This is a genomic window from Sphaerisporangium sp. NPDC051011 (assembly GCF_040653595.1).
GTDB lineage: Bacteria > Actinomycetota > Actinomycetes > Streptosporangiales > Streptosporangiaceae > Sphaerisporangium.
On record NZ_JBFAGG010000006.1, the window covers coordinates 113,642 to 171,312 of the forward strand.

The 57,671-nt window shown below is 67.8% G+C and carries 47 protein-coding genes and 1 pseudogene (2 of these 48 running past the window's edge); 21 read left to right on the plus strand and 27 right to left on the minus strand.

What is annotated here, in order from left to right; genetic code table 11:
* Both AB0H21_RS15695 and AB0H21_RS15700 read left to right on the plus strand, forming a co-directional pair.
* Positions 1-308, plus strand: partial view of a phosphotransferase gene (locus AB0H21_RS15695; RefSeq protein ID WP_358516728.1) — the final stretch only. It extends 655 nt beyond the left edge of the window; only the last 308 of its 963 coding nucleotides appear in the window; its start codon lies off the left edge, out of view; the stop codon is at positions 306-308.
* A 142-nt stretch (positions 309-450) separates the two neighbouring features.
* Entirely contained in the window at positions 451-615 is a 165-nt protein-coding gene (locus tag AB0H21_RS15700) for a hypothetical protein (RefSeq protein WP_358516730.1), read from the plus strand.
* A 925-nt stretch (positions 616-1,540) separates the two neighbouring features.
* Here the strand turns inward: AB0H21_RS15700 and AB0H21_RS15705 are convergent.
* Complete coding sequence (locus AB0H21_RS15705; protein ID WP_358516732.1) at positions 1,541-2,077, minus strand: ATP-binding protein; 537 nt, start codon at positions 2,075-2,077, stop codon at positions 1,541-1,543.
* A 216-nt stretch (positions 2,078-2,293) separates the two neighbouring features.
* Here AB0H21_RS15705 and AB0H21_RS15710 point away from each other — a divergent pair, with 216 nt between their 5' ends.
* Both AB0H21_RS15710 and AB0H21_RS15715 read left to right on the plus strand, forming a co-directional pair.
* Positions 2,294-3,154, plus strand: coding sequence for a helix-turn-helix transcriptional regulator (locus AB0H21_RS15710; protein WP_358516734.1), 861 nt, complete (start codon positions 2,294-2,296; stop codon positions 3,152-3,154).
* Positions 3,151-3,348, plus strand: coding sequence for a DUF397 domain-containing protein (locus AB0H21_RS15715; protein WP_358516736.1), 198 nt, complete (start codon positions 3,151-3,153; stop codon positions 3,346-3,348). Before AB0H21_RS15710 ends, AB0H21_RS15715 begins: the two co-directional genes overlap by 4 nt.
* A gap of 115 nt (positions 3,349-3,463) precedes the next feature.
* Here the strand turns inward: AB0H21_RS15715 and AB0H21_RS15720 are convergent, their stop codons facing one another.
* Positions 3,464-3,931, minus strand: coding sequence for a very short patch repair endonuclease (locus AB0H21_RS15720; RefSeq protein WP_358516737.1), 468 nt, complete (start codon positions 3,929-3,931; stop codon positions 3,464-3,466).
* A gap of 116 nt (positions 3,932-4,047) precedes the next feature.
* Here AB0H21_RS15720 and AB0H21_RS15725 point away from each other — a divergent pair, with 116 nt between their 5' ends.
* Positions 4,048-5,025, plus strand: coding sequence for a DNA cytosine methyltransferase (locus AB0H21_RS15725; RefSeq protein ID WP_358516739.1), 978 nt, complete (start codon positions 4,048-4,050; stop codon positions 5,023-5,025).
* A 93-nt stretch (positions 5,026-5,118) separates the two neighbouring features.
* Positions 5,119-6,342 (plus strand): DNA cytosine methyltransferase, encoded by a 1,224-nt coding sequence (locus AB0H21_RS15730; protein WP_358516740.1) that lies wholly within the window; start codon positions 5,119-5,121, stop codon positions 6,340-6,342.
* Between the two features lie 104 nt (positions 6,343-6,446).
* On the opposite strand, the gene AB0H21_RS15735 is transcribed toward AB0H21_RS15730, so the two are convergent.
* From AB0H21_RS15735 to AB0H21_RS15745, 3 genes are read right to left on the minus strand one after another with little or no spacing between them, the layout of a single operon-like run.
* Positions 6,447-7,328, minus strand: coding sequence for a DUF6339 family protein (locus AB0H21_RS15735; protein ID WP_358516742.1), 882 nt, complete (start codon positions 7,326-7,328; stop codon positions 6,447-6,449).
* A complete protein-coding gene (locus tag AB0H21_RS15740) occupies positions 7,325-8,284 on the minus strand; it encodes a hypothetical protein (RefSeq protein WP_358516743.1) in 960 nt (319 codons plus the stop codon). The genes AB0H21_RS15735 and AB0H21_RS15740 overlap by 4 nt, the downstream gene beginning before the upstream one ends.
* Positions 8,281-10,359, minus strand: coding sequence for a helix-turn-helix transcriptional regulator (locus AB0H21_RS15745; protein ID WP_358516745.1), 2,079 nt, complete (start codon positions 10,357-10,359; stop codon positions 8,281-8,283). Before AB0H21_RS15745 ends, AB0H21_RS15740 begins: the two co-directional genes overlap by 4 nt.
* 1,042 nt (positions 10,360-11,401) lie before the next feature.
* Here AB0H21_RS15745 and AB0H21_RS15750 point away from each other — a divergent pair.
* The 4 genes from AB0H21_RS15750 to AB0H21_RS15765 are packed head-to-tail and all read left to right on the plus strand — an operon-like array spanning position 11,402 to position 23,000.
* Positions 11,402-16,054 (plus strand): DEAD/DEAH box helicase, encoded by a 4,653-nt coding sequence (locus tag AB0H21_RS15750; protein WP_358516747.1) that lies wholly within the window; start codon positions 11,402-11,404, stop codon positions 16,052-16,054.
* Positions 16,051-17,958 (plus strand): ATP-dependent helicase, encoded by a 1,908-nt coding sequence (locus AB0H21_RS15755; RefSeq protein WP_358516749.1) that lies wholly within the window; start codon positions 16,051-16,053, stop codon positions 17,956-17,958. Before AB0H21_RS15750 ends, AB0H21_RS15755 begins: the two co-directional genes overlap by 4 nt.
* The gene (locus AB0H21_RS15760; protein ID WP_358516750.1) at positions 17,951-21,148 is read left to right on the plus strand and encodes a helicase-related protein; all 3,198 of its coding nucleotides are present in this window, start codon (positions 17,951-17,953) and stop codon (positions 21,146-21,148) included. Before AB0H21_RS15755 ends, AB0H21_RS15760 begins: the two co-directional genes overlap by 8 nt.
* A 52-nt stretch (positions 21,149-21,200) precedes the next feature.
* Complete coding sequence (locus tag AB0H21_RS15765; protein ID WP_358517302.1) at positions 21,201-23,000, plus strand: DUF1998 domain-containing protein; 1,800 nt, start codon at positions 21,201-21,203, stop codon at positions 22,998-23,000.
* Positions 23,001-23,267: 267 nt separating this feature from the next.
* Here AB0H21_RS15765 and AB0H21_RS15770 read toward each other — a convergent pair.
* Positions 23,268-23,402: pseudogene (locus tag AB0H21_RS15770) on the minus strand (Scr1 family TA system antitoxin-like transcriptional regulator); the annotation flags it as partial.
* A 112-nt stretch (positions 23,403-23,514) separates the two neighbouring features.
* On the opposite strand from AB0H21_RS15770, the gene AB0H21_RS15775 reads away from it, so the two are divergent.
* Complete coding sequence (locus AB0H21_RS15775) at positions 23,515-23,916, plus strand: ATP-binding protein (protein ID WP_358516752.1); 402 nt, start codon at positions 23,515-23,517, stop codon at positions 23,914-23,916.
* Between the two features lie 83 nt (positions 23,917-23,999).
* Here the strand turns inward: AB0H21_RS15775 and AB0H21_RS15780 are convergent, their stop codons facing one another.
* Genes AB0H21_RS15780 through AB0H21_RS15800 form a run of 5 tightly spaced genes read right to left on the minus strand, consistent with a single transcriptional unit; the run spans position 24,000 to position 28,755 of the window.
* The gene (locus AB0H21_RS15780; protein WP_358516753.1) at positions 24,000-24,605 is read right to left on the minus strand and encodes a response regulator transcription factor; all 606 of its coding nucleotides are present in this window, start codon (positions 24,603-24,605) and stop codon (positions 24,000-24,002) included.
* The gene (locus AB0H21_RS15785; protein ID WP_358516755.1) at positions 24,602-25,792 is read right to left on the minus strand and encodes a histidine kinase; all 1,191 of its coding nucleotides are present in this window, start codon (positions 25,790-25,792) and stop codon (positions 24,602-24,604) included. Before AB0H21_RS15785 ends, AB0H21_RS15780 begins: the two co-directional genes overlap by 4 nt.
* 19 nt (positions 25,793-25,811) lie before the next feature.
* On the minus strand, positions 25,812-26,573 hold the full coding sequence (locus tag AB0H21_RS15790) for an ABC transporter permease (RefSeq protein ID WP_358516757.1): 762 nt from the start codon (positions 26,571-26,573) through the stop codon (positions 25,812-25,814).
* Positions 26,570-27,469 carry an ABC transporter ATP-binding protein gene (locus AB0H21_RS15795; protein ID WP_358516758.1) on the minus strand — a complete coding sequence of 300 codons (900 nt, stop codon included), beginning with the start codon at positions 27,467-27,469 and terminating at the stop codon, positions 26,570-26,572. Before AB0H21_RS15795 ends, AB0H21_RS15790 begins: the two co-directional genes overlap by 4 nt.
* Positions 27,466-28,755, minus strand: coding sequence for a lipase (locus AB0H21_RS15800; protein ID WP_358516760.1), 1,290 nt, complete (start codon positions 28,753-28,755; stop codon positions 27,466-27,468). Before AB0H21_RS15800 ends, AB0H21_RS15795 begins: the two co-directional genes overlap by 4 nt.
* A 79-nt stretch (positions 28,756-28,834) precedes the next feature.
* Here AB0H21_RS15800 and AB0H21_RS15805 point away from each other — a divergent pair, with 79 nt between their 5' ends.
* The 3 genes from AB0H21_RS15805 to AB0H21_RS15815 all read left to right on the plus strand — a co-directional run bounded on the left by AB0H21_RS15805 (position 28,835) and on the right by AB0H21_RS15815 (position 30,052).
* Positions 28,835-28,957: a hypothetical protein gene (locus AB0H21_RS15805; protein WP_358516761.1), complete on the plus strand. Its 123-nt coding sequence runs from the start codon at positions 28,835-28,837 to the stop codon at positions 28,955-28,957.
* Positions 28,954-29,082, plus strand: coding sequence for a hypothetical protein (locus tag AB0H21_RS15810; RefSeq protein ID WP_358516762.1), 129 nt, complete (start codon positions 28,954-28,956; stop codon positions 29,080-29,082). The genes AB0H21_RS15805 and AB0H21_RS15810 overlap by 4 nt, the downstream gene beginning before the upstream one ends.
* Positions 29,083-29,266: 184 nt before the next feature.
* Positions 29,267-30,052, plus strand: coding sequence for a trypsin-like serine protease (locus AB0H21_RS15815; protein ID WP_358516764.1), 786 nt, complete (start codon positions 29,267-29,269; stop codon positions 30,050-30,052).
* A 157-nt stretch (positions 30,053-30,209) separates the two neighbouring features.
* Here the strand turns inward: AB0H21_RS15815 and AB0H21_RS15820 are convergent, their stop codons facing one another.
* The gene (locus tag AB0H21_RS15820; protein WP_358516766.1) at positions 30,210-30,938 is read right to left on the minus strand and encodes a glyoxalase; all 729 of its coding nucleotides are present in this window, start codon (positions 30,936-30,938) and stop codon (positions 30,210-30,212) included.
* 388 nt (positions 30,939-31,326) lie between these two features.
* Here AB0H21_RS15820 and AB0H21_RS15825 point away from each other — a divergent pair, with 388 nt between their 5' ends.
* Together AB0H21_RS15825 and AB0H21_RS15830 are read left to right on the plus strand one after the other, a co-directional pair.
* The gene (locus AB0H21_RS15825; protein WP_358516767.1) at positions 31,327-31,596 is read left to right on the plus strand and encodes a hypothetical protein; all 270 of its coding nucleotides are present in this window, start codon (positions 31,327-31,329) and stop codon (positions 31,594-31,596) included.
* On the plus strand, positions 31,589-32,209 hold the full coding sequence (locus tag AB0H21_RS15830) for a DUF6879 family protein (protein WP_358516768.1): 621 nt from the start codon (positions 31,589-31,591) through the stop codon (positions 32,207-32,209). The genes AB0H21_RS15825 and AB0H21_RS15830 overlap by 8 nt, the downstream gene beginning before the upstream one ends.
* 70 nt (positions 32,210-32,279) lie before the next feature.
* On the opposite strand, the gene AB0H21_RS15835 is transcribed toward AB0H21_RS15830, so the two are convergent.
* The 5 genes from AB0H21_RS15835 to AB0H21_RS15855 form a co-directional block, all read right to left on the minus strand.
* Positions 32,280-34,154 carry an FAD/NAD(P)-binding protein gene (locus AB0H21_RS15835; RefSeq protein ID WP_358516770.1) on the minus strand — a complete coding sequence of 625 codons (1,875 nt, stop codon included), beginning with the start codon at positions 34,152-34,154 and terminating at the stop codon, positions 32,280-32,282.
* 712 nt (positions 34,155-34,866) lie between these two features.
* Positions 34,867-35,517 (minus strand): hypothetical protein, encoded by a 651-nt coding sequence (locus tag AB0H21_RS15840; RefSeq protein ID WP_358516771.1) that lies wholly within the window; start codon positions 35,515-35,517, stop codon positions 34,867-34,869.
* 2 nt (positions 35,518-35,519) lie between these two features.
* A complete protein-coding gene (locus AB0H21_RS15845; protein ID WP_358516773.1) occupies positions 35,520-36,761 on the minus strand; it encodes an XRE family transcriptional regulator in 1,242 nt (413 codons plus the stop codon).
* A 132-nt stretch (positions 36,762-36,893) separates the two neighbouring features.
* Positions 36,894-37,571, minus strand: a complete 678-nt coding sequence (locus AB0H21_RS15850; RefSeq protein ID WP_358516775.1) for a response regulator transcription factor — start codon at positions 37,569-37,571, stop codon at positions 36,894-36,896.
* 10 nt (positions 37,572-37,581) lie between these two features.
* A complete protein-coding gene (locus AB0H21_RS15855) occupies positions 37,582-38,766 on the minus strand; it encodes a histidine kinase (protein ID WP_358516777.1) in 1,185 nt (394 codons plus the stop codon).
* 217 nt (positions 38,767-38,983) lie between these two features.
* Between AB0H21_RS15855 and AB0H21_RS15860 the strand changes: the two genes are divergently transcribed.
* Complete coding sequence (locus AB0H21_RS15860; RefSeq protein WP_358516779.1) at positions 38,984-39,682, plus strand: hypothetical protein; 699 nt, start codon at positions 38,984-38,986, stop codon at positions 39,680-39,682.
* An 84-nt stretch (positions 39,683-39,766) separates the two neighbouring features.
* Here the strand turns inward: AB0H21_RS15860 and AB0H21_RS15865 are convergent, their stop codons facing one another.
* Entirely contained in the window at positions 39,767-42,475 is a 2,709-nt protein-coding gene (locus tag AB0H21_RS15865) for a YfhO family protein (RefSeq protein WP_358516780.1), read from the minus strand.
* A gap of 190 nt (positions 42,476-42,665) precedes the next feature.
* Here AB0H21_RS15865 and AB0H21_RS15870 point away from each other — a divergent pair, with 190 nt between their 5' ends.
* Complete coding sequence (locus AB0H21_RS15870) at positions 42,666-42,803, plus strand: DNA polymerase ligase N-terminal domain-containing protein (protein WP_358516782.1); 138 nt, start codon at positions 42,666-42,668, stop codon at positions 42,801-42,803.
* Positions 42,804-42,819: 16 nt separating this feature from the next.
* Here AB0H21_RS15870 and AB0H21_RS15875 read toward each other — a convergent pair whose 3' ends face one another.
* Positions 42,820-43,656 (minus strand): NAD(P)H-binding protein, encoded by an 837-nt coding sequence (locus tag AB0H21_RS15875; RefSeq protein ID WP_358516784.1) that lies wholly within the window; start codon positions 43,654-43,656, stop codon positions 42,820-42,822.
* Positions 43,657-44,112: 456 nt separating this feature from the next.
* On the opposite strand from AB0H21_RS15875, the gene glnII reads away from it, so the two are divergent.
* Positions 44,113-45,126, plus strand: a complete 1,014-nt coding sequence (gene glnII, locus AB0H21_RS15880; protein ID WP_358516785.1) for a glutamine synthetase — start codon at positions 44,113-44,115, stop codon at positions 45,124-45,126.
* A 222-nt stretch (positions 45,127-45,348) separates the two neighbouring features.
* Here glnII and AB0H21_RS15885 read toward each other — a convergent pair whose 3' ends face one another.
* From AB0H21_RS15885 to dnaK, 7 genes are all read right to left on the minus strand, one after another.
* Positions 45,349-46,023, minus strand: a complete 675-nt coding sequence (locus tag AB0H21_RS15885; protein WP_358516787.1) for an ATP-dependent Clp protease proteolytic subunit — start codon at positions 46,021-46,023, stop codon at positions 45,349-45,351.
* A 46-nt stretch (positions 46,024-46,069) separates the two neighbouring features.
* On the minus strand, positions 46,070-46,651 hold the full coding sequence (locus AB0H21_RS15890; protein ID WP_358517304.1) for an ATP-dependent Clp protease proteolytic subunit: 582 nt from the start codon (positions 46,649-46,651) through the stop codon (positions 46,070-46,072).
* 309 nt (positions 46,652-46,960) lie between these two features.
* A complete protein-coding gene (gene clpB / locus AB0H21_RS15895) occupies positions 46,961-49,588 on the minus strand; it encodes an ATP-dependent chaperone ClpB (RefSeq protein WP_358516789.1) in 2,628 nt (875 codons plus the stop codon).
* A complete protein-coding gene (locus AB0H21_RS15900) occupies positions 49,570-49,890 on the minus strand; it encodes a chaperone modulator CbpM (protein ID WP_358516790.1) in 321 nt (106 codons plus the stop codon). The genes clpB and AB0H21_RS15900 overlap by 19 nt, the downstream gene beginning before the upstream one ends.
* A gap of 74 nt (positions 49,891-49,964) precedes the next feature.
* On the minus strand, positions 49,965-50,981 hold the full coding sequence (locus tag AB0H21_RS15905; protein WP_358516791.1) for a DnaJ C-terminal domain-containing protein: 1,017 nt from the start codon (positions 50,979-50,981) through the stop codon (positions 49,965-49,967).
* Positions 50,982-50,991: 10 nt separating this feature from the next.
* Entirely contained in the window at positions 50,992-51,624 is a 633-nt protein-coding gene (locus tag AB0H21_RS15910; protein WP_358516793.1) for a nucleotide exchange factor GrpE, read from the minus strand.
* A gap of 103 nt (positions 51,625-51,727) precedes the next feature.
* Positions 51,728-53,617, minus strand: a complete 1,890-nt coding sequence (dnaK, locus tag AB0H21_RS15915; RefSeq protein WP_358516795.1) for a molecular chaperone DnaK — start codon at positions 53,615-53,617, stop codon at positions 51,728-51,730.
* Positions 53,618-53,846: 229 nt separating this feature from the next.
* Between dnaK and AB0H21_RS15920 the strand changes: the two genes are divergently transcribed.
* Positions 53,847-56,177, plus strand: a complete 2,331-nt coding sequence (locus AB0H21_RS15920; protein ID WP_358516797.1) for an AAA family ATPase — start codon at positions 53,847-53,849, stop codon at positions 56,175-56,177.
* Between the two features lie 24 nt (positions 56,178-56,201).
* Here the strand turns inward: AB0H21_RS15920 and AB0H21_RS15925 are convergent, their stop codons facing one another.
* Positions 56,202-56,699: an ATP-binding protein gene (locus tag AB0H21_RS15925; RefSeq protein ID WP_358516798.1), complete on the minus strand. Its 498-nt coding sequence runs from the start codon at positions 56,697-56,699 to the stop codon at positions 56,202-56,204.
* Positions 56,700-56,963: 264 nt separating this feature from the next.
* Here AB0H21_RS15925 and AB0H21_RS15930 point away from each other — a divergent pair, with 264 nt between their 5' ends.
* Positions 56,964-57,671, plus strand: the 5' portion of a protein-coding gene (locus tag AB0H21_RS15930; protein WP_358516799.1) for a helix-turn-helix transcriptional regulator. It continues 201 nt past the right edge of the window; 708 of the gene's 909 nt are visible here — the first part of the coding sequence; its start codon is at positions 56,964-56,966; the stop codon falls past the right edge of the window.

The window sequence follows — 57,671 nt, forward strand, 5'->3', positions numbered from 1 at the left end:
AAACCGTGGTCGTGGTCGACTGGGCCAAGCCCCGCCGGGGCAACCAGTGGCGGGACCTGACCGACCTGATCCCGCACCTGATTATGGCCGGTCACATCCCTGATGCCGCTGAGCGGGCACTGCACGGCCTTCAGTTCTGGGAGAGTGCCCCCGCCGAGGCGATCACCGGCTACGCCGCCGCATATGCTGGGTTCTGGACGCGGATGAGCCGGAAGCCCGATCCCCCAGGAGTGCCGAACCTGCGCGCCTACCAGCGCCGAGCAGCAGGCGCTGCCCTTGCCTGGACGCGCTTCCGCACAGGGTGGTAGCCCTCTGGACTAGGCGGCGGCGGGCCGCGGCCCGCCGGCGTCGCGCTTCAGGGGTTGCGCGGCGGGCCGAACCCGGCTCCTATCTACTGCACATCGTGGATCGGCCGTAAGGCGGAGCTGTTTCTGGGACAATGGACGGGCGATGCCCCCCTCCCCGCCCAAGCCCCCTGTAGACGTCCTGCGCCTGAACAACGGCGACGTCTTCCTGCTGCCTGCCTTGTGGCCGGTACGGCTCACACCAGAACAGCGGGTGCAGTTCGCGCGGGTTCTGCTCGGCGAGGAATGCCCGGACGCGGCCGGTTGCTGAACGTCTATATCTGAAATGACGCCCCAGGCGTGCCTTGGAAGGTAGGCCGCCGGTCGGACGGCTCAGTTCAGCGACCCGGTTACGAGGTAGGAACCAGGCTCCGAGTGCCGCAGGTCAGCTCAGGTGAAGGAGTTCCTCCGGCTCAACGATCCCGGCGTCGACGTCGGTGAACAGGACACCCTTCATGCCGCACCGTTCGGCCGACGGCAGGTTATGGGCGGTGTCCCATCTGAGCGCCCGACAGAGGGCCGTCCCGCATTCCGACACCGCCCACCCGGCAGGGTCCAGCGCGCAATGGTGTCGGTCCCTTGAGTGACCGCGACACCGTCCGCACCGCAGTTGTGGATCGCGTGCGCGAGATCGTGCGGGTCGTCGAATCTGAGGGAGGCGCCGGGAAGCCGGCGGAAGTCCGCACATCGAGCGCGACATCGAACTGGGCCAGCCCAGGAAGACCGGCTAGGAGCCCCCGGTAAGACTAGGGCACACAAACCGGAGACCTGCGCGCCCGGGGTCATGCCGATCGTTCCCCTGAACAATGAGACGGCAGGCATCCACGTCCCCGGTAGGCATAAACGACGCCTAAGCAGGATCTCCGGTCGAAATCGAGATCCGTTACCGGTGCCCTCCCCCTGACGGCCAGACCCGGACATCATCCGGAGCACACGGTCTCGTGGCACCATCGGCCTCTTCGTGAAGCCGACGGTGCTGTTCCTCGAAACCGAGGATCATCGCGAGCGCGACCTGTGAGTTCATTCTGACCAGGACGTTCGCGTGACCGGCCGGGTCAACGAAAGGCGAGATCACCAGGGGCGCGGGAATCCCGCGGCTCCCCAGCCAGTCCTCCATGCGTTTGCGAAGCTCGGAGGCCAGACGCAGCGCCTGGCGCTCCCTGTCGCTGAGGTGAGACATACCGCCGCCTCCTGGTTCAGCTCTCGTCAACGAGCAGCAGGTCCACCCACGCGTCGGGCAGCTTCTCGTCGACGTCGAACCACACCGCCATGCCGTCCCCACGCCGCCGGGTGATGCCCCACTGCTTGGCCAGCGTGTCGACGAGCCGCATGCCCCGACCGCTCTCGGCGCCCTGATCGTCACGCAGCAACCGAGGCAGGCCGTTCTTGCCTTCGTCCATCACCTTGATGTGCAGCTCTTCGGCGAACGTCCGGACGATGGCCAGCGTGAAGAAGTGAGACCCGCTGTACCGGATGGAGTTCGACGTCAGCTCGGACACCAGCAGGACCGCGACCTCCGCGGCCGGGTGATCGAGAAGCGTCTGCTGCGTGACCCGCCGCGCCTGGGACACCTGATCGCCGGTCGCCCGGAAGGTCTCCCGCCGAAACGTACGCACCCGCAGCGCCTCGCCCGCCACGGGCGGGTTGGGCACGAGAGCCCAACCACTCGGCGACCCGATCAGCTCCGACACCGAGCCGCACCCCTCCACGGACTCCGCCTGTCCCATGGTCATCACCCAGTCACCTCCAGATGCTCGGATTCCCTGCGGTCACAGCAGGTTCGATGGCAATCTCTACCGAGAGTGACGGGTCAACTACTACGGTGCAACCACAATCCAAAAATTCTAGGAAATCACACCTGATCTTGAGTGGTGACAGCACGGGATCGCCGATTCCGGCACATCACACAAGACCAGGACGATCTAGGACTAACAGAAGGGCTAAGTGCAATGCCTCAACAGACAAATCCCACAATCCGGCAACGCAGGCTCGCCGCGGAGTTGGAGCGTCTCCGTGAGGCGGCCGGCTTCACCCGAGAAGAGATCGCCGAACGACTCGACTGGCATGCGACCAAAGTATGGAGAGTCGAGAGCGGCCGCTCCGGCATCAGCACGGGCGACCTCAGGGACCTCCTCGACATCTACCAAGTCAACGGACCGCGGCGCGACGCCCTGATCGCGCTCGCCCGGCACGTCCGTCAGAAAGGCTGGTGGACCGAGTACCGCGACGTCCTTACCGGCTCCTATCTCGACCTCGAAGCCCAGGCCTCGATGATGCGGACTTACGAGCCACAGCTGATTCCCGGACTGCTCCAAACCGAGGCGTACGCACGCGCCGTGGTCCGCGCTGCCCTCGTCATGGACCCCAAGGAGGTCAGGCGACGCACCGAAGCCCGCATGGCGCGGCAACAGTTGTTGGCCGAAGACCGCGACGGCCCCCAACTGTGGGTCGTCCTCGAAGAGGTCGCCGTCCAGCGGCCAGTAGGCGAGGGCGACACGATGCGCGAACAACTGCAACGACTCATCGCCATGAGCGAGCACCCGAGGGTCACAATCCAGGTCATCCGCACTTCGGCCGGCGCCCACCCCGGCCTGTCCGGCCCCTTCGTGCTACTGGACTTCCCGGCACCGGAGTTCTTCGCCCCCATCGTCTACCTGGAGACCGCAGCAAGCGGCCTATATCTGGAGGAGACTGAAGAAGTACTGCGTTATACGCTGATGTTCGACCACCTCCGGGCAATCGCCCTCGGACCAGCGGAGTCTGTCAAGTTCATCCAGTCGATCCAGTCCGGACTCGGGAGCCGAGAATGATCAGTGGCGACGACATCGACGTGTCACGTGCTACTTGGCGGAAGAGCAGCCGCAGTCAGGGCCAGGGTGAGAACTGCGTAGAGGTCGCCCGGATGGGTCCACAAGTCGCAGTACGTGATTCCAAAACCCTCGACGGCGACGTCCTGGTCGTCAACGGGCAGGAGTGGAACATCTTCCTATCCAGCATCAAATGACGACGATGGTCCGGACATACGTTTTCCACGGCGACCTTTCCGCTGCGGTCGCGTCGGAGGCCCATTGCGTATTGCACGAGGCGAATCCCTGAGAGCCTGTACCAGGAAGACGTCCTCAGCTGCCCTCCGAGGTACGAGTCTCCACAACCCCGACCCCGTTACGGATGCTTCGTACCTGCTCGGCGATATGAACGGCGGCTTCCCCAGGATCTTCATGCTCCCAGACTCGAATGACGAGCCACCCGGAGTCGGCGAGAGTCCGATCGGTTTGGGCATCTCGCTCCCGGTTGCGAACCACCTTCTCCGCCCAGTAGTCGGCATTGGTGGCGGCCTTGGTGTGGTGCTCAGGACACCCGTGCCAGAAGCACCCGTCGAGGAACACGGCGACCTTCGCCTTGCTGAACACCAGGTCGGCCGTACGTCGGATCTTCGGCAGCGGACGAACCGAGACCCGGTACCGCAGCCCCAACGCATGCACCGCACGCCGCAAGGCGAGCTCAGGCTTGGTGTCCCTCCCCTTGTTCGCCTGCATGCTCTTGCGGACGCCCTCACTGGATGCGCCGACAGGTCTCGTGGTCGCCATACGTCTACCGTACGAAAACGCAAGGTCGCGCGAGGCCAGATCATCTTCGGACAGCGATCAACAAACGATCTCACTTCGGAGTAATCTCCGTCACAACAACAGAGAGGGAGGTGGCGATGACCAGGTTCACCAGCCTGGACATCTGCGCCGGAGCCGGCGGACAGGCTCTCGGTCTGGAGAGAGCGGGCTTCGATCCCGTGATGCTCTTCGACGAAGACCCCGACGCATGTGCCACCCTCTGCGCCAACCGCCCCGCATGGGACGTCCGTCAACTCGACCTTGTGGATTTCGTGGGAGACGAGCACAAGAAGGTACTGGGCGTCGACCTCCTGGCAGGCGGACTCCCTCGACTTCCGTACTCGATCGCCGGCAAGAGGGAACAGGTCGCGGCCAGAAGTGATCCCCTACACGCGGCGGTCTGGTTGGCCACCGAGGTCCGACCTCGCGCCATCATGCTGGAGAACGTTCCAGCTCTGGTCAAGGACGACTTGTTCGCCGGAGCCCGCAGCTTCGTCGAACAGGAGCTGAAGAACAACGATTACGAGTGCGCCTGGGCCGTCTTGGACGCACAAGATCATGGAGTACCCCAGCGCCGCCAACACGGCGTCATGGTGGCGATGTGCAAGGGTGATCTCGCTCGGTTCGAGTGGCCAGGATCGACCGGCGCCCCGGGAACCGTCGGCGATGTTCTCTGGGCGTCGATGGCAAGCCGCGGCTGGACGGGGGCTGCGGCATGGCGCCTGCTCGCCAACGAGGTCGCGCCGACGATCGTCGGGGGATCCAAGAATCGCGGTGGGGCGGATCTCGGACCGACAGGAACGAAGAGAAAGTGGGCCCAATTGGGAGTGGACGGTGGCAGCATCGCGGACGACGTTCCTGACGCAGACTTCGTCATGCGCCCCAGTACCGGTCCCGAGGATCGTGGATCGCTGCCGAAGCTGACCATCCCTCAGGTCGCGGCCCTCCAAGGTTTCCCCGCTGACTGGCTGGTCGTGGGACGAAAGACCTCTCGATACCGCCAGATCGGTCATGCGCTACCGCCTCCGTTGGCCACGGCGATCGGCTGCGCCATCGCCAAGGCCCTGAGCCGCTGAGGACGACGGCAAGGCCAGGCACCGTCGTCAAGGGGAGGCTCCGCTCTCGCATCGAGATGTCGGTGTTGCTCTACGATCGGTAGGGTAACGCGCATGACCGCCGGACCGTCCGATCGCATCAACATCGTCGACCTGTTCTCGGGCTGCGGCGGTTTCACCCAGGGATTTCACGAATTCGTGCCTACGGGCGGCGCATATTCACCCTTTCATACCGTGGGTGCCGTCGAGTGGGATATCGCGGCCGCCACGACGTACGCCGTGAACTTCGCGACAGAGGCAGGCGGAACGGATCACATATTCGCCGGCGACATCAAACGCTGGAACCCTGCCGATATCGATGCAAAGGTCGACGTGATTTTGGGCGGGCCACCCTGCCAAGGTTTTTCCGGACTAGGGAAAGAGGATCCGAACGACCCTCGGAACCAACTGTGGCGGGAGTACATTAAGGTGGTCAAAAAGCTCGAACCAAAGATATTTGTCATCGAGAACGTGGATCGGTTCTTCAGATCATCCGAGTACAAGGAGCTCATGGCGGCGGCCAACGGTGGAGACCTCAAGGACTACGAGCTCCAGCCGAAACATCTGGTCGCCGCCGACTATGGCGTACCGCAGGCCAGAAAGCGCGCCATCGTTTTGGCCACGCACCGGGACTTGATCAAATCGCACCCCGCGGGAGCCCCTTTGAAGCATCCCACTCCCACGCACATCGATCCCCGGAAGACCGAGGGAATTTTCTCGGAGACCGACGCGCTGTCTGCATGGGTGCCCGTGAGTTCGGTTTTCGGCGTGAAGGGGGAGCCGTTGACCGCGGAGGTGCCGGCCACCACCGAGCTCCCCGACGGGCGCTGCGACATGCTGGGGTACGAGGTGGCAGGACCGTTCAAGACCACGGACCTGCACATCGGCAGAAATCCAACACCTCTGTCGATTCGGCGATACAAAGACATCCCCGAGGGGGGGAACAGGCACGACATCCAGCCTGAGAACTCCACCGAAAGCTGGATGAACCATCAGACGGGCTCCCATGACGTCATGGGCAGAATGTACATCGACCGACCGTCCGTGACGATCCGCACGGAGTTTTACAAGCCTGAAAAGGGACGCTACCTCCACCCCTGGGCGCACCGACCGATCACTCACTACGAGGCCGCGCTGCTCCAGGGATTTCCCGAACACTTTCTCTGGTGTGGCGGCAAGACCGAAATCGCTCGTCAGATAGGCAATGCAGTACCCGTGGGCCTGGCGCGAGCCATCGCCAAACAGGTCTACAGCTACCTTGAGGCCACGGGGGAGATCGGCGCTCCCGCTGAAGAGTAATGCAAAAGGCGGCTCGAAAGCCGCTCACGGGTTCTCCAACGGTAGGCCGGGGCCCATCCTCAGGTCGCCCCGACCTTGCGACGTCGCACTCCCGCCGAGCCTGCTCAAGCGTTCGATACGGTGGCCACCTTTTCGCGCCCCCGGACGGGTGCTTCTTCGTACAGCTTCTCGAACAACGGCACCAGGGCGTCCACGGCCGTTTCGGGTACGCGGATGTCGTCGGGCCCTTCGGGAAGGGACTCGTACGGCAGGTGCACGCTGTCGATGTCGTCCATCCACGCACGGTAGGCATCCGCGTCCTGCACCTCGTCGGGCGCTAGCACTTCGTACATCAAGGTGCTGCCCGCGGCGTTGACGGCCTTCGCCAAGGCGTTGACCTCCCGTCCGATGCGAATGCTTTGTCGGTCGAGCATTCGGACGAGCGCCTGGGCGGTCGGCCTGTGCTGAACGATCTCGAGTCGGAGCGTGGTGTTCAGCATGTCCTGGTTTCCACAGGCGATCTCCGCCGGACCGTAGTCGTCTCCGTCCCGGAAAAGTTCCGCCACCCACCAGAGACGAGCGAACGCCTGCGTGTGAAAAGCTCCCTGAAAACGAGCGGAGCTCACCTCAGGTACGGGCTTTTCCTTGCTGGGCCGTCCAGGATGGCGCCAGAACACATAGTCCGATGCGAGCCGCAAGGCGAGGAAGTTCCATAGTCTCGCGTCAGCGGCCTCGCGCCGCGACAGGCGCAGCGCTGCGTGCAGACGAGGCGCCAACCAGGCGTCGGCCCTCGTGGGCACGTCGCCGTACCGCCGCATTGCCTCGTCGACCAGATCACGCACCCTCACCGCCTCCCAACGCGATGAAGAGTCCAGCGCGATACACGCCTTGGCGAGCGCGGCCTGGGGCAGGCTTTCCGCGCCGGTGCGCACACCGACGGTCAGGTACTTCGTCACGGTCGCATCCGGCAGCAGAGCCAACCGTTGCGGCCTGTCGAGTTCGTTCACTTGCCCTCCCCCGTGGAGCTCATCCTGCGGATGAACGCGCCGAGGGACTTGGATGTTCTGGCCTGTTTCATCGCGGCGTGGAGGATTCGGGTCTGGAGTTCTCCTCCGCCCTCTCCTTCTCGACGCCGTTCGCACAGTTCGACCAATGCGTCGCCAGGTGAGCGATCCGGGTAGACGTCGGACAGCATTCGCCGAAGAACCGACTCCCTCCACCCGCCGGGCCACTGTGGCTCGCCCTCCTCGACTTCAATCGCATACACGGCCGCGTTGAACAGAGCGGCCCAGCAATCCCCGGCGATCTGTGCCGCAACGGCATCTTGAACGGCCCTTTCGGCGCCGCTACCCGAATCCAGGAGCCGCTGTAATCCTTCGAAGCCGGTGTTGAGATAGACGATGGGCTCGTCGTCGGCGGCCTCAACGGCCCAGGGATCGGTCCTGTACGGATTCAGATACGGGTTCTCCTCCGAGGAGAAGTCTTTCCAAACGGTCTTTATCGTCCGCTTCCGTGTGGGTGTGCGGACCTGCAGATCGATGGTCCATCGGCGGTCGGTCCGGCCGACCACCCGACCTGCCACCCCGTGGACCGTGGCGGTGACGATGCCCTCGACCTCTGCCTGCCCCACGTGCCAATCCCGATGCAGTTCCACCACGCCGATGTAGTAGCCATCGGTGTGGGGCCGCATGAGGGTGAGGAGGCGGGTGTTCGTCTTTCTCTCCGTGAGAACGACGGCACGTCGCGGGTCGCCCCATTCGTCCGAGTCCAGCTCAGTGGGAGTACGCATGCGGAAGACGATGCGTGCGCGCTCCCAGTCTTCGCGTTCCACCTGGTGCAACGCCACGACCTGTTCTTGTGGCGAGATGAGCGCGAGCGGCAGAGGTTTGCCGTCCAGGCGCGCTTCCTTGACCTCCAAGGTGATCTCGCCGTGAAGGGTCGGGTACGGAGTCAACGTCTTCACGAGATGGCCTCCTTGGGACGCGTTAGATCCACTTCGACCACGGACATCTGTGCCGCCACGGGATGGCTGCCGACATCGCTCACACCGGTGAACGCCGCCGTCCGGGCGCCGGCTGTGAATCGCAGGAGCTTTCCGTCGACGAGTTCGCAGTGCGACTCGGGCACGAGTTCAGCCCACCCGGCCAGTGGTTTCGGACCGGACCGTGTGGCGAACCGCAGCACCGGTGCCATGATCCAAGGATCTTCTCGTTGCGGAAGCCGGACCTCGACCCGCACCTGCCAGGCGCCATCCGGTCTCACGGTCCCCTCGACCGCTCCGACCGTGGGGAAGCCCGGACTCCGGGGAGGGGACGGCAGATCAAGACTGAGCAATTCGCGGAGCACGGTCGGACCGTCCTCGGACTTCTTCTCCGGTGTCCGAACGAGCTTTCGGACCTCGGCGAGCATCCCCGCTCGGAACTCCTGGATCCGAGTCGCGGCGCCTCTCACGTACATGGCCGTGAGGTCGTCGGTCTTCTTCCAGTCATTGTGCTCCGGCGGCTCCGCCGCGCGTAGGAATTCCTCCGCGGCATACGCGTCCTCTTCCTCAGAGCCGGTAGCCAAGCCCGCGAGGAGAACGGCCTGGAAGCGACGTACTCCCAGGGGGAGATCCGTCACCGAACGGGACATGACCACCATGCGACTGCTACGCATGCATACGATCTTGTTCGGGGCCTTGTCATCGTCGGTGGTCGGGGTCAGCAGGAGCACGGCGTCGTGTGCGGCCGGCGGTTCCGACGCGCTCGCCGCGGGCTGTCTCAGGGCGGGAAGCCCCAAGCGCACGGTCGTGCTCACGACATCCTCGTCCGAGGTCAACTGCTCTACCGTCTCCCCTGCAAGAAAGGCACGGAAAGCACGGACACGAGCTGGCTCGTGCTCACGGGGATCCACCCGTTCCGCCGCCTTGACGACCTGACCGTCGCGGAGCGCAATCACCGAAGCCTCCAACATGGGTTGCTCCGTGGCGGTGGAGACCATCGACGCCCAGAAGTTCTCCGCGAGGCTCTTGACCAGGACCTCGTGCATCTCCTCCAGGGTCGTCGCTTCCCCCGTGCCGTCATGAGCGCCCACGATGAGAAACGAGGTTCCCGGAGCGTCGTTGTCGCGCTGCAGTTCCAACGCCTCAACTGTGCCGGGGTCGGCCCACCAGGAACAGGCCGTTCCTCCTCGCTGGGCGTCCGGTTCCCCGAGCCACGCCGGGCCCGCATAGTCCTTGCCGTTCACTCGGCGCCAGGGGAGATCGAGACGTCCGATGACTCGTCGCACGGTTCGTCCCTCATGAGCCTCGGAGAGCGTGCTGTTGATCAACACCAGACCTAACTGGCTGGTGGCCCACAGAACGGCCTTTCCCAGACCGAACGATCCGCCAGCCACGCTGGACTTGTGACTGTCCAGTTGACGACGCACCACGGCGGAGAATTGGCCGTCGCCGTACTCGGGTCCCATGAGACCGTTGGCGTTGTAGTCGTCGACACGCAACAGCAGCAGGCTGCTGGACTCGCGCATCTCCCGCAGCCCATTGGCGATGATACGTCCGACCTTTGTGGTGGGATCAGCAGCCGCCTCATAGTGCGCCTCCAGCTCGTCCCAGCGCAGGGCTTCCAGGAAGCGGTACAGCCTCTCACCGGAAATTTCGTGCAGGGCATAGCGCACCCTCACCGACCGGCCGTGGTCGTACCGCTCGTCCAGGCTGTTCTGGGTCGCCTCCCTCGCGAGCACTCTCAGGTCCGAATCGAAGGCGAACGCCGCCGGGTTGCCCAGCTCTCGACCGCCGTCCTGATGCGCGGGCCGGTGATACCAGACGACATGCCCCGCCGAGTCGGGTACGTCATCCAACGTCATCACCGAGCCGGTGCTCAACCCGAGGATCTCTTCGATCGCCCGGATCTTCTCCAGGCGAGGTTCCGCGCGTCCGGTGACCCAGGCCGAGACGGCGGCTCGCGTGACGTCGAGCCGCTGAGCCAGCTCGGCCTGGCTCATGCCCTGGCGCCGTAGCTGCCTTCCGAGCCAGACCCCGAAGCCGCCCTGATCCTCCATACCCTCCCCCTCTGGGCGGTGAGCCAGCGCCCAGCCGTCCCTTTGACACGGCAGCGTACGTCAAATGCCGCTTGACGTCCATGACGCGCAGTTTGAGACTGAGGCTGCGCACTCCAATCTTTCAAGCTGTCGAGAGCACCGCGTCTCGGGTCGGCGGCATCCCCACCACCGCAACGGCGCTCGCGTCCCCTATGTCCGAGTAGTGCCACTTAAGGAGGTTCGATACGCCGATAGAGCATTTATGCCACCGTGTCTGGTTACTAGAAGATTTAGGCGGACAGGTGACAGTGTGCCGCCAAGTGGAGTAGTCTTTGCACTAATCCAAACGGATCGTCTCGTAACGATTCGCAAGGGGCGATTTGTGTCTTGCGCCACCCGAGGCACACGGGCCAGCTTGTTGTGTCAAACGCTGTTCAGCCCCACTGGGTAGACCCGTAGCGCTAAGCGAGAGGTGGCCGCGCACTCGTGAAGACCTGAGCCAACCCCATTCTCTGTTACCGCGACGGATCCACTTCCGTCGCCCACGAACATGCCTGGTCACGCCCTTGTGATCACTGTGCCTTACGCTCTTGCCGTCCTATAAGACAGAGTCGTACGGCGCTCCCTATCGAGGATCTCACTTTCAATCGGCCAACGAAAAGGGCTGGCATTTGATGTTTCAGTTCTGGAACAGCGCCCCTCACGATCGCGACCGCAGTAATGACAAGTCTCTCGAGCTCGCGTGGTTACTCGATGGTGTTCTCCATACCGTCCGCCTCTCCCTGGTGACATATGACCAGGGCCATGTGGAACTGTGCCTCAGCAGCTCGCGGGACCCCATCACACCACCTGTGAGTGATTCCATCTAGGTCACAGATACTTCCTCCCCATCTTCTGTGACTCTCCTACAGCGATATGTAAGGCAGAGTTCAAGGTGCTTTGAGTGGGACCATGCCGCCGTCGTACCCACGGACGGTCCCGACGACCGCGGGTACGGCAATTGTCCTTCCTGCCTGGCGCCGGGCCGGCGCCAGGCAGGCCCCCGAGGAGTTGATGATCAACCGTGGCCGACAACTTCGGCGGTGCTTCTGTTCTCGAGATCGTGCTGGAGCAGTCGCGCAGAGTCCTCAAGACGTACGAAGTCGATCCGGGACTCGTCCAGGAGCATGCCAACAGCGAGCGGCGGATCACACAGGGCGGTTACGGTGATCGCCAGGTGTACGAACTCGTCCAGAACGGCGCCGATGAGATGCGCGACGCCCCAGGTGAGGTCCGTGTCGTCCTGACCTCGACTCATCTGTACTGTGCGAACGAGGGCGCACCGGTCACGGCCGCCGGCGCCGACACCATTCTTCGGATGAGCGTCTCCCGCAAACGTGGCGGCCAGATCGGTCGGTTCGGCGTCGGCGTCAAATCGGTTCTCAGCATCTCCGACTCCCCTGAGTTCTTCAGCAAGGACGAAGGTGTGGAGATCGGCTTTGGCTTCGACCGGACGTGGTCGGCCGCGCAGATCAAGTCGGTGCACCCCACAGCGGACGAGACCCCGGTCCTCCGCATGGCCCGGGTCCTGGACCCGCAGAAGGCCCGCGCTGCCGATCCGGTACTGGACGAACTCATGACGTGGGCGACCACGGTGGTCCGTCTACCTCTTCGGCCGGACAGCGTCGGAAGGCTCGGCGTCGACCTCGCCAAGTTCCCTGTCGAGTTCTCGCTGTTCTCGCCACACGTGGACACGGTCACCTTGGAAGATCGGCGCTCAGGGCGACCGGTGGTGCGTCAGATCTTCCAGCGAGTCGAAGGCAACGACCACACCCTTGAAGAGGTACGCCCGGACGGAGCGAGCCTCGATCATCACTGGCGCGTATTCAGGAGAACACACCGTCCCAGCACGACCGCCTTGCGCGCGGCCGGGGAGCTGCACGACCGACCAGAGATCGACATCTCGTGGGCGGTGCCCTCCCGAGCGCGCGACCGCGGCATCTTCTGGGCGTACTTCCCCACGAACTACGCGACGACGCTCCGGGGCATACTCAACGCCCCCTGGAAGACCTCAGAAGATCGGCAGAACCTGTTCGATCGCAATGAGTTCAACGACGAGCTGATCAGGGTGGCCGCGGAGTTGGTCGTCGACTCACTGCCTCATCTCACGGACCAGGACGATCCCGCCTCCTACATTGATCTTCTCCCCGGCCGGGGACGTGAGGCCCCCCAGTGGGCGGACAAGAGCCTCACCGACGCCATCTGGACCGTGGCCGCGCGCAAACCGTCCCTTCCAGACCAGACCGGTCGGCTTCGACACCCGCAGGCGATGAAGCTGCACCCTGCCGGCCTGCAGGAGCACTGGCGTGATCTTTGGCAGGGCTACCCGAAGCGGCCCTACGACTGGTGCCACCATTCCGTCGAGAAGCGCGAGCGTCGCGCCCGCGCGGAGAGGATCATCGAACAGTCAGGGGGTCGGCCGGCCACCGTCCAGGAGTGGCTGCTGGCTCTTGTCTCGGACCGCTCGGCGGAAGCCTCCGCGCGTGCCATCCGCATCGTCGCCGACATGCGGCAGTCCGACCACCCCATGGCGGGCGAGGCGCTCAGGGCTAGGATCCTGCTGACGGAGAGCGGCGAGCTCGTCCCTCCGGTGCGCGGGAAGGTCTTCCGGCGAAGCGGGGCCGACAACCTACAGGACACGATGGTCTACGTCCATCCCGACCTGCTCCTGGACCAGGAGGCCGTGCGGGCATTGGAGTCGCTGGGAATCCAGGAGGCGGACGCGGCAGGTCGCTTCGCGGCCATCGTCGATCAGGGATTCGACGGATACGGCGATGCCCAGTGGGGCGACTTCTGGCAGCTCGCACGACAGGCGGGCCCCACGCGAGTGCTCGCGACCCTTGAGGCGAGCAGCTTGGACACCACACGGGTCATCAGGGTCCGTGTGATGTCCGGCGGGTGGAAGTCGCTATGGCACTGCCTGCTCCCTGGCCCTGTGGTCCCCAGGGACGGGGCACGCGACGCCGGCCTCGCCCTCGACCTGGCCTTCCATGCCGACGATCTATCATTGTTGAAAGGGCTCGGCCTGGTCGACCGGCCGGTACCGGATCAGGATCCTCGCAAGGAGTGGTGGTTCGAGCAGTACGTCGAGGCGGTCTGGAAGGGGTACGTCAAGACGCTGCCCAGCACCTCACCTACTCCGCAGCTGAAGAGCATCCGCGTGGACGGCGCGCATGTTCCCGGCCCGTTGCACTTCCTGCCTGAGCTTAGCGAGGATGGGCGAGCCGCTTTTCTCGAAGCGCTTCCCGAGCACTCCATCGTCACGAGCTGGCATCTCCAGCACGGCAGTCAGGCCGCCACCCGGACCAGGGTGGTGTCCCCCCTCGTGTGGATAGCCCGGAAATACGGCTATCTATCCACATCGCAAGGGCTGCTACCGATTAGGTCATGCGTTGGCCCCCAACTTGCCACGTACCGCGACGTCCTCCCCGTGGCCCGGGTCTCCGACACAGTGGCGGTCGCGCTCAGGTTGCCATCCGCACTGAGCGATGTCCCGCAGCCGATCTGGGACAGGGCCGTTTCCATGGCCGCTGAGAGCGACGTGCACGAGTTCGCCGGCAAGGTGTACGCGCTGCTGTTCGAGGCGAAGGCGGCCTGGCCGGAGAGCGCCGTGACGCGATCCCGTGTCGGCGACAAGTGGGCGACCGATCGTCCCGACAACGAGATCGCGGTAACCGCCGACCGGGACGAATATGACACGCTGATCCGCGAACAGATCCCTGCGCTGCTCGTCCCCTCCGTCGAAGCCGCCGAGGCGATGATCGAGACCTGGGGCGTGCTGCGATTCTCCGAGGTGGTCGAGAAGGAGATCCGGTATGTGGCGCAGGCCGAGCCTGTTCTGCTCATCGACGAGTTCCCGCACCTCAAAGTGAACCGCCGTCCACAGGTGAACGGTTGGTCGCTTGTTCGCTGCAGCGAGTTGGACGAGATCATCAGAACGCCGAGCGGGATGCGGACACAGGCACTCGCGGAAACCCTCCATGAGAGGAACGTGCTCGTCCTCCGGCCCGAAGACGATTTCGCCGCGCTCGCCGCGATCGATCGGACACTGCGACTGGGACTCGGCGAGGCCGGATGTCGTTCGATCCTCAAGTATCGAGAGCAGCAACGAAACGACGAGCATGTGCGTCGCGCGCGCGAGGCGCCCGACCCCGCGGAGAAGGTTCTCTTCCTCGTGGGCGAGGAGGCTCTCCGGCGAGGACTTCCCCAGGGGTTGCTGGAGAGCGATCAGGCCGAGACGGGGCGCGTTCCGGATGCGCAGCGGATAGCGAAACTTGCGATACATGCCCACGGCGAGGCCATTCTGAGCCACCACGGGAAGGATCTGGCGGCGCGCCTACCTGAGGCCCCCACCAGTTTCAGAGGCGACGGTACGGCACGTCGTTTCACCAGCGACCTGGGACTTCCCGAGAGCTACGCGGGGACGAAGGCCATCCCTCTACCCGCGGAAGAGATCGTCGATGGGCCCATCGACCTCCCGGCCCTACACCCCTACCAAAGGCAACTGGCCGACAACATGTTCCGTCTACTGGATCGTGCACGACCCGGCCGGGCGATGCTGACGCTGCCCACGGGCGCCGGCAAGACCCGGGTCGCCGTCGAGGCGGTGATCAACGCGATCAAGGCGCACAGCGTCATGGGACCGGTGCTGTGGATCGCGCAGTCCCGCGAACTGTGCGAGCAGGCCGTTCAAAGCTGGCGTTTCCTCTGGTCCAAGGTCGGGCCGCCGAAAGAGCGCTTGACGATCAGTCGGTTGTGGGACGGCAACTCCGCCACGGCCGTGACCGCGAACGCGCACCTGGTGGTCGCCATCGACGACTCGCTCAAGAATCGTCTGCGGGACGATGAGTACGAATGGCTCCGGCAAGCCGCAGTGGTGATCGTGGACGAGGCGCACTCCGCCTTGGCGCCCACCTACACCGAGATCTTCCGGCATCTCGGGCTCACCTTCACGAAGACGGAACGGCCGCTCATCGGCCTCACGGCGACCCCGTTCCGCAGCACGAACGAAGAGCAGACCCGTCTGCTCATCGACCGTTTCGGGTCCACCCGGCTCGATGAGGGCGTCTTCGACGGCGATCCATACGAGATCTTGCAGCGACAGGGCGTTCTGGCACGTGCGGAACATCGGCCACTGGTCGGCGCGACGATCAGCCTCACGCCCGAAGAACTCAAGAAGGCCGATTTCCGGGGGCTTCCGACCAGCGCCGAGGCACGATTGGCGGCCGACGAGGAACGCAACGACATGCTGATCAAGGAGATCGCCGCGCTGGATTCCTGCTGGCCGGTGCTGTTGTTCGCGGCCTCGGTGAATCACGCTCAATTGCTGGTGGCCCGGCTCAACGGCCGTGGAATTTCCTCTCGTGTCATCGAATCCGCGACGCCCACCTCGGAGAGAGCACGCATCATCGAGGACTTCCGCAATCGGAGGATCCGTGTCATCGCGAACTTCGGTGTGCTCGCGCAGGGTTTCGACGCCCCGGCCACGCGCGCGGTCGTGGTCGCCCGTCCCACCTACAGTCCCAACGTCTATCAGCAGATGATCGGCCGTGGGCTGCGGGGACCTAAGAACGGCGGCAACGAGGTGTGCCTCATCCTCGACGTGCAGGACAACATCACGAACTTCGGTGAGGCACTCGCCTTCACCCGGTTCGAACACCTCTGGAGCAAGAAATGACCGGCCCCTTCGAAGACACCCCGGAACTCACCGCCGAACAAAAAGAGGTCGTTCGGCTACCCGACGACGCCCGGGCCCTCGTCATCGCCGGAGCCGGTGCGGGCAAGACCTACACTTTGGTGAGACGCCTCGACACCCTCGTGGAACGGGACCAGTTGAGCGCAGGAGATCTACTGGTACTCAGTTTCTCCCGGGCGGCCGTACGTGAGCTGAAAGAGCGGCTCGCACGTCACGGTGAAGCCTCTCGGCATGTTCGTGTCCAGACGTTCGACTCCTGGGCGTTGGAACTCCTTTTGGAGATGGACCCCGAGGGTGATTGGAGATCACGCGCTTTTGACGAGCGCATCGCGGCGGCGGCCGACGTCATCGAGAGATACGGCCTCGACGAGCTGTACGACGACCTTCGCCACGTCGTCATCGATGAGGTCCAAGACCTCGTCGGCAGCCGACGGGACCTGGTGGAGGCCCTGCTGGACACCCAGAACTGCGGCTTCACCGTCGTAGGCGATCCGGCGCAGGCGATCTATGGATTCCAGGTGCCCGAGGCGGAGCGCACGGGAGAGAATGGCCGCTTCTTCGACTGGCTGAGAAGCCGCTTCGGAGACGAACTGGTCGAGCTCCGGCTCACTCGCAACTTCCGGGCCCGAACCGAAGAGGCCGAGATCGCGCTCGCGTTCGGTCCGGCACTTCAGGCGGGTACCGCGAGATCCGCCGAAAAGTTGTACCGAGCATTGCGGAACTCTCTCCAGGAAACCCTCCTGATGGGCGATCTCGAGGACCCGTTCGTTCACGAGAGTCTTCGAGACCACGAAGGAACGACAGCGATCTTGTGTCGTACGAACGGTCAGGCCTTGCTGGTGTCCGGGCAGCTCCGTGCGGGCGGAGTCGATCACCGTTTACAGCGCTCGGCACGTGATCGAGTGGTGCCGGCATGGCTGTCCTTGCTGTTCCGCGCGATCGACGGCTCGATGTTGTCGCAGTCGCGGTTTCTGGAGGTGGTCGGGGACCAGGCCATGCTCGATGAAGCGGACCATTCTCGGCTTTGGAACATGCTCCTGCGCACCGGACGGGGGCGAGGGCGAGCACTCGATCTGGCGCGGTTGCGCACGGCCATCCTCAACGGCGGACTTCCCGACGAACTCACGGCCCAGCCCACCGCACAACTGATCGTGTCGTCGGTGCACAGGGCCAAGGGGTTGGAGTTCGACCGGGTCATCGTCGTCGATCCCGGACCTTTACGGGAGGAGGGCGGCAGATCTGTCAATATCGGTGATGAGGCCCGCACTCTTTATGTGGCGCTCACGCGAGCACGACAGGAATTGATGCATCTGAACTCTCCCCGAACAGTGCCGTCGTACGTCAGGAAAGTCGGTCGACAGGAGCGCTGGGGTGTTTATCACATGGGCAAGAAGAGCCTGCGGCTTGGCGTGGAATTGATCGCTGGTGATGTCGATACGGTGGAACCTCCCGGCTCGCCAGGCGAACTTCCCAGCGTGCGGTACGAGCACACGGCGCTTGACCTGCAGGATCTGCTCCTTGACAAGGTGCGATCCGGTGACGAAGTGATGCTTGGGCGCATCGACGGTGAACCGCCGGACGCGGATCGGAGTCCGAGGTACATGGTCACGCTCAAGGACAACGGGTGTCCCATAGGTATCACCTCTGAATCCTTCTCAAGGGACCTCTACGACTACATGCGAATCTTCAGAAACCACGCCCCGTCTTCCTGGCCCAGAACGATCAGTGGCCTCGCCATCGACACGATCGAAACGGTGGCCGGAAGTGTCTCGGCCGGCTCCCTGTCCGGACTGGGATCACATGGCGTGTGGGCGGCTCCACGTCTGTTCGGACTCGGCAGATTCACCTATGACGAGGGTTCGGCCAAGGAGGGCGACCGTGCCTGATCACGCCGAGCATTACCGATTCCGGGCTGAGCTGGTCGAACGGCTCCGGCAGGATCTCCTCGGACCGGCCGGGGGGGAGAATGAGATCGTCTTGGATCCCCCGATCACCACGTATGCCGCTGGAATTTTGTTCCCCCGCCGTAGAGACAAAGATGAATCCCAGGAGGAGCAGAGGGAAAAGGATGCCGATCTGGCGCCCGCCCGACTTGCCGTCGAGGAAGTGCCCGACACCAGCGTCTCGCTTGCGAACGTCCAAGCCCCCTCGTCGATGGGTCTCACATTCGCGGTCGATCCCAGTCGTTCCACAACGGTGTTGATCAACACCTCCGCGGCGATATACGAGCCCATCGACCATGCCGGCAACGTCGTGAAGGCCCAGCGGGCAGAACGCCGGTCCACCGAAAAGCTGAAGGCTCGATGGCGTCGTAAGCCGCTGGAGATCCCACCCGTCCGTGTCGATGTGACCGAACCCGGACAGCGCACAGAGACGATGGCGCCTGGATTGGAACTGAGGTTGCGGATTCGTAGGCCGACGAACGGCGCCGTCGCGATCACCGCCGTCCTGGTCAACGTGCATGAGCTCGCTAGAGGCGCCCTGCAGGACACGCACTGCTTCTTTCAGCCCGTGCTACACGTCGAAGGGCCGAAAGGAACCGTCCCTCTGGTAGAACGCCCGGTGCCGGTAGGGTCCAGCGAGAACGAGGTCCTAGTCAACAAGCTACTGCACCGTCATGCCCCTACCTTCGCGGTCGGACACGGTTGTGCCGCCGCATGGCAGTGGACACCACCACACGCACGTGGCGCGGTTCGAGAAAGGGCCACCGCTGCCGCTGTCTCGGCGGTCTGGTCGTCGTTCGTTCCGACTCATGACGTCCTACTCGCCGACTCGAACCCCGAGTTCGACGTTCCGACCCTTGACATGCTTCACCTCGCCAATGCACCGGACACCGAGGTGGTCAGCGCATTGCATGGCCTGCTTTCGGGCTACCGCGCCTGGATCGCCGACCGCTCCATGGAAGCGGACGAACTGCGAGACACCGAATACAAGGAGGTCGCGCGGCAGCAGATCGACCAATGCCGACTCATCGCCGACCGCATGGCCGGCGGCATCGCCCTACTCGGCCAGACACCCGAAGCGATGACCGCGTTTCGCCTTGCCAATCAGGCCATGGCACTCCAACGAGGACGAAGCTCCTGGATCAAGGCTCGGCGGAAGGGCGACGTAGAACTCACCGGGCGTTGGCGTCCCTTCCAGATCGCCTTCCTGCTCATCTGTCTGGAGAGCATCACCGACCACGACCATCCTGATCGTCCGATCGCAGACCTGCTGTGGTTCCCGACCGGTGGCGGCAAGACCGAGGCGTATCTCGGCCTCATCGCGTACACCGTGTTCCTTCGTCGTATCCGCGGAGGTGTACGCGGCGGTGGAGTGACGGCCCTGATGCGCTACACGTTGCGGCTCCTCACCTTGCAACAGTTCGAACGAGCCGCCACTCTCATCTGCGCCATGGAGACGATGCGTCGTGATGACGTGGTCCGGCTCGGCGCCGAGGGGATCTCGCTGGGGATGTGGGTCGGCAAGGCGGCCACCCCGAACACTCTGAAGGCGGCCGCCACCGGCCTCGCGGCACTTCGGGATGGCGCAGAACTACTGGAGGAGAATCCGGTACAACTGCGTACCTGTCCCTGGTGCGGCACCGAGATGAGCGAGCAGGACTACGAGGTCGCCGACGATCTCACCACGATGAGCATCACCTGTCCCGCGGAAGACTGCGCTTTCCATTCGGGCCTGCCCGTACATGTCGTCGACGAGGCGATCTACAAGGCACGTCCCACGCTCGTCATCGCGACCGTCGACAAGTTCGCCCAGATCGCGTGGCGTGCTGATGTCGCCGCACTCTTCAACCTCGACCGTCCGGACGGAACACCGCCACCGGAATTGATCGTGCAGGACGAGTTACATCTGATCTCAGGACCGCTGGGAACACTCACAGGCCTCTATGAGACCGCGATCGACGTGGCCGCCGCCCAGCCGAAGATCCTCGCCTCGACCGCCACGATCCGACGAGCCGGACAGCAGGGAAAGGCACTATTCGACAGAGAGGTCAGTCAGTTCCCGCCCGCGGGGCTGGACTCTCGAGATTCATGGTTCGCGGTCGAGGCACCAGCCGACAGAAAGGGCTCGCGCCTGTACGTGGGGCTCATGACACCGAGCACGAGTCAGGCGACTCTGCTGGTTCGTGCATACGCCGCCCTGCTTCATCATGCCGGACAGGTCAGAGGCGAGGACGCCGTGCGGGACGCCTACTGGACCCTCATCGGGTACTTCAACAGTCTGCGACTCCTCGCCGCCGCCGAACTACAGGTCAATGACGACGTCCAGGATCGACTGCAGTTGCTCGCCGAACGGGACGGCGTCCACGCGCGCCCGGCGGACCTACAAACGGAGCTCACGAGTCGAGTGAAGTCGAGCGAGATTCCGACACGTTTGAAAAGTCTGGAACTGACACTTCCGAACGAGCCCTTCGACACCGTCCTCGCGACGAACATGATCTCGGTCGGTGTGGACGTCGATCGCCTCGGCCTGATGACCGTCATGGGCCAGCCCCAGACCACCGCCGAATACATCCAGGCCACAAGCCGTGTAGGCAGACAGCATCCGGGCCTGGTCGTAACGTTGCTCAACGCGGCACGCTCCCGTGACAGGTCGCATTACGAGAACTTTCTCTCGTATCACTCCGCCCTGTACCGACAGGTGGAGTCCACGAGCGTTACGCCGTTCTCCGCCCGCGCACGCGATCGTGGTCTGCACGCCGTACTGATCGGCCTCGCGCGCTTGACCCGGGAGGAGGCACGGCCCAACAAGGCCGCGGCAAACGTGGAGCAGTTCCTCGACAAGCTACACGATCTCTGCGATGTGATCCTTTTCAGAGTCAAAGAGGTGGCGCCGGAGGAGCTCGATGCCACCCGCCGAGACCTTGAAATCATCATCGACCACTGGCGTGATCTCGCCGAATCAAACTCCGAGCTGGTCTACGAGGCTCCATACACGTACAAACGCAGTGAACCGAGAGAGCCGGACGCGGCGCTTCTCCGTTCTTACTCTGATGAAGATCTCGAGGACGGCCTCACGACCCTGTGGAGTCTCCGCGATGTAGACGTCGAGTCCGACCTGTATCTGGAGAAGTGACATGGTTCCGCGTATCGGTTCCAACAGGCGTCCGGCGCCGGGTCGTCGGGAGATCACGGAGCGGACCCGTACGCCCCAAGGGGCCGTACGACGCACACAGATGATCACGACCTACGGTGTCGGCTCGCTGGTCGCGATCGGCGACCAGTCGTTCATCATCAGTGGACTCGACACCTGGAAAGCCGACCTGGCTCCGGTCATCCACGAACCGAATCTCCAGCACTGGCTTTCCGTGAACGAGTTTCGACTCCCTCCCGCGGCGAGCCCCCCCGCAGGCGACGGGGTCAGAGTCCGACTGTTCCCGGAAATGTACTCCTGTCCGGAGTGCAAGGCACTGCAGCCCTTTTCTAGATTCGGCTCACCGAGAGGAAAGAGCCGTTGCGGCGCCTGCGACAGGCCACTGACCCCGTCTCGCTTCGTCACAGCCTGTGTCAACGGACACCTCGACGACTTTCCGTACTGGGAATGGCTGCACAACAAGTCGGGCGACGCGACCGGCGACCGAGGTGAACGCCATGATTTGACTCTGCACAACACAGGCGGGACCGCCTCCCTACGGTCGATTCTCATCAAATGCTCCTGCGGCGTGAGACCGGTCTCCATGGAAGGTGCGCTCGGCGGAGGAGCCCTTGAGTCCATCGGTTTTCGTTGCAAAAGCAGACGCCCGTGGTTGGGACGTGACGGTGATGATGAGGCGTGTTCGGAAACTCCGCGAGCACTCCAACGAGGGTCGTCGGCGGCATGGTTTCCCGTTCAGCGCTCATCTCTCTCCATACCGCCGTGGTCTCAAGCGCTCCACAAGTTCGTCGTCAAGCATCTGGAGCAACTGCTCGAGCATGCACAGAACGAAGTGGCGCTCGATGCCGTCATCGGAGCGATCATCAAGAGGTATCCGTTCACCAAGGACCAAGTGTTGGGTGTCCTTTCTGAGCATCGCCAGCTAAGGGAGGAGAATCGAGAAGAGGAGACGACACAACTCGACGCCTCCAGCCGCCTACGGAAAAAGGAGTACAGGGAGCTACTGAACGGGACGACCGAGGTGTCGCGTGACGACGACTTCGAATGCGAGTCCGCGCGGACGGACGCGTCCGACCCGATTCCCCCGGGTCTCGGCAAGATCATGCTGGTCAAGCGGCTCCGTGAAGTGCGAGTGCTTGAAGCCTTCACCCGAGTCGAGATGCCTGATCCTGCCCTCTCCGCCTCTCGGCCTGCCCCCTTGTCCAAGCGGGCCATGGACTGGCTTCCGGCCATCGAGGTCATGGGGGAGGGTGTGTTCCTGACGATCGAAGCCGGCAGGCTGCGTGAATGGGAGGATGCCGATGGCCCATCGGCCCGTGCGAACCGCATTCGTGACAACCACCGTGCAGTATTGCTGAGACGAGCGCAGCTTTCGCAGAGACGGCATGCCACCGTCGACACCGACTCCCCGATAACGCCTCGTTACATCCTCTTGCATACGCTCGCGCACGCGCTGATAAATGAATGGAGCCTGGACAGTGGCTATCCGGCCGCCGCTCTTCGAGAGCGCATCTACTGTTCGGATGACATGGCCGGTGTCCTCATCTACACCGCTACCAGTGATTCCGCCGGGAGTCTGGGAGGAGTCGTAAGCCAAGGCGAACTACACAAGCTGCGTAACTCACTCAGATCCGCAATGGACCGCATCTCCTGGTGCTCTCAAGACCCTCCATGTATGGAATCGGAGGCCAGCGGTGCCGACAGTCTCAATCTGGCGGCCTGCTATGCCTGTGTACTCCTGCCTGAGGTCAGTTGCGAAGCGAACAACACCTTCCTCGACCGTGCCATGCTGGTCGGTACTCCCGACGCCCCGCAGATCGGCTTCTTTCACTAGCCTCGAGGGGCCGCTCGAAGGAGCTGAACGACTCTGACCCGGATCCGCTGATGACGCTGTGCTGAGTTCGGCAAGTTCAATGTCCCCTATCAAGATCTCGCCGACTACTTCGCCGAACGGGCCATCCGCCCCATAGTGGGCGGTTCGGCGTGCTCCCGGAGTCTGCAGAGTTGGTGCCGGATCGTCTCTGGTCTGACCGCGGAACCTCGGCGGAGGACCGCTTCGGAGTTGACCGCCCACACCTTGAGCGGCGCTCGGCCAGATGAGGACAGCCTGGCGTGCCAGGCGTATTTCCGGGAGGGCTGCGATCTCTTCAGTGGTGCGAGTCATGGTGATGCCGGCGATGGGCTCGTGCGCGTAGGCCGCCGTATGCAATAGCTCTGGAACGAGCAGAGGGGCCAAGGCAGAGGGGTACCGCTCTCAAGGGAGGCTCACTGTGGGAACTGACCGTGTAGACGCCGGGCTCGGGTTCTATATGACGACGCGGCCGGAAGGGTTCGTCGTTCATATGAATGTGAGCGAGGAGAACCTGCGTGCCGTGCGGGAGGTGGCGCAGAGCGTGTTGACCGCTGCGGGGGTCGACCGCGAGATGGTCGAGTCGGCGCGGTTGGTGGCGTCGGAGCTGGTCGGGAATGCGGTTCGGGCTTGTGGGCACTGGGTGCCGGTTGTGGTGGAGATCGAGTCGGATCGGCGAGGCATCTGGGTTCGGGTTCACGATCCGGATCCGTACCGGCTGCCCAGGCGGACAGGGATCGCGGCCGATGACGACCAGGCGGAGTCGGGGCGTGGGCTCTGGCTGCTGGACGCGCTCGCGCCCGGGTGGGACGTCGCGCTCACCCCGATCGGCAAGCAGGTCCGCTGCCTGCTCCCCGCGCCGGAGGCCGTTGGGGTCCGGATCGTCGGCCGAGATATCTGACCGAGGATGCCGCCACGGCACCTAAGCGCATGCGGCTGTCACGTCCGGATCTCCTAGGTCCACTAGGGGGACGGAGTCCACTGCTAGATCCAGCCGCGGGTGCGGGCCAGGCGGGCGGCTTCGTGGCGGTTGGCGGCACCGGTCTTGCCGACTGCGGACGACAGGTAGTTGCGGACCGTGCCCGGTGACAGGGCGGCCTGGCGGGCGATCTCCTCCACCGGCGCGCCGGTCGCGGCGAGTGCCAGAACGTCGGCCTCCCGGGCGGTCAGCGGGCTCTCGCCGGCGCTGATGGCCTCGGCGGCGAGCTGCGGGTCGACGTACCGGCCGCCGGCGTGCACGGTGCGTACCACGGTCGCAAGGATGTCGGCCGAGACGGTCTTGGCGAGGAACCCGCGCACCCCGCCGGTGAGGGCCCGTTTGAGGTGTCCGGGCAGCCCGTGGCTGGTGACGATCATCGTGCGGCAGGTGGGCAGTTCGGCGTGCAGGGTGGCGGCGACCGCGACCCCGTCGAGGTCTGGCAGCTGCAGGTCGAGGACGGCGACGTCCGGGCGCAGGGCCCGGGCGAGGTTGAGGGCCTCCGCGCCGGTCGCTGCCTGCCCCACCACCTCCAGGTCTTCCTCGAGGCCGAGCAGCGCCGCCATCGCCCCGCGGATGAGATGCTCGTCGTCGGCGAGCAGGACGCGGATCATGCCGGCACCGCCCCATCGCCAAGGACAGGCGCGGCGGGCAGGTGGACCGACAGCTGGAACCGGTCCGGGGTGAGGCGTTCGGCGGTCACCGTCCCGCCGAGGTCCGCGATCCGTTCCTTCAGGCCGATCAGGCCGCTGCCGAACCGGGGCGGGGCACCTGAAGGGACACCGTCGTTGCACATCGTCACCGTCACCGCGGCGGGCGACGCGTCGATGGTGACGGTGCAGGTGCGGGCCTCGCTGTGCCGCAGCATGTTGGTCGTGCCCTCGCGGACCACCCAGCCGAGGGCGCCCTGCAGGGACGCCGGCAGGCCGCTGCTGTCGCCGATGACGCGGCACTCGATCCCGGCGGAGGCGAGCAGCGCCCGTGCCCCGGCCAGTTCGACGTCGAGGTCGGCGGCGCGGTAGCCGAGGACGACGGCGCGCATCTCGGTCAGCGAGTCCTGGGCGATCCGCCGCACCTCCAGCATCTCGTCGACCGCCTCGGCGCGGCCCCGGCGGGCGAGCTGCGCGGCCAGTTCCGCTTTCAACGCCACCACGGACAGGGTACGGCCGACGACGTCGTGCATGTCCCGGGCGAACCGGAGGCGTTCCTCGGCGACGGCGAGCCCGGCCTGGACGTGCCGGGCCCGGTCCAGTTCGCGGACCACGCCGAGCATCCACAGTGACACCCGGTACGCCAGGACGACCCCGATGAGCAGTGCGCCGAGGGCGATCACGCCCTCGCCGGTGCGGTCGAAGAGCACGCCGACGCCGCAGAAGGCCACGGCGACGGCGATCGACGTGCGGGGGCGCGCCGCGGCGGCGAGCGCCGACACGTACGTGACGCTGAAGACCAGCAGCAGGCCCGCCGCCGGGCCGTCCGCGTGGCCGGGGGTCGGCTCCGGGTAGGCGAGGTACGCGGCGACCAGGCCGGCGGCGGTCAACCCGCCGCCGACGAGGATGAGGCCGGTCGGGCGGGGCCGGGACCCCTGGTACGCCCCGATGCCGTGGTGGACGAGCACGAGGCATACCGCGGTGTGCAGCACGAGCAGGGCGATGAAGACGAACCGGTGCCCGGGGGCGACCTCGCGCTGGACGAGCCCGCCGAGGAGCAACGGGGACGACGCCACCAGGGTGTAGAACGACCCCCGCGCGTACCACTCGAACCGGGTGGCCTGGCTCTGCCGCCGCCACCAATCGATCACCGGTCCCCCTCCGAAGACGTCAACGACGCGGTTCCCAGCTGAACCAGCGGCGCACCGCGAGCCAGCCGAGGACCATCCACACGGCGAGCAGCCCCGCCGGGGCGGCCGCCGCACCGAGCACCCCGACGAAGTCGTGTGCGGGCCCCGGCCCGGTGGTGCCGAGCCAGCCGAGCCGCAAGAGGTCCAGTGTGGGGGCCAGTGGCAGCCACCGTAGCGCCTCCGCCACCGGCGCCGGCAGGGTGTCCGGGGGGAGGGCGGCTCCGACCAGACACACCATGAGTACCGGCAGGGTGGTGACCTGCGCCAGCTCGACGGTCCGGGTGAACGCGGAGCTCGCCGCGGCCAGCAGCACGAACACGGCGGTCCCGGCGAGCACTCCGACCAGCAGCACGAGCGCGTTGACGGGCAGTCGCAGGCCGAGGACGACGGCGCCAGCGGTGACGAACAGCAGCATCTGCCCGAGCGCGACCGTGACGGTCGGCCCGGCGGTCCCGATGAGGATCTCCGTGTCGGTCAGCGAGCCGGTCCTCAGCCGTTTGAGCACGAGCTCCTCCCGGCGGGCGACGTAGGTGCTGACCAGCGTGTAGTACAGGACCCCGACGAGCACGAACCCGAGCAGTCCGGTCAGCAGCACGGCGCCACCGGTGGGGTCGGACCGGTCCCGGGTCGCGGCGAGCAGGCCGATGATCGCCACCGGCAGGAGCACCGCGTTGAACAGGGCGGTCCGGTTGCGGCCGAGCAGCAGCAGCTCCGCCCGGCCGATCGACAGCAGCCTTCTCATGCGCCCTCCTCGGCGATCGACAGGAATGCCTCTTCCAGCGACGCCGACCTCGCGTCGAGGCGGGCCAGTTCGACGGTGTGCCGGTCGGCCCAGGCCAGCAGCGCGGTGAGCGCCGGTTGCAACTGCGGTGTGTGTACGGTCACCCGGCCGCCGTCGACCCCGCGGGTCCCCGGCAGGTCGGGCAGGTCGGTGAGGTCCAGCCCGGCCGGCAGGTCGAACGCGATCCGCGCCGGGTAGGCGCTGACGACGTCGGCGACGGTGCCGGTGGTCACGATCACGCCGCGGTGCATGATGGCGAGCCGGTCGGCGAGTTCCTCCGCCTCCTCCAGGTAGTGGGTGCTGAGCAGGATCGAGACCCCGTCGGTGAGCAGACCGCGCAGCAGCGACCAGGCGTCGTGGCGGCTCTGCGGGTCCAGGCCGGTCGTCGGTTCGTCGAGGATGAGCAGGTCGGGGCGGCCGAGGACGGCGGCGGCGAGGTCGAGGCGGCGCCGTTCACCGCCGGAGAGCTGCCGGACCCGGACCGTGGCCCGGTGGTCGAGCCCGACGAGGGTGAGGGCCTCGGCGACCGGGCGGGGCGCCGGCAGCGTCCCGGCCCACATCCGCAGCGCCTCGACGGGGGTGAGGTCCGGCGGGAACCCGCCCTCCTGCAGCATCACCCCCGTCCGGGGACGCACGACGGCCCGTTCGCGGACCGGGTCGTGGCCGAGGACCCGCACGGTGCCGCCGCCCGGCCGGCCGAGCCCGGCGACCAGCTCCATCGTCGACGTCTTGCCGGCCCCGTTCGTCCCCAGCAGCGCGAAAAGTTCCCCTTTCCGCATGCTGAACGAGACGTCCCGGACGGCGGTGAAGGCACCGTAGCGGCGTTGCAACGCGACGGCTTCCACGACGGCGGTCACGGCAGGAACCTCATCTCCGGGTAGCGGGCCGACGGCCCGTCGAGCAGCGGTTCGCGGTGTCTGCGCAGGTACCGGTCGACGAACGCCAACTGGTACACCAGCTGCACCCGCACCGAACGTTCGCCGTCGATCGTGCCGAACCCGGGCTCGAGGTCCGCCGCCGGGACCCCGGCCTGCGGCAGGAGCACCTGGTAGTCGGTGAAGGACATGTGCCCGGAGCGCAGCAGCTGCAGCTCGTGGCGGGGCCCCCGCAGCCCGGCCCACAGCCGCGCCCACGACTCGTCGGTGTCGCGGCCGTGCCCGTCGGAGCTCAGCAGCAGGAACGGCCGGTTCAGTCCGCCGCCCGGATCTTCCAGGACCCGGCCGAGGGCGGTGCCATCGACGTTGCCGCCGGCGACCAACCGGCGGTCGAGGTACATCATCTCGGCTGCGGTGGCGCCGCCTAGGGAGTGCCCGAGCATCCCGACCCGGCGCAGGTCGAAGGCGTTACGCAGCCCGCTCGGCAGCGGCCGGCGCCCCTCGTGGGGGTTGCCGCCGCTGGCGAGGACGGTCACGGCCTCCAGGACGAACCGGGTGTCGGCCACCCGCGCGGCGAACGCTTTCGTGATGAGCCGCTCCTCGTCGGCGGGGTCGTCCGTCGGCGGTGGCACGGCGTTCAGGGCGACCCGCCCGTCGGGGAACTCGACCAGCGGCGAGTCGTGCGTGTGGTCGATGGTGACGACGACGTACCCGTGGCTGACGAGCTCCTCGACGAGCGCGGTGGCGGCGGTGCGTTCGACGCCGAAGCCGGGCGAGTAGAGCACTACGGGCCGGCGGCCCGGCAGCGCGGGCGCGCCGGTGTGCCCGTGGGCGGTGGGCAGTTCGAGGCCGGAGCCGGGCGGGGCGAGCAGTGCGGCGAGGGCCGGCGACACCCACGGGGCGCGCGGGTGGTGGCGCACGTCGCGGGCCGGGTACCAGACCTGCACCATCAGCTCGCGGACCGGGACGGACGGCACCCAGGGGTCGGGCCGGGACCGGTCGACGAGGTGCAGGGACACGGTGCCGATGCGGTGCGGGCCGGTCGGCGCGGGCAGCCGCAGCCGGGTCGGCCCGGCGACCGTCGCGGACTTCAGCGCCGGTCCGGAGGCCCCGGCGAGGGCCTGCCGGGCCGTCAACGCCTGGGCGCGGGTGTCCAGCAGCACGCCCGTCCGCGGGTCCAGTCGCGGGGCGGCGGCCTGGGCGGGGCGGGCGCCGAGCAGCGTGACGGGCACGGCCATGGTGGCGGCGAGGAGGGTTCGTCGTCTCATGTACAGAGTCTTCGATGGCACAACTCGTCGCTGTAGTGCCGCAGCACACCGGTTCCGATGCGCCGTTCACCCCTCCCCGATGACAGATGTCATGCTCGGTATCACGTTCGCCGGTTCGGATGCGTCTAGGTTCATCGGCGGCGCATACCCTTTGACCACGATCGTCGATCTCCTGCAGGATCTGGATCTGCAGAAGCGATGACCTCGGCGGCTCGCCGATGCTGGGCCGGCCGCAATCCGGCGCCGGCCGATCTGCGGACGATTCCCTACGCCGCCGAGGGCGACCGCCTGGACGCCTGGCGGCTCGATGTGCTGGTGAACACCTGATCGGCGACCTCGCGCTCTTGGATGCCGGGCTCGCTGCGGTGGAGGCCGCCGACCCAAGGGCACCCGCCCGATCAGCCGCCCGCGCCTGCGGACTCCGCTCGGCCGGTTCGGCAGCCTAGTTCTTTACCCTCGAACTGCCTCAGCCGTCCGTTTTGGGGTGGTTTTTTACCTATTATCGTGTTCCATGCGAATGCGAACTTCCCTCCTGGCAGTGGCGCTCGTCGTCGTGGTGGTCGCCGGTGGCGTCTCCCCCGCAGGCGCCATCACCGACGGCACCCCCGACGGGAACAAGCACCCGCAGGTGGGGGCCCTGATCGCCGATCACATGTTCGCTGACGGCACATGGGCCTACTGCAGTGGCACGCTCATCTCGCCGACCGTCTTCCTCACGGCCGCCCACTGCGGCAAGCCGGGCCAGACGACCGCCCGGGTTTCGTTCTCGACCCACTACCGGGATGGTGACACGGTCTACAGCGGTCGCTACATCGCGGACCCGAGCTATGGTGGTCGCCATTCCGACCCGCACGACATGGCGGTGGTCGTCTTCACCAAGGCGATTCCGAACATCACGCCCGCGAAACTGCCCACCGCGAACCTGCTCGACCGGCTCAAGGACGACCATACGCTGGCGACGGCCACGTTCACCCCGGTCGGGTACGGCTCGCCGGCCCCCACCGACGGACCCGATGGCGAGACCTACCTCTACACCGACACGCGCAACCAGACGTCCGGGTCCTTCCTAAGCCTCGAAAAGGTATGGCTCAGGCTGTCGCAGAACCCATCGACCGGTGACGGTGGTACTTGCCATGGAGACTCCGGAGGCCCCGACTTCCTGGGCGGTCCCGACTCGGACCTCCTCGTGGCCACGACGATCACCGGCGACTCCGCGTGCCGGGCGACCAACGTGGACCGCAGGCTGGACTCCGCCTCGGCGCGGCGGTTCCTCGGCCGGTTCGTCGCGCTTCCCTGACCGTTCTCACCGCGGTGAGAACGGTCGCAGAGGGGACTCCGCGCCCACCGGTCAGGTGATTTTCGAGAGCACCGCCGCGTGCACCATGCTCACAACCAGGACGAATACCACCTCATCGCCTGATCAACTTTGCTCTCTCGAAGGAGTCGCTTCACATTTAGGGGAGCCACTCCTGAAGTCCGGCGAGATGCCCGAGTTCCGACTCGATGCGCTGCCTGTCGTCAGTGGCGAGCTCCAGGCCACGCAGATCGGTGAGCCAGGGATCGGTGGGCTCACCGAGGACCATGGCCACGTCGATGAGGTGGCACAGGGCGATGGCCCGCTCGACCACCGAGGCGTCCGCGCCGTGCCTGCGCACCGCGGACTTGAGCGCACGGAATGCCTGCAGATCATCGTTTTTGAACTCGCGCAGGATCCGGGCGTTGTCGAGCGCCTTGGCCAGGCCCGCCAGCTTCTTCGAGCCGCCATACTCCAGTTCGGCGGGCTCGTCGCGCTGGATGAACATGATCGAGTTCCCGGACGGATCGATCAGCGTGAACCGCGACGCGCCGGGCCGGTAACGGGTGATCCGCGGAAGACCGGAACTCAGCACCTTCCCGTAGACCCGGCGCATCGCTGCGACGAACGCCGCGTGATACGGCGCCACGGCGTCGACCATGACCAGGCAGCCTCCAGACTCCTCCCGGACCGGATCCAGGCCCTTGGGCGCCGGACCGAAGTGCAGCTGGAATCCGCTCCACTGCAGCGCCAGATATACATAGGGCTTGCTCTGTTTGTAGGTCGCCTCGAACCCGAGCGCCTCATAGAACGCCAAGGTTTCCTCCACGGACGCGCACGGCATCAACGGCACCGTCGTCTCATTCGGCCGAACCGCAGGCTCACCCAAGTCATTCCCCTTCCAGGTCGCCCGGCGATGTTTGCACCCTTCGGCGAGACTCGCATATGGATCGCTCCAGAGGACCCACCTCACGCAACCAGACGCCAACGTTGACCTAGGCGCGCCGGGCAACACCGACCAGGCCATCGCCGACCTGACAACCCAGGCCGCCGCGATGCGCGACTAGCAGCTCTGCGTGCCGCGTCCTTGCGCGTCGTGAGACCTGCTGAGCCCCGGGCTTGGGTCGGGTTGCGGTTTAGCCCGGCGACCATGGCGAAATACGCGCTTTCGGATGCGCCATATATCAACCTTCGGCCTAATTTATTGATATATTTCATCGGTCGTGTGACGCTGGGAGAGATTCCGAGACGGTTTTCGTACCTGGAAGGTGAGGCCAGTGGACACACCTTGGGAAGCGGAGACGGAGGCCGGGTTTCTGCGTAGACTCGGAAAGTCGATGCGTGAACTCGGGAGCACCGCGAATACGGACGGCTGCCCTGACATATGGGAGATGGAGAACGGGGACATCGCGGTGGTAGGGAGAGATGTCACAGCGAGTTATGCGGGCCGACTCCCTGGCGATGTAACCATTCGCGCCGACGAGCGTCTCGTGATGATCCCGCGATTCCTCCTCCAGGCCGCCAAACCGGACATTCCAGATGATTGAGCAGCTCAGCAGCATTCCCGCACAGTTTCTGGACCTGGATAGCTACAAGAAGGACTTTCAGCATCATTTCTGGGAGATCGACACCTCCTGGAAGCTGGAGCGGCAACTCACATTCAAAGAACCCACCACCCCGAGCTGGCTGGCCATGGCCGAAGGCGACTGGGACACATCGTTGAGGCTTGCCGGCGAGATGCGCCCTGGCCGGATGGAACACCAGCGCGAGCTCGACCGCTGTGGGATCGTCCAACGGCGCATCCGGTTCGTATGCGAACCACCGACTCCCTACCTTCAGTGGGAACTGCACCTGCTCATGGCGTGGGCCGAACTGGGCGAGCAGATTCGGATCCTGCCCGTAGAAGCCGCCGCACCTCAGGAGACGAGGGCCACGCTGCCCGAGGTCGTGGTACTCGGACACCACTCCACATCCCCCGTAATGTACGACATTCAGTACACGAATGGCGTTTTGTCCGGCGCGCGTAAATTCACCGACGTCGACCTCATCGACATCTGCCGCCGCGAGATCATCGAATACTGGCAGGCAGGCGAGGACCTCCTTCGATACTTCCCCAGGAAGATCGCAGACCTTCCGCGTCCCGCACCTCAAGGGGTATGAAAGGCGGTATGACCGCCCAGATTCCTCAGCGTCACGCGAAGCTCAAAGCATTGACAGGCTCACTGGAGCTTTATATGGCGCTGTTCGCCGTTGAGCGCACCGGGTCGGGCGAGCGGATGATTGCGGTTAGGAGGGCGCGGGCCAGGGCGTCGGCGATGCGGAAGGGGAAGGCGTTGGCGTGGGGGCGGGCGAAGCCGGCGATTGTGAAGCCTTGGCCGACCCAGTGGCCGAGGGCGAAGCGGCGGGGGTGGGCCGTACCTGCGGCGTTCACCAGGCGTCCGTTCTCGACCCGGAGCCGGCCGAGCCGGTAGGTCGTGCCGTCCGGGCCGGTCAGCACCTCTTCGGTGATCGAGCCGCTGTCGTACAGGCCGCGCAGCAGGGGATCCTGCACCCGGGCGATGCTCGCGGCGGGCAGCCGGGACTCGATCAGCGCCCGCGCTTCGACGTGGCCGGGCACCTGCGTGCCGCACGCGCGGAACAGCCCGGCCTCCGGATCGGCGGTCACGGTGACGCCGCCGCCGAGGAACCGGACGATCCCGGCCCGCGACAGGGCTTCCAGCTCCAGGAGCCGCTGCGGCGGAGGCCCGGACGCGTAGTAGCTGAAGACGCCCTGGAACCACTCCATGAGATCCTCGGCCTGGGACCTCGCCGACAGCAGGCCCCGGTTCACGACGTCAAGGATCAAGCCCAGCATCACCAGTAGCCCCTTGTAGAGTCCCAGGTCGGCGCTGTGGGCGGGGTCGGCGTGCCGTTCGACGTTGGCGACGATGTACGCCCGGAGCCACTGCTGAAGGTCCTCGGCGTCGTCGAAGCGCAGCCCCTCCAGTGGTGACAGCAGGTACGCCAGGTCGAGCCGGTCCTCGCGCCTCGGCACGGACTCCTCCACCAGAGTGATGCGCTCGTCGTCGTCCCAGCCGAGCGGGTCGTACCGGTCGAGGAATTTCTCCCAGGGGAGCGTGACCCGCTCGGGGTGGGCGGCGAACAGCTCGTGGTAGTAGAAGTGAGCGAGCTCCTTGGCCATCAGCGGCCACAGGTGCCGGGGCAGGTCGAGCGGGCCGTGCTGTTCGTACAGCCTGGTGACCGCGTCGGGCACGAAGTAGCGGGGCTCGGCCAGGGGTGCGCCCAGCTCGGGATAGGTGATCTTGGAGTGGTTCGGGATACCCCGGCGTGAGCCCGCGTACATGATCGGCTCCGCGCCGGAGGGGTGGTACACGTATCCGCCGCCAGGCCGGGGCTCGAACCGGCCGCCGCGCCCCTGCGCCAGCAGGACCATGGTGTCGATGAAGGCCAGACCCATGCCGCGCAGGATGACCGGCTCGCCCGCCGGGATCATGTCCAGGTCGAGATCGGCGACGTAGTTCGGCGGCACGTACACCAGTCCGTGCTCGTCGGCGAAGTCCGCCAGCTCCTGATGGACGCCGCCCGGCGCCGCGTCGAGGTAGCCCTGGGCCAGCAGGACGGCGTCGGCGTCGAGCGGCTCGCCCCCGTCGTCCAGCCAGACCCGCTGACGGCCACCGGCCTCGGTGAGCGCCTCGGCCGTGGCCCGGTGGACCTGGACGGTGACCTCCGACGGCGCCGATGTCACGATGTGCTCGAAGCACCAGGACAGGTAGGCGTTCTGGATGACCCGGGGCGGGAACGTGGCGGGTGTGACGTCGTAGCCGTGCTCGGCCGCCCACTCGTGGATGGCGGGGCCCGGACGGATCGGTCCTTCCATCTGCACGCTCGTGTCGGTGAACAGGCTCACGTCCACGGCCTGGGAGTTCATCCACATCAGCTCTGACTGCTCGCGTCGCCATGTCCGCCCGCCGCCCGGGGGATGCGGGTCGACCACGTGGATCTCCAGCCGGCGCCCTGGGGGTGCGTTGGCGATGAGGCGATCGACTATGACGGTGCCGCCCGGCCCGGCTCCCACCACCACGATCGTCAGAGGTGCGCTGCTCACAGCAAGGAGGTTTGCACCGCTTCACGACACAGTCAATATTTCCTACCAGAAAACCCGGAAATACCCGATGGCAAGACCCAAGCTTCCTGGTCTTAGCCGGTCACGAGAGTCGACGAGGAGCCCGACCGGTCACGCTCCCGCTGCCAGGACTACCCGTTGCCGCCCACCGGCCGCCGCTAGAGCGGCCGACCAACCGATCTCGGCCAGGGCGACGTGCGGGCCGACGAGGCACAGCGTCCGCTACGGGCGACGCTATGTCCGGGAATGTTTTCTCGGCTCGTCGAACGAGCCGGTGACCATCAGTGTTCATCCATAAACTAGGAGCAGTCTTCAATGGCGTTGAGAGACGGGGCGATGTGTATCAGCGCACTGCGCGCCCCGCGAGAGGTGTGTGGTGAGTCGGCGTAAAGGTGCCCCAAAGGTGGTCGTACGGTGCCACGGGTGCGAGAAGACACAGATCCTCCGCCCGTCCAAGATCCAACGTTGCGATGGGTATGCGTGCGCCTGGGACCACGGGCCACGGGAACGGCAAGCCCCTGGTTTGGTACGCGAGATTGTGTACCACGCTGCTGGAGGCTTTTGGGGCTGGCGCGATGTCATCCCGACCGAAGGGGATGTACAGGCGATCCGTCGCGCTCGTGAGATCGCTGCTCTGGGTGCTGCTCAGCGGGCGATTTGTGAGTGACCGAGGGCGCATAAACGCGCCTCCGCCCTATGGAGTGTCCCAAGTGTCCCTCTGTCCCTCCCACTGTTGGTATTCCTCGATGAGGCCGCTCTTCTCCAACGGGAGCATTCCGTCACCGTACTCGCGCAGTCTGTCGTACGCCTTGCGCAAGTCGCCTCGAGTGGGGAAATGGCCTCTCTGAATCGCCAGAGTCAGCACATTTTCGATGGTGAGTATAGGCACACCCCAGCGAGCGGCGAGCGCCTGACCTCCCTGATCGTCGATGAGAGCCATGACGTTCTGCCCTTGCTCGGCGAGATGGACGCAACGTGCTATGACAACTACTTCGCCCAGGTCTCGTTTGATACGGACAGCCTGCTCGAGCTCGATCCCACGGATGTCTTCAATGACCTCAACGACCCGCGGGTGGGCGGTTTCCACCTCTATGCGCGGCAGTACCTGGATCCACCTACTCGCTTGAAGCTTTGCCCAGCGCTGCCGTAGTCCTGGGTACCTGCGATCCTTACCGGCGATCTCATCGCACACCTCCTCAGGGATCTGCAGCACTAGCCCGGTGCTCTCCAGCGCGTCGATCAAAATCAGCTGCAGGTTGGCGCCCACGAAATGGACGCACACGACCGCATCGAGCACGCATATCTCATCAGGGTGGCTTGGAGGTTCCTCCTCCTGGTCGGACACCGCTATTTCTCCTGCTCTGGCGATGAGCCCTGCAGAGGTCCTTGTGAGCGACTCCGAGCGAGAAGACGATCCATGTCCGCCCGGCGGATCTGCGGGGGTTCGGGTACGACGCCCGCCGCCGTCAGGGCGGCTTCGGTAACCGCTGGATCCTGGCCTTCTAGTTCGGCCAGCACTCGAATGCCTAGCTTGCCTGTTTGGTAAGCCGCCGTGGCCCTTTCGAGTACTCGTCGCGGAGGACGGATCGTTCGACTGACCTCCTGCTCACGGTCGTGCTGGGGACCCCACCCGTAGCGCCACGCCAGTTGCACGCCGCTGGGACCACGCAACGTCTCAACCTGCTGTTCGGTGATCAGGCCCATGCGCTGCAACTGAATGAGGATCACCATCAGGCTGACCCCGAAATGACGGGCCAGTAGCGCACATGTCCGCTCGTTGAAGGCCCCCTCGCCCTGTGAGCTCTCAGCACCGAGCCAAGCCCTGATTCCGTCCTGGGGGGCGAGGAGATTGCGCGCAAACGCATCACAACGAAGCTCAGCTGGAGTACGACTCCCGTCCAAAAGGTGCGTCTCGGTACCATCACCGAACAGCAGATGTCCGAGCTCATGGCAGTAGGTAAAGCGCTGTCGCTCGGCTACCGCCCGCGTACCGACCACGATCAGTGTGACGTTGCGGGCCGGGTCCGTCACAGTGAACCCGTCAATCCCCGCAGGGAAATCAACAACAGCGGTATCGACTCCGGTGAGTCTCTCCACCAGTTCGGCAGGGTCGGCCAGTGGTGCACCGCCCAGTTCGAGTTCCCTACGCACGGTCAGCGCGAGCGCGCGCCCTCGCTCTTCGCAGGAGTCGACCGGGTCTGGAAGCGGCAGATCCACGACCGAACGAAGTGCCTCGTCCGCTGGAGTCTGACTATTTTGGAGGATTCGATCAAGGCGGTCGTCCAGCACGAGTATGTCGACGGCCAGCCGCAAGGCGGCCTCTAGAGCCTCAGTAGGCGCCTCAGCCATGCGCGCCGCGATGCGAACCCGACTTCTCACCGGGCTGCCTGAGGTGAGCTCACGTAGTGGAACGCCAACGGCCGTAGCGAGTCGATCTAGCTCGGCGATCGTGAGCCTTGGCCGGCTACCCAACTCGATGCGCGCCAGGGTGGGCTGAGATATGCCGGTCAGGTCGGCCAACTCTCGTTGAGTGAGACCTGCCCGTTCGCGTTCCCGCCTTACCCGTGCACCTATTTGCTGGAGATCCATGAGCGCCCCACCTCCTGAATCAATGATACGTGCCTGATTCAGAGACGCTACGTTCGGCGTCGGAAAGTTGGTCTCGCAGGTTCCGGGGCCCTTCCTCACCGGGAGCAAGCTCAACCGACTGGGTGGCCATGGTCAGGGGCGGTCGGGATCGCCGGGGCGGATGAGGCCGCTTTCGTAGGCGTAGACGACTGCCTGGACTCGGGTGGTCAGGTTGAGCTTCATCAGGACGCGGGACAGGTGGGTCTTGACCGTGGCCTCGCCGAGGTAGAGGCGGGCGGCGATCTGGGTGTTGGTCAAGCCCTGGGCGAGTAGTTTGAGCACGTCCGTCTCGCGGCCGGTGAGTGAGTCCAGCTCGGCCGCGCGGTTCGGGACGCGGGCGGGGTCGGGCTGTCCGGCGAACGCGGCGATCACGCGCAGGGTCACCGCCGGGTGCAGCAGGCCCCCGCCTGCCGCGACCGTTCGGACTGCCTCGATGAGGTGCTCGGGCGGGGAGATCTTGAGCATGAAGCCGCTGACGCCGGCGCGCAGGGCCGCGGCGACGTGCTCGTCCTCGTCGAACGTCGTGAGCACGATGACCTTGCTGTCCGGGTGGTCGCGGACGAGCCGCCGCGACGCCTCCAGCCCGTCCATTCTGGGCATGCGGACGTCCATCAGCACGACGTCCGGCCGGGTACGCGCGACCAGGTCGACCGCCTCGACGCCGTCGGACGCCTCGCCGACGACCTCGATGTCCGGCTCGCCGTTGAGCACCATCCGCAGGCCCACGCGCACCATCGCCTCGTCGTCGGCGAGGGCCACCGAGATGCTCATGTCGCCTTTCCTACCATATGCGGGGGATGGGGAATCGGGCACGGACCGCGAAACCACCATCAGGCTCGGGACCGGCGTGCAGGCTCCCGCGCACCATCGTCAGCCGTTCGCGCATGCCGACCAGCCCGTGGCCGCCGCGCCGTGAGGCCTGTCCGCCGAGCTCGTGGCCGCCGCTCCGGGCGTCGGCGGCGGGACGTCCCGGCTCGTTGCGCACCTCCAGGGTGAGCGCCTGCTCGGTGTAGCCGATGGTGACCACGGTCGGCACCTGCCCGGCATGCCGCAGCACGTTCGTCAGGGCCTCCTGGAGCACCCGGTACGCGGTGAGGTCCAGGACCGGCGGCAGCCGGGGCGGCTCGGCGGGGGCGTTCAGCGTGACCTCAAGACCCGCGGCGCGGACGTCCGCGATCAGCTCGCCGACCCGGGCCAGCGACGGCGCGGGCGCCGGGCGTTCGCCGTCGACGCGCTCGCGCAGGATGCCGACCAGCCCGCGCATCTCCTCCACCGTCTGCCGCCCGAGATGCTCCAGCCCGGCCACGACCTCCAGCTCGACCGGACGGTCCGCGAGCATCCGGCGCAGGCCTCCGAGCTGCAGCGTCATCACGCTGACCGAGTGCGCGACCGCGTCGTGCACCTCCCGGGCGATGCGCGTGCGCTCCTGCGCCACCGCGGCCTGGGCGTTCGCCTCGCGTTCGGCGTCGAGCGCGGCGGCCAGTTCGGCGAGCTTGACCGCGCGTTCGCCGCTGCGCCGCGCGAGCAGCCCCATGAACCAGCCCGGCAGCAGCACCGCCGGTACGAAGAACAGCTCCCACAGGGTCCCGCCGGCCGCGATCGACATCCACGCGAACGACACGCCCGCCACGCACAGCGCCACGGCCGAACGCCGCGGCGGCTCGCGCCACCCGGCCCACCCGACCACGCCGATCAGCCCGATCATCGCCGCGCCGCCGACCCCCGGCGCGCCGAACCCGACCACGCCCACCGGCAGGCAGACCGCCGCGATGACCGTGCCCGCCAGCGGGTACCAGGCCGCGACCACGACCCCAAGGCCCAGCGCGACCCCGGACATCCGGGTGGCCGTTGCGCCCGCGCCGAAGGAGGAGGTGTCGAGCGTGGTCTCCAGAACGGCCAGGAAGCTGATCAGCGGCCCGAAAACCAGCGGAATGAGCCGGACGTCCCTCAACCGGGTCATCGTCATGGCCACCGATCGTAACCGCGCGCGGCCTGCGGCGACTCCCCCGAATGGCGGACCCTCGCAGCTCGCCGGGTCCACCGGACAGTGGACGCGGCCTACGTCCGATCCGTCGAAGCGAGGAGCCATCACGATGCGCGACGGCTGATCCGCCGGACGGCCCCGCGGCGGGAGAGTTCTCGCCATAACGAAATCCCACAGCAAAGCGACACGGAGGTACCAAATGACCCCCCTCACCCACAACGCCACGGCGACCGCGCAGCCGCTGACCGAAGAAACCGACCGCACCCGGCGCTTCCTGCGGCGGGCCGGCGGAGCCGCCCTGATCAGCGGTCCCGTGCTCATCTTCGGCGGCATGATGGCCTGCCCGCCGCAGGCCTCCGACTCCACGGTCGACTACATCACCTCACTGGCGCGCGACGGCTTCCTGACGCAGCTCTCGGCCATGCTGCTCCACTACGGCCTCATCCTCGGCGCGCTCGGCGCGCTCGCCGTCCCCGGGCTGGTGCGCGGACGCAAGGGCCGGTGGCCGGCGCTGCTGGGCGCGCTCGCCACCGCGATCGGGCTGCTCAACGTGTCCGGGGCCGTACGCGACGACTGGTGGCGAATGGTCATCGGACAGCAGTTCCCGATCGACGTCGCGGCGCGCGTCTCGGACACCGTGGACGCCTCGGCGTTCATGCCCCTGTGGAGCGGTACCACGCTGCTCGCCTTCCTGGGCCTGCTCTCGCTGAGCGTCGCCCTCGCCCGGGCAGGCGTCGCCGGGTGGTGGCTGACCGCCGTCTATCTCGCCGCCTTCGTCGGCATGATGGTCATCCCGGTCAGCCTGACGTACGTGGTGGGCACGGCGTTCGCCCTGATGTACCTGCCGCTCGCGGTCGCCGGCGTCCGCACCTTCCAGCGCGAGCGCGCCACGGTGTGACGCGGCGCGACCACGTGGCACGCCGACTTCACCGGGACGACCGCCATGGCCTACGGCATCATCCCAGCTAGGCGGTGCCCCGGCTCATGTCGCGGGCGCGGGCCTGGGCAGGGTTCGCCTGCGGCGGAGTGCGCGACGGCCCACGTAGAGGACGCCGCCGGTCAGCAGGGCCGCGCCGGAGATCAGCAGGCCCACTCCCAGGCCCGGCGGGGTGAAGGAGCAGGTCAGGGAGGTTTCCTTGCCGTTCAGGGGGATGGCGAGGAGGCCGAGGTACTGGCCGGGACGGCTGCGGGGGCCGGGGCCGAGGGAGCAGGTCCAGCCCGTGATGGCCGGGACGGCGACCACGGCCGTGCCCGTGGCGGCGGGGGGCAGCGTGGCCTTCAGGGTGTGGCCCGAGACATCGACCCGGGTCGCGCCCGTGGCTCGCAGGTGGCGGACGGCTTCGGCCAGGCGGGCGGGGTCCAGGCAGGCCAGCGCCTGGGCGGGCACCCGGCTGACGAGGTACGGGCGCAGCTTGACCTTCAGGCGGCCGCTGCCGGGGACCGTGCCGAGCTTCTGGATCGAGGCGCGGCTCTGGCCGGCGACGCCGGTGAAGGAGACCGGGTCGCGGCCGGCCAGCGTCGCGGCGCCGGAGAACTCGGGGGCGTGGAGGTAGACCTCGTCTCCGGGGCGGCACGTGGCGCGCAGGATGTACGGGTACGAGGGGGTCCGGACCGGGTCGGGGATGGTCTGGAGCGAGCCGTCGGGGTTCCCGGGGAGCGGTGTGCCGTCTTTGCGCAGGTACGTCGTGGCGGGAAGGTCGTACACCTGGGCGCCCAGCAGGAGCTCCTGGTTGCGGAAGGGCGAGTGGCCGTAGCGCGGCGGCCGCTGGGACGGTGGCCGTACGGTCACCAGGGGCGCGGTCGTGCGGACGGTCAGGGTCACCTCCGTCTGGGGCTCGGCTGCCCGCCGCAGGCCCATGGGATGGGTCACCTGGCGCGAGTGGGCGCGGGCGCCGATGGCGAAGACGGTGTCGGTGACCGGGTTGTCCATGCTCTTGGGGGCACGTCCGCGTGACGTCCAGCCGAAACCGAGGTGGGCGAGGGTGTCGATGAGCGCGGTGGACGTCATGCTGCTGTAGTACTCCGCGCCCTCGCCGCCGAGGAACTGCGGGTCGTTGGCCGTTATGCGCGGTTCCCCCGGATCCGTACGGTACGCCGGCCAGCGGTCGGCGGACACCACGACCGCGCGCAGGCTCTCCGGCCACGGGCCGCGGGTCGCGTAGTTGTGGAGGAAGTCGGCGCGCCGCGCGTCCACCAGTGCCACGTTGACCGCCGCCTCGACGGTCTGGACGGTCGCGAGGAGCGCCAGGAGGGCGACGGCCACGCCGTGGTGCATAGCCGGGCCCCGGCCCCGCACCAGCGTCAGCGTGCGGTACAGCACGGCGCCCACGGCTGCGGTGACGACCGTCCACTGGATCATGTGCGGGGTCGCGTTCTGCCATCGGGACGCGCCCCAGACCGCCGCCCCGAGCAGGACGGCGGCGCACACCAGCGCGTACGGGCGCGGGACACCGTACGAGAACGACTTCCAGCCCGCGATCACGAGCAGGCCGCACAGCACGAACGCCTGGCGGTAGTAGCTGCCGTTGGGATTGGTGAAGGCGTACCAGAGGTGGACGGTCGGTTCCCACAGCATGGAGCCGAGGACCAGCATGATCGCGACCGTCCATGCCACGCGGACGCGCGGCGGCACGGCCGGGTTGAACGGGAGGGTCAGCGCGGCGAACAGCGCGAAGGTGCCCACGAACAGCGCGGGCGAGCTGAACGCGTAGCTGCCGGCGAGCAGCCGCCCCAGCAGAGGAGCCGCGTCGACGGAGATGAACATCCTCGAGGCCACCGGCCACGTGTCGCGGGCCGCGCTGAAGACGACCAGCACGATAGGCGCGGCCAGGCCCACGCCGAGCCCGCCGCACAGCAGCGCGCGACCCGAGATGCGCAGCCGGTCGCGCAGGGGACGGTGCTCGGACACCAGCCGGATCAGCAGCACGACGGCGGCGCCGATCATGGCGAAGTACGCGGTGTAGAAGTTGCAGGCCCAGGTGAAGGCCACGCACAGCGTGCCGAGGACGGGGTGGCGGCGGGCCAGGGCCCACTCGGCGGCGAGGCAGAGCAGCGGGAAGGCGATCAGGCCGTCCAGCCACATCGGGTTGTAGGCGGCGTCGGTCACGGCCCAGCCGCACAGGCCGTACGCGGCGCCGAAGACGGCCGCCCAGCCGGAGCGCAGCCGCCCGCGGACGCTGAGGCAGCGCAGATACAGGGCCATGACGGCCGCCGCGGTGGCGATCTTGGCGACCGTGAGAACGTACACGGCCAGGTCGATCTGGTCGCGCGGGAACAGGGCGATGAGGAACGAGAACGGGCTGGCCAGGTAGTAGAACACGTCCGGCAGGTAGCTGGAGCCGAAACCGGACGCCCAGTTCACGAAAAGGTCGCCGCGGGCGTGGCCGTGCAGGACATCCCAGTAGTACGCGTAGAACGGGATGTACTGGTTGCCCAGGTCGTTGACGCTGCGAGTGGAGGCGCCGAACGGGAAGAACCCCGCGACGGCGTCGCCCACGCACAGGCCGATCAGCGCGAGCATCCCGGCCATGAAGGCCGCCTGGAGGCGGGGGCCGGCGACGAGCGTCCACGGCAGCGCCCGGTCACGAAGTCGTGTCCAGCGGGTAAGGCGGCTACTGCGGTCGCCTGCCTGCCGGTCCTGCTGGTACGCGGAGACGGTGGCGGGTGGCTGGTGCACTTCCTGCGTCGTCAAAGGTCCTCACGGGCGTCACGCGAGCATCGACTGCGGCCAGATGGCGCCTGCGGCCAGACGCACCATAGCCGATCTTCGTTACAACCGGTGAGCCGTTCGGTCGAACCCGCGCGAACATCACACCCGAGAGTACGCACCCGTACCCGTACCCGGGCCCGGGCCGTTTCCGCGGGGCCGCGACGACACGTTCGTGGTCCAGGAGCACCACGCGCGCCGCCTGCACTGGGACTTCCGGCTGGAGCGCGAGGGCGTGCTCGTCTCCTGGGCGATCCCGAAGGGCCTCCCGCTCGACTGGACGACCCCGGGGGGAGCCAAGGACTGGGCCTAGAGCGGCCGGGGCGGGGTTAGCGGAAGGCGTTCGCGTGGGTCTGGGCCCACTCGGCGTAGGTGCGGGCGGGGCGGCCGGTCACCTGTTGGACGGTGCCGGTTACCAGGGCCTCGCCGCCGACCAACTTGGCGAACATGTCGAGGAACGTGTCGACGATCTCCGCGGGGGTGTGCTTGATCATGCGCTCCCGCGCGACCTCCGCGGGCAGCTCTTCCACGCGCAGCGGCCGGCCGAGGACCTCGCCCATGATGCGGACCTGGTCGGTCTGGGTGAGCTGCTCGGGGCCGGTGAGGGCGTATTTCGCGCCGTTGTGGCCGTCCTCGGTCAGCGCCCGTACGCCCACGGCGGCGATGTCGGCCTCGTCGATCGGCGCGGTGACCGCCCCGGGAAAGGGGACGCGGACCACGTCACCGGCCTTGGCCTGCTCCGCCCATTGGTAGGAGTTGGCCGCGAAGGCACCCGGGCGCAGGAACGTCCATTCCAGGCCCGACCCGGCCACAGCGTCCTCGATGACGGCGTGGAAGGCGGCGATCGGGTTGGACTGCACCTCGGCGTCGTCGTCCACGGCCATGGAGGAGAGGAGCACCACCCTGCGGACGCCGGCGTCCTTGGCGGCCTTGAGGAACGCGGGCGCGCTGCCGGGCACGGGGAACAGGAACACGGCGGTCGCCCCGTCGAGGGCCGCCGGGAGCGTCTCGGGCAGCGTGAGGTCGCCGGCCGCGACCTCCACGCCGCCGGGCAGGCGCGCGGTCCCGGGGTCGCGGGTGAGGGCGCGGACGTCGTGCCCGGCCGCGAGAAGCTGGTCGACGACCTCGCGACCGACGTTGCCCGTGGCTCCGGTGACCAGGATCATGAGCTTCCTCCAGACACGTACCGAACGGCGAAAGATCGAGAGGCGGCACGGAGAACCACCACCCCGGGCGCACGTGCGAGCTTCCGTGCCGTTCGCCCGGTGTTCCGGGCGCGAGCGTCCATGCCGTGAACGTGGCCCGATCTCGACCTGGCTGACCAGGAACTTCTGGCCATGATCCTCAGACTAGGCGACGGCGGGCCGGAGCGGCGGCACGGTCATCCCTTTCCAGATCTTGAGCTTGATGGCTCCGCGGCCGGGAACACCCAGGCGGGGTACCTGACCAGGGACGATGTGTGACGGAAGACACGCTGGACCGCGACCGATTTCACACGGCGTTTATAAACGGGCAACAGCCTTGAAACGGCTGATTGGCAACGTCGGCGTTGCGAGGAAGCGCGGAGAGTTCGTCGAGTCCCGCTCCATCACGCCACTGTCCGCCTTGCCGAAGGGATCGAAGTGACCTACAGGGCCGAGTACATCTGGATCGACGGCACCGAGCCGACCGCACGCCTTCGTTCCAAGACGAAGATCCTTGCCGACGGCGCGGAACTGCCTCTCTGGGGCTTCGACGGGTCGAGCACGAACCAGGCCCCCGGCAAGAACTCCGACTGCGTCCTCAAGCCGGTCTTCACCTGCCCGGACCCGATCCGTGGCGGTGACGACGTCCTCGTGCTGTGCGAGGTGCTGCTCACCGACATGACCCCGCACAAGAGCAACACGCGGGCGCAGCTCGCCCCCGTCGCCGAGCGGTTCGCCGACCAGGACTCCTGGTTCGGCATCGAGCAGGAGTACACCTTCTTCAAGGAGGGCCGCCCGCTCGGCTTCCCGGTCGGTGGCTTCCCCGCCCCGCAGGGCTTCTACTACTGCGGCGTCGGCGCCGACGAGGTGTACGGCCGCGACATCGTCGAGGCGCACCTCGACGCCTGCCTGGAGGCCGGCCTCGCCATCTCCGGCATCAACGCCGAGGTCATGCCGGGCCAGTGGGAGTTCCAGGTCGGCCCGGGCGGGCCGCTGGAGGTCTCCGACCAGCTTTGGGTCGCCCGCTGGCTGCTCTACCGCATCGCCGAGGAATTCGACGTGTCCGCCACGCTCGACCCCAAGCCGGTGAAGGGCGACTGGAACGGCGCGGGCGCGCACACCAACTTCTCGACCGCGGCGATGCGCTCGGGCTACGACGCGATCATCACCGCCTGCGAGGCGCTGGGTGAGAAGGCCGCCGAGCACATCGACGGGTACGGCGCGGGCATCGAGCACCGCCTCACCGGCATGCACGAGACCGCCCCGTGGAGCGAGTACAGCTACGGCGTGGCCGACCGCGGCGCGTCGGTCCGCATCCCGTGGCAGGTCGAGATCGACAAGCACGGCTACATCGAGGACCGCCGCCCGAACGCCAACTGCGACCCGTACGTGGTGACCCGCCTGATCGTGGACACCTGCTGCGCGGCCCTGGAGAAGGCCGGCCAGGTCTGACGTGACGAGAAGGCCGGCCGGGTCCGTCTGACGTGACCGGGCCGGCGATCGAATCGACGACCGGACCATCCGACGGTCGGCGACTCGGGACCACACGAAGGCGCCCGTTCCCCGGATCATCTGGGGCGGGCGCCTTCGGCGTGTTGTCATCGCATCACGGTGATCGGCCCGTCAGCATGCTACGGCAGGCGCAGCGTAAGCGCCCGACGGTGTGGCGAACAGTCAGCGCACCACCGTGGGCGGACCCGCCGCCACGCGCTTCCGGGGGAAGAACACCTCGTCGATCAGGCCGTACTCTTTGGCCTCCTCGGCGGTGAGGATCTTGTCGCGATCGATGTCGCGGCGCAAGACGTGGGCCGGCTTGTCGGAGTGGCGGGCCACGAGCTCCTCCAGCAGGGCGCGCATGCGCAGGATCTCGCGGGCCGCGATCTCCATGTCGCTCGACTGCCCGTACGTGCCCTGCATCGCGGGCTGGTGGAGCAGGACGCGCGCCTGCGGCAGCGCGAAACGCTTGCCGGGCGCACCCGCCGCCAGCAGCACGGCCGCGGCCGACGCCGCCTGGCCGATACAGACGGTCTGGACGTCGGGACTGACGAACTGCATCGTGTCGTAGATCGCCGTCATGGCGGTGAACGAGCCGCCCGGCGAGTTGATGTAGATGCTGATGTCACGGTCGGGGTCGAGCGACTCCAGCGTGAGGAGCTGGGCCATGACGTCGTTGGCCGAGGTGTCGTCGATCTGCACCCCGAGGAAGATGATGCGGTCCTCGAAGAGCTTGTTGTACGGGCTCATCTCCTTGACGCCGTACGTCGTGCGCTCGGTGAAGGACGGCAGGACGTACCGGCCGTGGATCGGCGCCACTTCGCCGGAGAAGCCGGGCATTGTCGAATCGCTCATGATCGCCTCCGTTCGCGGGGTTCTGAGGTCGCCACCGGTCCGGGGATCATGCCGGGGACGGCGAGGAGACCGGGCCTTCGGATGGCACGAGCCTGGCGCTCGGCACGACGTGGTCGACCAGCCCGTAGTCCTTGGCCTCGTAGGCGGTGAACCAGCGGTCGCGGTCGGAGTCGGACTCGATCTGCTCGACGGTCTGCCCCGTGTGGAAGGCGGTGCGCTCGGCAAGGGTCTTCTTGGTGTGGAGCATCTGCTCGGCCTGGATCTTGATGTCGGCCGCGGTGCCGCCGATGCCGCCGAGCGGCTGGTGCATCATGATGCGGGCGTGCGGCAGCGCGTACCGCTTGCCGTGGGTGCCCGCGCTCAGCAGGAACTGGCCCATCGAGGCGGCGAGGCCCATCGCCACCGTCGAGACTTCGTTCGGGATGTATTGCATCAGGTCGTAAATCGCCAGCCCCGCCGACACCGAGCCGCCCGGGGAGTTGATGTAAAGGAAAATCTCACGCTCGGAGTCCTCGGCGGAGAGCAGGAGGAGCTCGCCGCAGATGCGGTTGGCGATCTCGTCGTCGACCTCCTGGCCGAGGAAGATGATGCGCTCGCGCAGCAGGCGCTGACTCAGCGGGTCCATCATCGGCTGCTGCACCTGGACGGGGTGCGAGCCGGTCTCGAAGGTGGTCGTGAACGGGTCACGGGAAGAACGCCTCGGGGTCACCGTTGGTCACCTGCTCCCAGAGATTAGTCGCCTGGTAATGACGGGCTTTTACGCGCGCCATAAGGTGACTTAACGCTGCCAGATATCCGACCGGGCGGACACCTTTTTCACTGAGGGCACATTTCCTGGACGCCGATTACGCTCTGGACGAATTTCGCTGAGAACGAATCCACGACATTCCCCCAGCACCCGGGCACGCACGCGCTGGTTCGGCCCCGGCATCGGTGATCACCCGCCCCACTCCGAGGGGCTCTCGTAGCCGACGGTGAGGTGGCCGTCGGCGACGTCCACGTGGATCAGGGCGCCGTCGCGGACGTCCCCGGCGATCAGGGCCCTGCCGACGCGGGTCTCGACCTCGCGGGCGATGAAGCGGCGCAGCGGCCGGGCGCCGTAGACGGGGTCGAAGCCCTGCTCGGCGATGAACCTCAGCGCGGCCTCGGTGACGTCCAGGGTCATCCGCCGGTCGGCCAGCCGCGCCCTGATGTCGTCGAACATCAGCGAGACGATCTTCTCGATCTCCGGCTCGGTCAGCGGCTTGAACAGCACGGTGTCGTCGACGCGGTTGAGGAACTCGGGACGGAACCGCGTGCGCAGCTCGGCCATGACCAGGTCGCGGGCCTCCGGCTCGATCTCGCCCATGGGCGTCACGCCGTCGATCAGGTAGTGCGACCCGATGTTCGACGTCATGATGATCACGGTGTTGCGGAAGTCCACCGTACGGCCCTGGGCGTCGGTCAGCCGCCCGTCGTCCAGGACCTGGAGCAGGGTGTTGAAGACGTCCGAGTGCGCCTTCTCGATCTCGTCGAACAGCACGACCGAGTACGGCTTGCGCCGCACGGCCTCGGTGAGCTGGCCGCCCTCCTCGTACCCGACGTAGCCGGGAGGGGCTCCGACGAGCCTGCTGACCGTGTGCCGCTCCTGGTACTCGCTCATGTCGACGCGGACCATGTTCTCCTCACTGTCGAACAGCGCCTCGGCGAGGGCCTTGGCCAGCTCGGTCTTCCCCACCCCCGTCGGGCCGAGGAAGATGAACGAGCCGATCGGCCGGCGCGGGTCCTTGATACCCGACCGGGCGCGGATGATCGCGTCGGCCACCGCGTCGACCGCCTCGTCCTGGCCGATGACCCGCTGGTGCAGGACCTCGTCGAGTTTGAGCAGCTTCTCGCGCTCGCCCTCCTTCAGCCGGGTGATCGGGATGCCGGTCCAGCGGGACACGATGCCCGCGATCTCGTCCTCGGTGACGACCTCGCGCAGCAGCCGGTGCCCGCCCTGCTTGGACTGAAGCTGCTCCTCGGCGACGGCCAGCTTGTGCCGGAGCTCCGGGAGCCTGCCGTGCGTGAGCTCGGCGGCCCGGTTGAGGTCGTACATGCGCTCGGCCCGCTCCGCCTCGCGCCGCACGGTCTCGATCTCCTGGCGGAGCTGCTGCACCTTCTTCAGGGCGTGCCGCTCGGCCTCCCACTGCGCGCGCATGGCGTCCGCCTCGGCCCGCAGGTCGGCCAGCTCGCGGCGCAGCGACTCCAGCCGCCGCCCGCTCGCCGGGTCGTCCTCCTTGGAGAGCGCGGCCTCCTCGATCTCCAGGCGCGTCACGCGGCGGGTGAGCTCGTCCAGTTCGGCGGGCATCGAGTCGATCTCGGTGCGCAGCATCGCGCAGGCCTCGTCGACCAGGTCGATCGCCTTGTCGGGGAGGAACCGGTCGGTGATGTACCGGTGGCTCAGGACGACGGCGGCGACGATCGCACCGTCCTGGATCTTCACGCCGTGGAACACCTCGAACCGCTCGCGCAGCCCGCGCAGGATCGAGATGGCGTCCTCGACGGACGGCTCGTCCACGAAGACCGGCTGGAAGCGGCGTTCCAGGGCCGCGTCCTTCTCGATGTACCTGCGGTACTCGGCGACCGTGGTGGCGCCGATCAGGTGCAGCTCGCCCCGGGCCAGCATGGGCTTGAGCATGTTCCCGGCGTCCATCGCGCCCTCGGCCGCGCCCGCGCCGACGACGTTGTGCACCTCGTCGACGAACAGCAGGATCCGTCCCTCGGACGCCTTGACCTCGGTCAGGACGGCCTTCAGCCGCTCCTCGAACTCGCCGCGGTACTTCGCGCCCGCGATCAGCGCGCCCATGTCGAGGCCGAAGATCGTCTTGTCCTTCAGCCCCTCGGGGACGTCGCCGCGGGCGATGCGCTGGGCGAGCCCCTCGACGATCGCCGTCTTGCCGACGCCGGGGTCGCCGATGAGCACGGGGTTGTTCTTGGACTTGCGGGACAGGATCTGCATCACCCGGCGGATCTCGGTGTCGCGCCCGATCACGGGGTCGAGCTTGCCCGCCCGCGCGTCCGCCACCAGGTCGCGGCCGTACTTCTCCAGCGCCTCGTAGGCGACCTCCGGGGTGGCCGAGGTGACGCGCTGGTTGCCGCGGATCCGGGTGAGCGCATCGAGCAGGCGGTCTCGCGTGAGCCCCTGGCCGTGCAGCAGGCGGCCCGCCGCCGTCTCCGGGCCCTCCTCCACGAGCGCCAGCAGCAGGTGCTCGACGGAGATGTACTCGTCCTTGAGCCGCCTGGCCTCGGCGTCCGCGGTGTCGAACAGCCGCGACAGGCGCCGGGTGACGTACACCTCGCCGGGCGAGGCGCCGGGGCCGCTGACGTGGGGGCGCCGCTCCAGCTCGGCGGCGAGCTCCAGGCGCAGCTTGTCGGGGTCGCCGCCCGTCGCCAGGATCAGCCGGGGGACCAGCCCCTCGGACTGGTCGAGCAGCGCCCGCAGCAGGTGCTCGCCGTCGACCTCCGTGTGCCCGAAGCGTATGGCCTTGGTCTGCGCGTCGTGCAGGGCCTCTTGTGATTTCTGGGTCAGTCGGTTCGGGTCCACGATGTGACTCCCGTAGGTGGTGGACGGTGCCGCAGGGCGTCCTCGAGCCGCTCGATGCGGTCGAGCAGGTCGAGGACGACGCCGAGCGACGCGTAGTTGAGCGCGAGCCCCGCGTGCAGGCGTTCGATCCTGCCGAGCTGGACGAGCTGGGAGGGCGGGAATCTCATGTCCGTCCCGGACGCGTCCACGGGATCGAGCAGCCCCAGCCGGACCAGCCGTCTCACCTGGTCGGGGTGGAGCCCGCCGGCCCGTGCGAACGCCTCCAGGCCGATGCCGGGCGCCCGGACGAGTGACGTCGCCATGTTCCCCACGTTCCCCACGTTCGCCGTGTTCCCCGTGTTCCTCTCCTCGCTCGGCCTCACGGGACCCGCCTCGCTCATGGCGTCCCCCTCCTCGGGTTGAAGGTGGACGCCCGCGCCAGCCGGTCGAACAGCTCCCGCTCCTCGCCGGTGAGGTGGGGCGGGACCATGACGCGGGCCTCGGCGTACAGGTCGCCGGGGGCGCCCTTCGGGTTGGGGAGGCCGCGGCCGCGCAGGCGCAGGCGGCGGCCGGTCGAGGTGCCCGGCGGCACCTTGACCTTGGCCTCACCTGCGGGGGTGTCGACGGCGACGGTCGCGCCGAGCGCCCCCTCCCACGGGGCGAGCGGCAGCGGGACATAGACGTCGCGGCCCTCGACGCGGTAGCGGGGGTCGGAGAGGCGGACGATGAGGTACAGGTCTCCCGCCCGGCCGCCGTCGGTGCCGGTGCCGCCCTGGCCGGCCAGCCGGATCCGCTGGCCGTCGGTGACCCCGGCGGGGATCATGACCTGGAGCGTCTTCGGCCCGCCCGGGCCCTGGCCCTGTTGCGCATGGCCCTGTTGCGCATGGATCGTCAGCGAGCGGCGGCCTCCGTGATACGCCTCGTCCACGGTGAGGGGCAGCTCGACCTCCTGGTCGGCTCCCGGGGTGGGCCCCCAGCGGCCGCCGTGTCTCCCGCCGCCGAACATGCCGCCGAGGAGGTCGCCCAGGTCGATGTCGATGCCCTCCCCGGAGCCGAAGCGGAAGCCCCGGCCCTGCCCGGCCGACGCGCGCCCGGCGCGGCCCCACGGCCCGCCGCCGAAGCCCGTTCCGGCTCCCGCGCGCGCCCGGGACCAGGCGCGGGGGTCGACGTCCTCGGGCACCGACCGCCAGTCGGGGCCGAACGCGTCGTAGCGGCGCCGCTTGTCGGGGTCGGAGAGCACGTCGTAGGCCTCGGAGACGTCCTTGAATTTCTCCTCGGCCGATGGGTCCTTGTTGACGTCGGGGTGGTAGGTGCGGGCGAGCTTGCGGTACGCGCGCTGGATCTCGTCCTGGTCGGCCGTCCTCGGCACGCCCAGGGCTTCGTAGTAATCGCTGGAGTAGTCGCGCGCGGCCATCGTCGCCGCCTCACTCCGGCGCGGTCGAGACGATCACCGCCGCCGGGCGGAGCTGCCGCTCGCCCTCCCCGTAGCCGGGGCGCACGGTCTCCATGACCGTCCCCGGGGGCAGTTCGTCGTTCTCGACCGTGCCCATGGCCTCGTGGAAGGCCGGGTCGAACGGCACCCCGACCTCGTCGTGACGCCGGAACCCGAGCCGGGCGAGGAGCCCGACGGCCTGGTCCCGCACCGCGCGCACGCCCTCGATGACGGCGGCGTTCACCAGGCGCGACTCCCCTGTGCCCTCCGTATCGCCCGCGTGCCGGAGGGCGAGGTCCAGGTTGTCGACGATCTGCAGCCAGTCCCGGGTGACGCGGTCGCGCTCGTCGATGCGGATGCGCTCGGCGTCCCTGGCGATGCGCTTGCGGAAGTTGTCCAGCTCGGCGGCGGACCTCAGCCAGCGGTCCTCCAGCTCGGCGAGCTTCGCCTCCATGTCCTCGACCGGCGACCCCACGGAGTTCTCGGCGGTCTCAGGGGGCTCGGTCTCGGAGGTCCGCGAGGTCCCGGCGCCGGACCCCGGCGGCTCCGGGGGCTCGACGGGCCCAGCGGGCTCGGCGGGTCCGGCCCGTGTCGCCCTGGGCGCCTCGTCGTGTTGATCAGCCATGTCAGCCCACGCCCGTCCAAGTCGATGCGTGCCGGCGGCGCGACCCCTGCCTACGCACGCCCGATATTTGCTGATATAAGCCCTATGTCCGTTCGACGGGCCCTCAATCGGATGTCGTGAACTCCGCGTCGATGACGTCGTCCTGCCCGCCGCCGGTCCCGCCCTGCCGCCGGCCCCCCGTGCCCGCGGTCTCGCCCCGCGGCGACACGGCGCTCAACGAGTGGTAGATCTGCTGCAGCTCGGAGCTCAGGTCGCGCAGCCGCTCGGTCGGGGCCTCCTCCTTGATGGCCTGCCGCGCGTCGGCGACGAGCTGCTCGGCACGGGCCTTCTCGTGCACGGGCACCGCGTCCCCCAGCTCGGTGAGCCTGCGCTCCACCTGGTAGGCCACCGAGTCCAGCTCGTTCCTCGCGTCGATCGCCTCGCGGTGCCGCTGATCCTCGCTGCGGTGCTCCTCCGCGTCGCGCACCATGCGGTCGATCTCGCTCTTGTCCAGGTTGGAGCTCTCGCTGATGGTGATCCGCTGCTCGCCGCCGGTGTCCTTGTCCTTGGCGGTGACGTTGAGGATGCCGTTGGCGTCCACGTCGAAGGTGACCTCGACCTGCGGCACGCCCCGCGGCGCGGGCCGGATGTTCTCCAGCCGGAACCGCCCGAGCGCCCGGTTGTCGGCCGCCCGCTCCCGCTCGCCCTGCAGAACGACCACGTCCACGGCGCTCTGGTCGTCCTCGGCCGTGCTGAAGGTCTCGGTGCGGCGGGCCGGGATGGTGGTGTTGCGCTCCAGGACCTTGGTCATCACGCCGCCGAGCGTCTCGATGCCGAGCGACAGGGGCGTGACGTCGAGCAGCAGGACGTCCTTGACCTCGCCCTTGAGGACCCCGGCCTGGGTCGCGGCGCCGTCCGCCACGACCTCGTCCGGGTTGACGGTCATGTTCGGTTCCTTGCCGCCGGTGAGGCGGCGCACGATGTTCTGCACGGCCGGCATGCGGGTGGAGCCGCCGACCAGGATGACCTCGTCGAGGTCGTCGGCCGTCAGCTTGGCGTCCTCCATGGCCTGCTTCACCGGGCCCATGGTGCGTTCCACCAGATCGCGGGTGATCTCCTCGAACGTCGAGCGCATCAGGGTGGTGTTGAGGTGCTTCGGCCCGTTCGCGTCCGCCGTGATGAACGGCAGGCCGACCGTCGTCTGGGTCACCGACGACAGCTCCACCTTGGCCTTCTCGGCCGCCTCGAACAGCCGCTGGAGCGCCTGCGGGTCCCGGCGCAGGTCGATGCCCTCCTGGCGCTGGAACTCGTCGGCGAGGTGGTCCACGACGCGCCGGTCGAAGTCGTCGCCGCCGAGGTGGGTGTCGCCCGCGGTGGCCCGTACCTCGATCACGCCTTCCCCGATGTCGAGGACGCTGACGTCGAACGTCCCGCCGCCGAGGTCGAAGACCAGGACGGTCTCGCTGCCCTTCCTGTCCAGGCCGTAGGCGAGCGCCGCCGCCGTCGGCTCGTTGATGATCCGCATGACCTCCAGGCCGGCGATCTTCCCCGCGTCGCGGGTGGCGTGCCGCTGGGCGTCGTTGAAGTAGGCGGGGACGGTGATGACGGCCTCGGTGATCTTCTCGCCGAGGAACTTGGAGGCGTCCTGGACGAGCTTGCGCAGGATCAGCGCCGAGATCTCCTCCGGCGCGTACAGCTTGTCCCTGACCTTGAACCGGACGGCCCCCTCGGGCCCGGGCACCACGTCGAACGACACGGCGTTGATCTCGCTCTGCACTTCGTCGTAGCGGCGTCCGATGAAGCGCTTGACCGAGTAGATCGTGCCCTTGGGGTTGAGGATGGCCTGGCGGCGGGCGAGCTGGCCCACCAGGCGCTCGCCGGTTTCGGTGAAGGCCACCACCGACGGCGTGGTCCGCTGGCCCTCCGCGTTGGGTATGACGACCGGCTGCCCGTCCTCCGTCGTCGCGATGACGGAGTTGGTCGTACCGAGATCGATTCCGACTGCCTTGGCCATTGCGTCCTCCCCCTGGCTCCCGAGACTTCCCTCGGTCCCGTGACCCCCCGGTCGCGTGCACGCCGACGCGGCGGGGCCGCCCCGCGAAGCGGGCGCGACCCCACGAACGCCCACATACGACATTGGTCGGCGAAACGACCGGGCACATCCTTCAACCTGGTAGGAAAGCCCAGCTCAGCCCATGTGTACGGTGGAGGAAAACGGACGGACCCCGCGAGCGGGGGGAGGCATGCGCGGACGCGATTCACGACCGCCCGGGCCCGAATGGCACACCGTCACCCGGCTGCTGACGGCGGCCCGGACGGGCAAGGGCGGCACGCTTCTGGTCGAGGGCGGGCCGGGAACGGGCAAGAGCGCCCTGCTCGCCGAGGCGGCCGCGCGGGCGTCCCAGGAGGGTTTCCTGGCGATCAGCGGCGGGGCCGAGCGGCTCGGCGAGTTCGTCCCGCTGGCGCCACTGCTCCGGGCCCTGGACGAGCCACCCGTCGGCGAGTTCCTCGACGACGAGGCGCCGGGCGACTGGCGCGACCCCCGGCTCCACCTGCTGGAACGGCTGCGGACGCGGCTGGAGAAGGCCGCGTCCACCCGGCCGGTGCTCGTCTGCCTGGACGACCTGCAGTGGGCAGGGCACGACACGCTCGCGGCGCTGCGGACGCTCCACTGGGAGCTGGCGCACGCGCCCGTGGTGTGGCTGCTCGCCCGGCGCACGGGCATCGCCGAGACCCCCGGCCCGCGGCCGGACGAGGACGCGCGGCGCCTGTTCGACGTGCTGGAACGGGACGGGGCGGCGCGCGCCGCGCTGGGCCCGCTGGACGAGGAGGCGGTGGCCGCGCTGACGTCCGACCTGCTCGGCGCGGCGCCGGACCCGGACGTGCTCGCGCTCGCCGCGAGCGCCGGGGGCAACCCGCACCTGCTCACCGAGCTGCTGACCGGCCTGCGCGAGGAGGGCGCCGTCGAGGTCGCGTGCGGGCGCGCCCGGCTGCTGTCCGACCGGCCGCCCGAACGGGTCCTCGCCGTCGCGCGCGCGATGCTCGACGGTCTCGGCCGCGAGACCCGGCTGCTCGTCGAGACGGCGGCCGTCCTCGGCCGCACGTTCCGCGCCGAGGACGCGGCCGAGCTGGCGGGGACGGACGCGGCGACGCTGCTGCCCGCGTTCGAGGAGGCGCTGGACGCGGGCGTCCTCACGGCCGCCGGCGACGAGCTGGAGTTCCGGCACGAGCTGATGTGGCGGGCGGTCGCCGAGGGGCTGCCCGCGCCCGTGCGCAACGCGCTGCGCCACCAGGCCGGGAGGGTCCTGCTCGGCCGGGGCGGCCCTGCGGTGTGGGCGGCCGGGGACGGGCGCGGCGAGGGCGTGGTCGCCGGGGCCATGGTGGTGCTGGCCGTGATCCGGTGGGAGTCGGGCCGTCTCGCCGAGGGGCTCCGGCTGGCCAGGGAGGCCGTGCGGCGGGCGGACAGGGGACCGGCGTCCCGGACGCATCCGCGCCTGGCCCTGGCCTCGATGCTGGCCGACGCGCGCCTGCCCGACGAGGCGCGTGCGGTGGTCGAGGAGGCCTGCCGGGAGGCCGACGCGCTGGGACAGGTCGCGTGGGCGGCGGGTCCGGCCGCCGTACGGGCGCGCGTTGAGCTGGTCTCGGGCCGGTTGGACGAGGCCGCCGCGCAGGCCCGGGCCGCCCTCGACCTCGCCGACGGCCTCGGCAGGCGCCTGTTCGGCCCGCTCGCCGAATCCGTGCTCGCCACCGTGGCGCTGCGGAGGGGCGACGTGAGCGGGGCCTGCCGGCACGCCGAGGCGTCGCGGGAGCCGCCGGGCTCCGGGACGGTCACGCCCGCGTGGTGCGCGATCGTCGCCGCCCAGGCCACCGAGGCGCGTGACGGCCCGGTGGAGGCGGCCAAGCTCGTGGCGCACCTCTACTCCGGTGCCCGGGAGGCGCGCAGAGTGCTGGCCGGCGAGCCCGACGCCGCGTCCTGGCTGGTCAGGCTGGCCCTCGCCGCCGGGGACCGCGCGGGCGCCGAGGTGGTGACGGCCGCGTCCGAGAACCTCGCGGCCCGCAACCCCGGGTTCGCCGCCGCCGGCGCCGCGGCCCTGCACGCCCGCGGGCTGCTCGACCGCGACGCGGAGGCACTACGGGCCGCCTGCGAGAGCGGCGGCGACCCGTGGGCGCGGGCGTCGGCGGCCGAGGACCTCGGGGTGGAGCTCGCCGGCCGGGACGACCGTCCGGGGGCCGTGCGCGCGCTGGAACGGGCGCTCGCCCGCTACGAGGAGGCCGAGGCGGTCAGGGACGCGGCGCGCGTGCGCCGCGGGCTGCGCGAGATGGGGGTGCGCCACCGGCACTGGGCGACCGCCGACCGGCCGGTGTCCGGCTGGGCGAGCCTGACCGACACCGAGCGCACGGTCGCGCTGCTGGTCACCGAGGGGTGGACGAACCGGCAGGTGGCCGACCAGATGTTCATCAGTGTGCACACGGTGGCGTTCCATCTGCGCCAGATCTTCCGCAAGCTGGGCGTCGGCTCCCGGGTCGAGCTGACCCGCCTGGCCCTGGAAGAGGGGCGCACCCTCGAACGCTAGGGGTCCGGCCGCGCGAGACCGGGGTCAGGCGGAGGCGCGGCGCTGGTGGAGGGTCGCGGGGGTGGTGAAGGCGGCCCAGACGAGCTTGCCCCGGCCGTCGAACAGGCGCCAGCCCCAGGAGCAGCTCAGGCTCTCGACCAGGCGCAGGCCGCGGCCGGTCTCGGCGAAGTAGTCGGCGTCGGTGACGACGGGCGGTCGGTCGGTGGGGTCGGCGACCACGCACACCAGGTGGGAGGCGTGGTGGAGCAGGCGGACGCGGGTCGGCTCGCCCGCGTGCCGGACCGCGTTGGTGACCAGCTCGGAGATGACCACGCGCGCGTCGTAGGACAGCTCCCCGAGACCCCAGTCGCTCAGCGTGGCGACGGTGAAGTCGCGCGCGGTCTTGATCGAAGTGCCGGTGCGCCCCAGCCCGGAGAGCTCCGCGTCCACCGGCTCCCACAGGTTGTACTCCATCGTCGGCAGGAGCCACCAGGGAGCCTCACCCCGTACCACGTTCTGCCGGCGTACCAGGTGTGCGGTCATCGGGATCCTCGCTACGTTGGGCCGTTGGCGCGGTCGGGGGCATGACGTGGGAGGTCAATCTTTCTTCACTGGGCGTACGGGTGCAAGAGCAGATGCACGTGCAGATCGAATTTTCTCCAACGAAATCCCGACGGCTACCCCTATGACGTGCACATAACGGCATCAGTGTGAGATATGCCGCGATCACCCGCTGTGTACGTCGCTCGACGAGGGATGAGACACTGGCGCGTCAATCAACTGATCCACGGCTCTCAGGGAGCTCCCATGACGTCGGCGCCCGGTCCCGAACACCGGCCAGAGGACAACGATGTCCTCGCCTACTCACGGGGCGGTCCCACCGTGCTCCGGATCCTCCTCGGCGCCCAGCTCCGCCGCCTGCGCACCGCCCGCGACATCAGCCGCGAGGAGGCGGGCCACGCCATCCGCGCCTCGCACGCCAAGATCAGCCGCCTGGAGCTCGGCAGGGTCGGGTTCAAGACCCGCGACGTCGCCGACCTGCTGACCCTCTACGGCGTGACCGACCCCGGCGAGCGGAGCACGTTCGTCGCCCTCGCCGCCCAGGCCAACGCCCCCGGCTGGTGGCACAAGTTCAGCGACCTGCTCCCCACGTGGTTCGAGCTGTACGTCGGGCTGGAGGAGGCCGCCTCCATCATCCGCACCTACGAGATCCAGTTCATCCCGGGCCTCGTCCAGACCGAGGACTACGCCCGCGAGATCATCAAGCTCGGCCACGCCAACGCGAGCGCCGAGGAGATCGACCGCCGCATCGCGCTGCGGATGACCCGGCAGGAGCGCATGACCGGCCCGGACGGGCCGCGGCTGTGGGCCCTGGTGGACGAGGCCGCGCTGCGCCGCCCGCTCGGCGGCCGCGCGATCATGCGCGCCCAGGTCGACCGGCTCCTGGAACTGATCGAGATCCCCACCGTCACCGTCCAGGTCATCCCGTTCGGTCACGGCGGGCACGCGGCGGCG

What these genes read in the sequence shown, in the direction of transcription:
- AB0H21_RS15850 (WP_358516775.1), bottom strand. Translation starts at nt 37,571, where the DNA reads ATGAGCATCTCGGTGGCCCTCGCCGACGACGAGGCGATGGTGCGCGTG.
- AB0H21_RS15905 (WP_358516791.1), bottom strand. Translation starts at nt 50,981, where the DNA reads ATGGCCGCGCGCGACTACTCCAGCGATTACTACGAAGCCCTGGGCGTG.
- AB0H21_RS15860 (WP_358516779.1), top strand. Translation starts at nt 38,984, where the DNA reads ATGACCCCCCTCACCCACAACGCCACGGCGACCGCGCAGCCGCTGACC.
- AB0H21_RS15845 (WP_358516773.1), bottom strand. Translation starts at nt 36,761, where the DNA reads ATGGATCTCCAGCAAATAGGTGCACGGGTAAGGCGGGAACGCGAACGG.
- AB0H21_RS15920 (WP_358516797.1), top strand. Translation starts at nt 53,847, where the DNA reads ATGCGCGGACGCGATTCACGACCGCCCGGGCCCGAATGGCACACCGTC.
- AB0H21_RS15720 (WP_358516737.1), bottom strand. Translation starts at nt 3,931, where the DNA reads ATGGCGACCACGAGACCTGTCGGCGCATCCAGTGAGGGCGTCCGCAAG.
- AB0H21_RS15890 (WP_358517304.1), bottom strand. Translation starts at nt 46,651, where the DNA reads ATGATGGACCCGCTGAGTCAGCGCCTGCTGCGCGAGCGCATCATCTTC.
- AB0H21_RS15875 (WP_358516784.1), bottom strand. Translation starts at nt 43,656, where the DNA reads ATGATCCTGGTCACCGGAGCCACGGGCAACGTCGGTCGCGAGGTCGTC.
- AB0H21_RS15885 (WP_358516787.1), bottom strand. Translation starts at nt 46,023, where the DNA reads ATGAGCGATTCGACAATGCCCGGCTTCTCCGGCGAAGTGGCGCCGATC.
- AB0H21_RS15700 (WP_358516730.1), top strand. Translation starts at nt 451, where the DNA reads ATGCCCCCCTCCCCGCCCAAGCCCCCTGTAGACGTCCTGCGCCTGAAC.
- AB0H21_RS15900 (WP_358516790.1), bottom strand. Translation starts at nt 49,890, where the DNA reads ATGGCGACGTCACTCGTCCGGGCGCCCGGCATCGGCCTGGAGGCGTTC.
- AB0H21_RS15710 (WP_358516734.1), top strand. Translation starts at nt 2,294, where the DNA reads ATGCCTCAACAGACAAATCCCACAATCCGGCAACGCAGGCTCGCCGCG.
- AB0H21_RS15745 (WP_358516745.1), bottom strand. Translation starts at nt 10,359, where the DNA reads ATGGAGGATCAGGGCGGCTTCGGGGTCTGGCTCGGAAGGCAGCTACGG.
- AB0H21_RS15705 (WP_358516732.1), bottom strand. Translation starts at nt 2,077, where the DNA reads ATGACCATGGGACAGGCGGAGTCCGTGGAGGGGTGCGGCTCGGTGTCG.
- dnaK (WP_358516795.1), bottom strand. Translation starts at nt 53,617, where the DNA reads ATGGCCAAGGCAGTCGGAATCGATCTCGGTACGACCAACTCCGTCATC.
- AB0H21_RS15925 (WP_358516798.1), bottom strand. Translation starts at nt 56,699, where the DNA reads ATGACCGCACACCTGGTACGCCGGCAGAACGTGGTACGGGGTGAGGCT.
- AB0H21_RS15910 (WP_358516793.1), bottom strand. Translation starts at nt 51,624, where the DNA reads ATGGCTGATCAACACGACGAGGCGCCCAGGGCGACACGGGCCGGACCC.
- AB0H21_RS15725 (WP_358516739.1), top strand. Translation starts at nt 4,048, where the DNA reads ATGACCAGGTTCACCAGCCTGGACATCTGCGCCGGAGCCGGCGGACAG.
- AB0H21_RS15730 (WP_358516740.1), top strand. Translation starts at nt 5,119, where the DNA reads ATGACCGCCGGACCGTCCGATCGCATCAACATCGTCGACCTGTTCTCG.
- AB0H21_RS15780 (WP_358516753.1), bottom strand. Translation starts at nt 24,605, where the DNA reads ATGATCCGCGTCCTGCTCGCCGACGACGAGCATCTCATCCGCGGGGCG.
- AB0H21_RS15830 (WP_358516768.1), top strand. Translation starts at nt 31,589, where the DNA reads ATGATTGAGCAGCTCAGCAGCATTCCCGCACAGTTTCTGGACCTGGAT.
- AB0H21_RS15810 (WP_358516762.1), top strand. Translation starts at nt 28,954, where the DNA reads ATGACCTCGGCGGCTCGCCGATGCTGGGCCGGCCGCAATCCGGCGCCG.
- AB0H21_RS15790 (WP_358516757.1), bottom strand. Translation starts at nt 26,573, where the DNA reads ATGAGAAGGCTGCTGTCGATCGGCCGGGCGGAGCTGCTGCTGCTCGGC.
- AB0H21_RS15715 (WP_358516736.1), top strand. Translation starts at nt 3,151, where the DNA reads ATGATCAGTGGCGACGACATCGACGTGTCACGTGCTACTTGGCGGAAG.
- AB0H21_RS15800 (WP_358516760.1), bottom strand. Translation starts at nt 28,755, where the DNA reads ATGAGACGACGAACCCTCCTCGCCGCCACCATGGCCGTGCCCGTCACG.
- AB0H21_RS15755 (WP_358516749.1), top strand. Translation starts at nt 16,051, where the DNA reads ATGACCGGCCCCTTCGAAGACACCCCGGAACTCACCGCCGAACAAAAA.
- AB0H21_RS15855 (WP_358516777.1), bottom strand. Translation starts at nt 38,766, where the DNA reads ATGACGATGACCCGGTTGAGGGACGTCCGGCTCATTCCGCTGGTTTTC.
- AB0H21_RS15805 (WP_358516761.1), top strand. Translation starts at nt 28,835, where the DNA reads ATGACAGATGTCATGCTCGGTATCACGTTCGCCGGTTCGGATGCGTCT.
- AB0H21_RS15815 (WP_358516764.1), top strand. Translation starts at nt 29,267, where the DNA reads ATGCGAATGCGAACTTCCCTCCTGGCAGTGGCGCTCGTCGTCGTGGTG.